The sequence below is a fragment of the Bacillus cereus group sp. BfR-BA-01356 genome, assembly GCF_022663635.1.
Taxonomy (GTDB): domain Bacteria; phylum Bacillota; class Bacilli; order Bacillales; family Bacillaceae_G; genus Bacillus_A; species Bacillus_A cereus.
This window is the reverse complement of sequence record NZ_JAKUFX010000038.1, coordinates 1-43,868: the sequence shown is the minus strand read 5'-3', so window position 1 is coordinate 43,868 and position 43,868 is coordinate 1. Positions and strand designations below refer to the sequence as shown.

Sequence of the window (43,868 nt, the reverse complement as noted above, 5' to 3'; positions counted from 1 at the left end):
ATCTAGAAATATCTTGAGACGTCCAAGTATTTTCTTTATTACTGGACTCTTATTAGAGAGTAAAACTAAGCCTGAGATAGGGCTTAAATATTAATATACGAGGGGAATTAGCGATGAATAAAAAAGTTTCACAGCTATTAGAGCAGATTGATTTACGAAAAGATGAGTTACTAGAGCTTACAAAGAATTTAATTCGTTTTGAAACACCAGCACCGCCGGCGAGAAATACAAATGAGGCACAACAATTTGTTGCAGAGTTTCTAAGAGAACAAAATTTTAGTGTTGATAAATGGGATGTATATCCTAATGATCCGAACGTTGTTGGTGTGAAAAAAGGGGCAAAAAGTGACTCATATAAAAGTCTTATTATTAATGGACATATGGATGTAGCTGAAGTATCGGCAGATGAGGCGTGGGAAACAAATCCGTTTGAGCCATTTATAAAAGATGGTTGGTTAGTTGGACGTGGTGCAGCTGATATGAAAGGGGGACTAGCTGGAGCGCTATTTGCTATTCAGCTATTACAAGAAGCTGGTATTGAATTACCTGGAGATTTAATCTTTCAATCCGTAATTGGAGAAGAAGTTGGAGAAGCTGGTACACTTCAATGCTGCAAAAGAGGTTATGATGCTGATTTTGCAGTCGTAGTGGATACGAGTAATTTACATATGCAAGGACAGGGCGGCGTAATTACTGGCTGGATTACTGTGAAAAGCCCTCAAACGTTTCATGATGCAACGCGTAGGCAAATGATTCATGCTGGAGGACGTTTATTTGGAGCGAGTGCAATTGAAAAAATGATGAAAATTGTGCAAAGTTTACAAGAATTAGAGCGTCATTGGGCAGTTATGAAAACATATGAAGGCTATCCGTCTGGAACAACAACAATTAATCCAGCTGTTATTGAGGGTGGAAGACATGCAGCTTTTATTGCGGATGAGTGCCGGTTATGGATAACAGTGCACTTTTATCCGAATGAAACACATGAACAAATAATAAAAGAAATTGAAGAGTATATCGGTAAAGTAGCAGCTGCCGATCCATGGCTAAGTGAAAATCCACCACAATTTAAGTGGGGCGGAGAATCAATGATTGTGGATCGTGGCGAAATTTTCCCTTCTTTAGAAATAGATAGTGAACATACAGCTGTAAAAACGCTTAGCTCAGTACATGAATCAATTCTTTCTAAAAACGCAATTTTAGATATGTCTGCAACGGTAACGGATGGTGGTTGGTTTAGTGAATTTCATATTCCGGCTGTTATTTACGGACCAGGCACATTAGAGGAAGCTCATTCAATAAATGAGAAAGTAGAAGTAGAGCAGTTAATTGAATTTACAAAAGTAATAACAGCATTTATATATGAATGGTGTCATATGAAAAAATAGATTAGTATGTTGAAATCGTACAGGTATGTATACTTGTACGATTTTTTAGTGAACTATTTCAGAGTTAAATAGAAATAACTGAAATAGTTCTTTATTTTTCTATGTCTTTCGTTTTAGTTCCATTAATTTCTCTTTTGCTAATTCAACAGCAATCGCATCATCTAAATAGCCAATTGGAAAGAGATAGTCGGGAATAATATCTGTCGATAAAATGAAATACAGTAATGCGCCACCAAGAACTGCACGCTCTTCTTTTGGAATCGTTTCATTGCAAAATTGTTGATACATATCTGTTAATTGTTCAATGAAAGGGCCAGCACTATCAATTTGTTCTAACTTGCTCGCGAAACTTTCATGAATGCGCTTTTCACCTTCTGTTGTTTGAGCATATCGTTCATAGTTTTCAAGTTCTTGTTTTACGCGGGTTGTTGTGTAGTCGAAATCGAATAAGTTAGAGGATTGCAGAGTTTGCTGAATTGTATCAAGAGATGTGTACATATCCGTCTTTTCTTTATTAATGTGAGGAGAATCAGGATACATTTCATCAAATAACAATTGGGGTGGAACTTGCAGACATTCTGCGAATTTTTGTAGGTGTTTTTGTTTTGGCGGTTGTTTACCATTCATAATTCTTGAGATTGTTGCGGGATCAATATTTGTAAGCATTCCGAGTTGGCGCATAGATAAGGCACGTTCTTTTAAAAGTTTTTTTATTAATCTACTAAGCCGCTCATTTGGATTTTCTTTAGGCATAGCGAAGGCACTCCTTTTTATTGTTGAAAAAATGTTGAGCATTTATTACATGTATATGAAACAGACAGGCACAGTTGCTCAACATTTTCATAAGATGCATGGAAAAGTGAGGAAAAGGGGTGGCTATTTATGAGTACGGCAGGTCTATTTTCAATTTTTTTAATCGGGATTGCTTCTAATTTAGATAATGCAGGTGTTGGGATTGCATATGGCATTCGTAAAATTAGAATTTCGTGGTTCAACAATTTTATCATCGCATTTTTTGGGTTTTTATTTACTTTATTAGCTGGATTTTTTGGGAACTGGATCGCGTTATTTATTTCAGAGTTTACAGCAAACCTGATTGGAGCAATCGTTTTAGGGATAATCGGGGTGTTTATTTTGTGCCAGCCTTTCTTGGGGCAAAGAAATACCGTAGGCTCTAAAGATGGTAATGTACTTATGGGAATTTTACGTGATCCAGAAAAAGCAGATTTTGATGGTTCTAAAACAATTAGTTTTTCAGAAGCAATTGTATTAGGGATTGCGTTGTCTATTAATAATATTGCAGGTGGATTTGATGCTGGGATAACAAATTTGAACCTTTGGCTTACAGCAACTATTTCAGGGGTGTTTAGTTTTATTTGTATTAGTGGCTTTGCGTATGTAGGGAAACGATTTTTAGCAGAATACTTAGGAAAGTGGGCGACAGTTATCGCAGGAGTGTTATTAATTCTTATTGGGATTGATCAGTTGTTGTAAGGAGAGTAGAAAACAAGGTTCGAGTATTTCCTTGGAAATACAGCAAGGGATTGCATATATCGACGTACTTTTCTCCATACTAATACGGATTTCTTTTAAGAAAGGGGGATTTGTATGGGACGCGGGAAAGCATTTGATCATAAGAAAAAAGGGCATGATCATCAACCACCTAAAGGTGCGTTCATTCATAAAGATGTAAATGAACATACTTTGGAAGAGGAAGAGCTACCAGTAAATATTGAGGCGTATAAAAATAGTTTAAAAAAACATTAAAAGCACCTACATAGGTGCTTTTTTACCGTATATCTTCAATTAATTGTTCCGATTCTTCATGCATACTGTACTCACTTAATACTTGAATGCAAAGCCATTTTAATTCCTCAATCGTATGCTCAAGTTCTTCAGGAAGCACGTGATAAATGTCTTCAAGCCCCATCCCGAAATGAATAAGTTCAAGTACTTGATCATCGATGTTCCGATCCATTAATAATTCAAGTACTTCTAAATTGAATATGTATCGGTGAGCTTCGTCGAGCGAAACAACTTTTAACTTCAAGCTTTCTACAATACTCAATATAAAAAGAAGGATTGTTTTTTCAAGAACAGGTTGTTTTCCCATTTGAAATATTAGTTTCATCTTTCACACCTCCACATATAGCGCTAGGTTGTACTATATTATTCAGGAGGGGGGAACAAATATGCATGATATAGAGAAACTTTCAGCACTGTTTTTATAAGAAGATTGATAACTGACAAAATTGAGGTTTTGGCGAAATAAAAAATCCTGCTAGTATAGCAGGATAACTCGCGATTAAAAAATGCTCCAACCTTCTTGAGCAGAAAGAAGTTCAAGAATTTTAAAACCAGCAATACTATTTCCGTTTGCATCTAAAGCTGGTCCGAAAATACCGATTCCCATGTCTCCTTTTACGCAGCCAAAAATACCACCGGCTACACCGCTTTTTGCAGGAATACCAACACGAATTGCAAATTCACCAGATTCGTTATACATACCACATGTGACCATAAATGTTTTGCAAATTTTTGTAATATGTTTAGGGATGATTTGTTTCTTTTTATATGGATCATATCCATCCATTGCAAAAATTAAGCCGATACGTGCTAAATCGATGCAGTTTACTTCAACTGCGCATTGACGAGTATATAAATCCATAAGTTCTTCAATATCACAATCGATAATTCCGTTTTGTTTCATATAATAACAAAGTGAACGGTTTAGATAAGCTGTCTCTAGTTCTGAATCGGCAACTTTAGAGGAATAATTAATAGTAGGATTATCTGTTATTTCACGTACAAAGTGAAGAATACGTTCCATTTTTTCCTCGTTATCTTTTCCTGCTAACATGCTTGTAATAGCTAATGCTCCTGCATTTATCATTGGATTAAGGGGTTTGGACGGACTTGTCGTTTCTAACTTAATAATAGAATTAAATGGGTCACCCGTTGGTTCCATTCCAACTTTAGAAAATACATATTCTTCACCACGGTCTAAAAGGGCAAGGGCAAGTGTAATTACTTTGGAAATACTTTGAAGAGTAAATAGTGTTTGTGAGTTGCCTGCATGGATATATTCTGTTTCTTTATGGAAAATGGCAATCCCTAAATCGTCTGGATTTGCATTTCCTAGTTCGGGGATATAAGTAGCAAGTTTGCCTTTTTTCGTATATGGTTTTACTTGTTCTAACAACTGTTGTAAGTTGTTTGTTTCAATGCACTGCATAGTACCAACGCTCCTATTTTGAATTAACTAAGTTTACTTTTCCCGATATGCTCGGAAATAAATAATAACATGAAAAAGTGGAATGATAAAACGAAAGTTCAATGTGATATAATAGGTCTTTCGTTTCGAGTATTCTGTATTTTAAAAAGGAGAATTTTCCTTTTATATAACAGTTTGGAAATAGGAGATTTATCCATAAAAAGTTCAGAAATAAAAACTACACATCTATACAACTATATGTTATTATGGTTATGTAATAGAAAGCGTTTTCTAAAGCGTACTTATAATGATAACGATTTCATAAATTTAATTAGGGGGAATTAAAATGTTGCAGTTTTTACAACGTATTGGTAAAGCGTTAATGCTTCCGATCGCAGTACTACCAGCAGCAGGATTATTGCTTCGTTTAGGGCAACCAGATGTATTTGATATTCCTGTTATGGCACAGGCCGGCGCAGCAGTTTTTGATAACTTAGCACTTATTTTTGCAATTGGTATTGCAATCGGTCTTTCAGTGGATGGTAGTGGTGCAGCAGGTCTTGCAGGTGCAATTGGTTATCTTGTTATGAAAAATAGTATTGATGCACTTAGCAAAGGGTATTCAACTGCTGAATTACAAGGTAAATTAGGTAAAGTCCAAGATTTAATAGGTAATAGCGCAAATGTAGATCCATCTAAGCTTGCAGATACAATGACACAAGTATCTAAGGCTGCTGAATTATCGACTAAAGTAGATATGAAAGTTTTAGGTGGTATTATTGTTGGTGTTATAGCAGGACTTCTTTATAATAAATTCCATAAGATTAAACTTCCAGAATGGTTAGGTTTCTTTGCTGGAAAACGTTTTGTTCCAATTGTTACATCAGTTGTGATGCTGATATTAGGAATTCTATTTGCACAAATTTGGCCAACAATTCAAAATGGTATTGATGCATTAGCTCATGGAATTGTTAATTTAGGTGCAATTGGTTCAGGATTATTTGGTTTATTAAACCGTTTATTAATCCCAATTGGTTTACACCACGTAATGAACACATACTTCTGGTTTGTATTTGGGGACTTTACAAATGCAGCAGGTAATGTTGTTAATGGTGATATTGCTCGTTTCCTTGCAGGTGACAAAACAGCAGGTATGTTTATGACTGGTTTCTTCCCAGTTATGATGTTCGGTTTACCAGCAGCATGTTTCGCAATGATTGCAGCTGCTAAACCAGAAAAGCGTAAAGCAGTTACTGGTATGTTAGCTGGTCTAGCATTAACTTCATTCTTAACTGGTATTACAGAGCCTATTGAATTCTCATTCATGTTCTTATCACCAGTATTATATGGTATTCATGCTGTACTAACAGGTCTTTCTTTATTCATTACAACATCACTTGGCATTCATGATGGTTTCTCATTTAGTGCCGGTGCAATCGATTATGCTTTAAACTTCGGTATTGCAACAAAACCAGTCTTACTAGCAGGTATCGGTTTAATTTACGCAGCAATTTATTTCATAGTATTCTACTTCTTAATTAAGAAGTTCGATTTAAAAACTCCTGGTCGTGAAGATGACGATGAGTTAGTTGAAGATGGTGATGCACCAGTTGCAGGTTCAATTGGTGAAACTTACGTAGCAGCTTTAGGCGGAAAAGAAAACTTAACAGTTATTGATAACTGTGCAACACGTCTACGCTTACAAGTAAAAGATGCTGGTCAAGTAAATGAAGCAGCATTAAAACGTGCTGGTGCAAAAGGTATTATGAAATTAAGTAATACAAGTGTACAAGTTATCGTAGGTACAAATGTTGAATCTGTTGCCGATGATATGAAAAAACACGTATAAATAATGAGATAAGAGGATGTCCAAAAAGATTGATAACATCAATTTTTTAGAGGATATCCTCTTTTTTTTTGTTAATAATTTAACGGGAATCTTACTTTTGTAAATTTTCTTTTTCTTTTTTGTACATATAGGTTGGTAATATGTGCAGTGCGTGATAAAGTAGGGATGATATAGAATGGATTATCCATAATCTACTAAAACGAATCTTTAGTAGAGGAATTAAATTATTGGTGAGTAAGGGGAAAAAAGCAATTATGGATCAGGAAAAAAATAATGCGAATGGGAAAGCACATCGGCCGATTGTATACATAAAAAGAACAATCATTCTCGTCTTACTATTATCACTTGTATATTTCATGTATACAAAAATTGTTGCGCATAATAAGAAAGAAGAAACTTTAAAAGCGGCAGCAGAAATGAAGAAACAAGAAGAGTTAAAAAAGAAAGAAGAAAAAAAGAAACAAGAAGTACAGAAGCAAAAACAAAAAGAGCAGGAAGAACAAATGAAGCAAGCGCAAGCAGCGGAGAAACCTGCTGAAGGGCCACCTCAAGAAATTAATGAAAACGCTCAATTGGACCAGTATTTACAAAACGCAGGATTTAGCGGGACAGCTGTTATTGTGAAGAACGGAAAAGTTCTTCTGAATAAAGGGTATGGTATGGCAAATAAAGAGCAGCAAGTACCGAATAATTCAGAGACGACTTTTTATATTGGTTCTATTTCAAAGGCGTTTGTAGCAACTGCTATTATGCAATTGAAAGATCAAAATAAATTACAAGTAGAAGATACTGTTGCGAAGTATATTCCAGATTTTCCACAAGGTAATAATATTCAGCTAAAACATCTATTAACACATACATCAGGGATTCCCGAATATGAGCAGGGAAAAGAAGATATTTCTCATGAAGAACTGATAAAGCGGATAGGAAATCAAAAGCGTATTGGTGGTCCAGGAGAGAAGTGGAAGTATTCTGATTCGAACTACTCTATACTTGCTTATATTGCAGAGAAGGTAAGTGGGCAGTCACTCGAAGAATATATTAAACAACATATTTTTGCCACTGCCGGTATGAAACATTCTGGCTTTGGCACAGCGTTAGAACAAACAAGATTCCCATCAACGGGTTATAAAATAGTAAATAATAATATGACAACACCTAATATTCCAAGCATGTCACAACTATATGGTTGTGGTGATATATACACAAGTGCGCATGATTTATATTTATTTAACGAAGCACTATTCTCTGGAAAATTAATTTCAAAAGAGAGTTACGATCAAATGTTTACGGGTGGAAAAAAGGATTACGGGTTTGGATGGTACGTAGACCCAGGAAGCTATTCGAATCATGGTGTAATGCCAGGTTGGAATTGCTTAAACGGATTTAGTAAAAATGGTAGTGTATATGTTGTTTTATTATCTAACATTCAAAATAATATTAAATCATTTGGTAAAGTGAATAATGACATTTATTCGATATTGCGGAATATTGAAGTGTAAGAAACTATCCTGTTGGATAGTTTTTTTTATGCTCTGAAACAAATATTTCTTTTAGAAAATGTATGTCTTACCTATCACAAAAATATCCATTTTGTATACATTAAGATGTATGGATGTAAAATTTTATAATCTAAAAATAATAGGAGGAGAAGTGTATGTGTCTGTTCAGAAAATATTGGCATAAATTATCAAGATTGTTTAATAGACAATTAGATTATTTTTTAGATAATAAGTTATTGCCTGCTGTGGAAAGACTTTTATTTTCACAAAACTTCGCGAGATTTATTCAAAGAAACTCTAAGCAAGCTACGGAAGAAGTTATTGAATCAAGTAGATTTCAATCTATTATTTGTAACATTTTAAAAGAATGCAATACATCACCTTTTAAAGAAATTGCAAAGCAGTATTTAGGTAAAAACGTAGAAATTACGGTGACAGTTGGACAATTAACAGGTGTTATTGTAGCAGTTGGTGATGACTTCTTAACATTGCAAGAAGGAATAGGAACTGAAGTTTTATTACCATTTACAAGTATTATATCAATTAAAGAAGCGTAAGAAAGGAGAGTTATATATGTTATTTACTGATGAATTACGTAACCATGTTGGAGAACTAGTGCAAGTTGTGACAGCTGTAGAAATCATTGTAGGCGTTCTTTTATCTGTGACGGATGGGGCAGTAATTGTTCGTACTTCTCCTTCTTATGGACCACTAGAAGATGTAGTTGTGCGTATTCCTATTATTGCTTATGTTCGCTTGGAAGGGTAAGAGTGATACAAGTATGAGAGTGTCAGTTGTTATTCCAGTGCATAATGAAGCAAGTACTTTATCAAAAGTTTTAGTAGAGGTAAGAAAGCTCGAACCATATGAAGTTATCATAGTAGATAATGGATCGACAGATGGGACGAAGGAAATAGCATTACAGCATAATTGCCGTGTGATTTATTATAGATATTCTCTTGGTAATGATGTGGGACGGGCAATTGGTGCTAGAGAAGCAAAAGGCGAGATTGTTTTGTTTTTAGATGGTGATATCGTCATGAAAAGTGAAGAATTATACAATTTTATTAAAGGAATACGACAAGGACATGAGATTGTTTTAAATAATTTAACATGGTCCGTTTACTTGAAGATGAGACCGCATTATACGACGGTTGGAAAATATATGTTAAATCGTTATTTGAACAAGAAAGAGTTTGTTGTAGGATCTTTAATTGCAATACCACATGCGATAAGTCGTAAAGTGATTGAAAAACTGGGGTGGTGGAATTTAGCAGATCCAGCATTATTTCAAGCGATGGCGATGTCTAGAGGAGTAGATATTTCTGATATGGCTTCAGTTGATGTCATCTACACAAATAAAGTTCGTCCTGTGCATACTGGTACATCACCTGGCTCTCCTTATCCGAAAGCGACTAGTCGTATTATGGGTGATCATTTGCGAGCTTTACAATACGTAATCGAAACATATGGTAAACGCGGTGGTTTTTCAGAGGACAATAGAGATAGAGAGTTTGTAGGAAAGTATAAACCAGTTTTATTACAAAAGAATAAAGCGAAATATAGTGCCATTATCCCAGTATCAGAAGAGAAAATGACCATAAGGTCTGTTATAAAAGAAGTGAAAGAAGCAGGTGTAGATGAAATTATAGTTGTCGCGAATGGAGCAGATGTTGAGACTGTTAAACAGGCAAAGCTAGAGAATGTTATCGTTGTTGAATTTACGAAGGCGCTTGGACATAATGTAGCACGAGCAATAGGTGCCATGCATGCTACGGCAGATATTTGTTTATTCGTTGATAGTGATCTTGTTATTCCAGCAAAAAAACTCACTCTATTTTTACATGCTGTTGAAGATGGAAATGACGTGGTGTTAAATGATTTACAATGCTTATTAGATATGTTTCATCCAGCAGATCCAATTAGTATGGGAAAATACTTTGTGAATTTGATAGCGAAACGACCAGATTTATGGAATAACTCACTAACTGCTGTACCACATGCCATTCATAAGAAGGTAATAGAGAAAATAGGATATGATTCCCTTATCATTCCGCCATTAGCACAAGTGAAAGCTATTTTAGAAGGATTCTCTATTACAACAGTAGAGTTAGTAGATGTTATAAAAACAAATCGAGTACGTCCAGAGCAACACGAATTTGTAAATGGGCGTATTTCAGCGTTTGATCGTATTTTCGGTGATCAACTTGAAGCGGTTGCGTATTTATTACAATGTACGGACGAACGTGGTGGTTTTACAGATGGAGATAGAGATAGAGATGTAATTCAACAATTGAGAAGGGAAGAAGAGAATACAAATGAATAGTAGTAAAGTAGCTATTATTGGGCTAGGGTATGTTGGCCTTCCTTTAGCGGTACATTTTGCAGAAAGAGGGCATACAGTACTTGGATTAGATAAAGATATTAGAAAAATAGACTCAATTATAAAAGGAGAAAGTTATATTCCGGATGTTTCTTCTAAAGAGTTACAAAGTTTATTGAAGAAAAAAAATTAACAGTAAATACACCGGATCAAGGCATTGCTGATTTTCAAAATAGTGATTATGTTATTGTCACTGTCCCGACTCCAATTAATGAACAAAGAGAACCAGACTTAAGTGCCCTCATTTCAGCTTCGCATTATATACAACAAAACCTTCAAAAAGGACAAACCTTCATTTTTGAAAGCTCCACATATCCAGGCACACTTGAAGAAGTCATCCTACCTATTATTTCTCAAAATGGTAAAAAGGTAGGGGAAGATTTCTATATCGGATATTCCCCTGAGAGAATTGATCCAGCAAATAGTCAATATTCAGTTCAAGCTATTCCAAAAGTTATTAGTGGACAAACAGAAAAGTGTAAACAAAAGGTACAGGATTTATATAGTACCATTTTTGACGAAGTTGTACCTGTTAGCTCTCCGAAAGTAGCAGAGATGTGCAAGCTATTTGAAAATATTCAGCGCTTAGTTAACATTTCTTTAGTAAATGAACTAAACACACTATGTGAAAGTTTAGGCATTGATTTTTATGAGGCCATTGAAGCGGCATCTACAAAACCATTTGGGTTTACTCCGTATTGGCCAGGGCCAGGGATAGGGGGACACTGTATTCCCGTAGACCCTTTATATTTTCAATGGAGAATAAAAAAGAATGGAGCAATTAGTCAATTAATTGAGGCTGCACATATAATTAATGAAGAAATGCCAGAGAAAATGGTCCGGAAAGTAAAAAGTGTGGTGCAATTACCTGCAACGGTGTTAATTGTAGGGATTGCGTATAAAAAAGATGTAAATGATTTGAGAGAATCACCAGCGTTACCGATTATTCAATTATTAAGAAATCAAGGATACGAGATAGAATATCATGATCCTTATATTTCTTCCGCGGAAATTGGAGATAAGGTGTACCAATCTGTTTCTTTAGATGAAGAAAAAGTTAAAAAAGCGGATTGTATTTTAATTTTAACGGATCATTCTAATATTGATTGGAAGCTTTTTAAAGGAATAGACCGAGTAATAGATACACGCGGGATTGTAAAGAAGGTGAGTAAATGAGTAAGAAATGTTTAATTACAGGTGGAGCCGGATTTATCGGGTCACATTTAGCTGAAGAGTTGATGAGAAGAGGTTATGAGGTCACTGTTGTGGATAACTTTTATAAAGGTAAAAATAAGTACCATAAAGAGTTAATGAAAGAAATCCGTGTTATTCCAATAAGTGTTTTAGATAAAAATTCTATTTATGAATTAGTAGATCAGCATGATGTCGTGTTTCATTTAGCAGCAATTTTAGGTGTGAAAACAACAATGGAAAAAAGTATAGAGCTCATAGAAACGAATTTTGATGGGACGAGAAATATTTTACAAGCAGCGCTAAAAGGAAAGAAGAAAGTAGTTTTTGCTTCTACTTCAGAAGTATATGGTAAGGCCAAGCCGCCTTTCTCTGAAGAGGGAGATCGATTGTACGGGGCAACTTCTAAAATTCGTTGGAGTTATGCGGTTTGTAAAACGTTAGAAGAAACATTATGTTTAGGATACGCATTAGAAGGCTTACCGGTAACGATTGTTCGATATTTTAATATTTATGGTCCAAGAGCGAAAGATGGTCCGTATGCAGGAGTAATTCCGCGATTTATCCGTGCGGCACTGCAAGGAGAAGACATTCTCGTATATGGAGATGGAAAGCAGACACGTTGTTTTACGTATGTGAGTGATGCGGTAGAAGCAACAATTCGGGCAATGGATGAGAAGGTAAATGGTGAGATTATTAATATAGGTTCTGAGAATGAACAGAGTATAAAAGAAGTAGCAGAAGTAATTAAAAAATTAACGAATTCTTCTTCGAAGATTGTACAAGTGCCTTTTGAAGAAGTATATCCTCATGGTTTTGAAGAAATTCCAAATAGAAGACCAGATGTAACAAAATTAAAAGAGCTTGTTCAATTTCAGGCGAAAGTAACGTGGGAAAACGGATTGAAGGAAACAATTAAGTGGTTTCGTGAACAAAACAATGGCTAAGTCATTATCTGTTATTATTCCTGCATGTAATGAGGTCGATACGATTTCAGACGTTATTCAATCGGTAAGACCATTAAATCCAGTAGAAATCATTGTAGTAGCAAACGGTTGTAATGATGGAACAGAAGATGTTGCAGATCGTTTAGGGTGTAAAGTAATCAAGCATACAGAGCTACTAGGGAACGATGTTGGACGTGCAGTCGGCGCAAAACATGCGATAGGTGATGTATTACTATTTATAGATGGTGATTTTGCTATTCCAACTTCAAAATTAAAATTATTCCTTAATCCGATTTTATACGATCAGGCAGATGTAGTTTTAAATAATTTGGATGCATTATTTTTAAAAAGGCAAAAAACCACTTCTATTACAGTATGGCGCCAAATATTAAATGCAATGTTAGAGCGTGAAGAATTAAAAATGAATTCTTTATTAGATGTACCTCATGCGCTGACGAAAGAAGTCGTTCAAAGCATCGGATATGAATGTTTTGTTAATCCTATTGTGGCTCATTTACACCTAGTTCAAAGTAAATGGAGAATTAGTCGTCATTGTGCCATTGACGTTATTACGCCGAATAAATTTCGTCCATTCCAGCATGCTGCATATGGGCCAAATCTTTCCCAATCTGAAAAAAGAATGATAGGTGATCATATAGAAGCAGTAGCAGAACGGATATTAAGCAGTGATGAGCGCGGAGGATATTATGATGGAAATAGGAAAAGGGATAGTGTCTATCATACTTTAAGTTTTGAAGAGTTTTATCAAGGGTGGGGTGTTACATCTGATTTGTATAAAGGAAAGCAACTATCGGTTGTTATTCCCGTACAAGATGAAGAGAAAACAATTGGAAACGTTATAGAAGAGCTTCGCAAAATTGAACCCTTCGAAATTATCGTTGTCGTAAATGGTTCGTCAGATAAAACGAAAAAAATTGCAAAAGACAAAGGGGCAACGACAATTGTATATAAAGAAGCACTCGGAAATGATGTGGGGCGCTCACTTGGAACGTATTTTGCAAAAGGAGAAATTGTGTTATTTATAGATGGCGATTTTGTTATTCCAGCGAGTGAGCTGTATCCTTTTGCGAAAGCTATTGCAGATGGAACAGATGTTGCATTAAATGATCTAAATCATTATTTAGATTTAAGAGTACCGCTTCATCTTGTAACTGCATTTAAATATGCATTAAATTTAGCTTGTGATAGAAAAGATCTAGGCGTAGGCTCTCTTATCGCTGTACCGAATGCGTTTAGCCGTAAGTGTTTGAAAGAAATTGGGTATAGATCTTTACTGGCGCCGTGTGTAGCCCAAGTGAAAGCTATTCTTTCAGGATTTGAAGTTGCATGTGTAAGTCGTGTTGAGGTCGATAAGATGAACCGTATTCGTCCCAGTGAACATTTTGCTAAAATAGGTCATCCACCAGCTGTACTTCGAATTATAGGTGATCATATAGAAGGACTAGATCAAATAATTGCATTAACAGACAATCGTGGCGGATTCTATGATGGCAATAGAAAAAGAGATGTTTTATAGAAGTAACAAAAAAAGTGTACAACATGTGTACACTTTTTTGTTCTGTTATAAAAACTATAACAGATTAGGAGATAAGAGTATTACAGCTCTACAATGGGTATTGTTCTTATATTACAAAATAGGACTCGTATATAAGGATACCAAAAAAATACAATTAAGGAAAGGGTTAATTTTAAAGACTTTTAAATGAAGTTAACACTATATATATAGTAGTTTGCTCAATATTTCACAAACATGTCACAACTATTTCGTTCACTTTCGTAAAAAAGTAGTATTCTAAGTGTGTAAGCTGTTATATAAAAAATCTTAGTCCTGTACTAATCAAAAATGGAGGAGATTAGGATGACTCAAGTATTAGAAAATGTTAAAAACGCATGGGAAAACTTTAAAGGTGAAAAATGGAAAGCAGAGATTGATGTTCGCGATTTCATTTTAAATAATGTAAACGTTTTCGAAGGGGACGAATCTTTCTTAGCAGAAGCAACTGAAGCAACGAAACAACTTTGGGATCAAGTAATGGATTTAACAACGAAAGAACGTGAAAACGGTGGCGTTCTTGATATGGATACAAAAATTGTTTCTTCTATTACATCACATGACCCAGGATACTTAAATAAAGATATTGAAAAAGTAGTCGGTTTCCAAACTGATAAACCATTTAAACGTTCTTTACAACCATATGGTGGTATTCGTATGGCAGAACAAGCTTGTGAATCTTATGGATACGAAATGGATAAAGAACTTAGTCGTATTTTTAGAGAGTGGAGAAAAACTCATAACCAAGGTGTATTTGATGCATACACACCAGAAATGAGAAATGCACGTAAATCAGGTGTTATTACTGGTCTTCCAGATGCATACGGACGTGGACGTATTATCGGTGACTATCGCCGAGTAGCGTTATATGGTATTGATCATTTAATTGAAGCGAAAAAAGCTGATTTGAATTTAACTGGTGGTGTAATGAGCGAAGATACGATGCGTTTACGCGAAGAGTTATCTGAGCAAATGCGTGCACTTCAAGAGTTAAAAGAAATGGCTGCTTCTCATGGCTTCGATATTTCTAAGCCAGCAACAAATGCACAAGAAGCATTCCAATGGTTATACTTCGCATACCTTGCAGCGATTAAAGAGCAAAACGGGGCTGCAATGAGTCTTGGACGTACTTCTACATTCTTAGATATTTACATTGAAAGAGATTTAGCAAATGGTACTTTAACAGAAGAAGAAGTACAAGAAATTGTAGATCACTTCATTATGAAATTACGTCTTGTGAAATTCGCAAGAACACCTGATTATAATGAATTATTCTCTGGTGACCCAACTTGGGTAACTGAATCTATCGGTGGTATGGCATTAGATGGTCGTCCATTAGTAACAAAGAACTCATTCCGTTTCTTGCATACATTAGATAATTTAGGACCAGCTCCAGAACCAAACTTAACTGTTCTTTGGTCTAAACAATTACCAGAGAACTTTAAAAACTACTGTGCGAAAATGTCTATTAAAACATCAGCAATTCAATATGAAAATGATGACATTATGCGTCCTGAATACGGCGATGATTACGGTATTGCATGTTGCGTATCTGCAATGAGAATCGGTAAACAAATGCAGTTCTTCGGAGCTCGTGCAAACTTAGCGAAAGCATTATTATATGCGATTAACGGTGGTAAAGATGAAAAGTCAAAAGCACAAGTTGGTCCTGAGTACGCACCAATTACTTCTGAAGTATTAAATTATGAAGAAGTTATGCATAAGTTTGATATGACAATGGAATGGTTAGCGGGTCTATATTTAAACACATTAAATGTTATCCATTACATGCATGATAAATATAGCTATGAACGTATTGAAATGGCACTTCATGATACAAACGTTCTTCGTACAATGGCAACAGGTATCGCTGGTCTATCTGTAGTAGCAGATTCATTAAGTGCAATTAAATACGCAAAAGTAAAACCAATTCGTGATGAAAATGGTATTGCAGTTGACTTCGAGATTGAAGGAGATTTCCCTAAATACGGTAACAATGATGATCGTGTAGATGAGATTGCTGTAAATCTTGTAAAAACATTTATGAATAAACTTCGTAAACATAAAACATACAGAAATTCTGTTCATACAATGTCAATCTTAACAATCACATCTAACGTTGTATACGGTAAGAAAACTGGTAATACTCCAGATGGCCGCCGTACTGGAGAACCATTTGCACCAGGTGCGAACCCAATGCATGGACGTGATACAAAAGGTGCATTAGCTTCATTATTATCTGTGGCTAAATTACCATATGAAGATGCACAAGATGGTATTTCTAATACATTCTCTATTATTCCGAAAGCACTTGGTAAAGAAGATGATGTACAAGTACGTAACTTAGTATCAATGCTTGATGGCTATGCAGTAAAAGAAGGGCACCACTTAAATATTAACGTATTTAACCGTGAAACATTAATGGATGCAATGGAACATCCTGAGAAGTATCCACAATTAACAATTCGTGTATCTGGTTATGCTGTAAACTTTATTAAATTAACTCGTGAACAACAAATTGATGTAATTAACCGTACAATGCATGAAAGCATGTAAATGAAAAAAGTGTCCCTTCGCTCTTAATATATAGCGAAGGGAGGCTGTTTCAATAAAGGAGGAAGTAACATGGTAAAAGGAAGAATACATTCTGTAGAGTCTTGTGGTACTGTTGATGGCCCAGGGATTCGTTATGTCATATTTACACAAGGGTGTTTATTACGTTGTCAATATTGTCATAATGCTGATACGTGGGAAATCGGTAAAGGTAAAGAAATAACAGTTGAAGAAGTGATGCAGGATGTGACATGTTACCTTCCATTTATTGAAGCTTCTGGAGGCGGTATAACAGTTAGCGGTGGAGAGCCATTATTACAGCTAGACTTTTTAATTGAGTTGTTTAAAAATTGTAAAGCGGCTGGTATCCATACCACAATCGACTCTTCTGGTGGTTGTTATTCTGAGGAACCAGAATTCCAAAATAAGCTAGATATTTTAATGGATTATACAGATTTAGTTTTATTGGATCTGAAACATATCGATTCCAAAAAGCATCGTAAATTAACAGGGAAACCAAATGAACATATTTTACAATTTGTTCGTTATTTATCGGATAAGAATAAACCAATTTGGGTACGACACGTATTAGTTCCTGGTGTTACGGATAATGAAGAGGATCTACAAAAACTATCTAGCTTTATTCAAAGTCTGTCTAATGTTCAAAAAGTTGAAGTGTTACCATATCATAAGCTTGGTGTATATAAATGGGAGGCGCTTGGACACAAGTATCCACTCGCAAATGTAGAACCACCTACTGAGAAAAATGTAGAACATGCTAAATATATTTTACAAGCGGTCTAATCCAAATATTGGATTAGGCTTTTTGCTTTCTTTACAATAAAATCTAGAGTATATATTGATAAAAGAGTATACTGAAAGTAGAATATCCATAATTTTGTACGGAATAAATGGAGAAATTTACATAATTGTAAAGGGAAATCAAAATAGTAAAAAGAATTAAGAAGTAAAAGAGTGAGTATCATGGAATAGAGAACATTTGTAAGTTATTGCGAAAGCTCTTATAGGAAAGTATAATGTAAAGATATGAGCACAGATAGGATTAAGGGGTCAATCTTATATGCTTTGCATATCCACGACAGGTACATAGCTGAAAGGGAATTATTAGAATCTGTTTATGTAATTTTTAAGGAAAATGTTTTTCCTATTGTCGTATATGCAATATGGAGAAACAAAAAGCTAGGAGTGGATTTGTTTGATAAAAAACCCCAAGGTTTTAATATTAACTGCACATTACGGTAATGGTCATGTGCAAGTAGCAAAAACATTAGAACAAACATTTCGCCAAAAAGGAATTGAAGATGTTATTGTATGCGACTTGTTTGGAGAATCACATCCATTTATAACTGACATTACAAAATATCTATATTTAAAAAGTTATACAATAGGAAAAGAATTATATCGTTTGTTTTATTACGGGGTAGAAAAAATTTATGATAAGAAAATAGCATCTTGGTATGCGAACTTTGGAAGAAAACGTTTGAAAACACTATTACAGGTGGAGAAACCAGATATTGTAATTAATACATTTCCAATTATCGCTGTACCAGAATTGAAGAAACAAACAGGTATTTCAATTCCTGTCTATAACGTATTAACGGATTTTTGCGTGCACAAAATATGGATTCATCGAGAAGTAGATCGTTATTTTGTTGCAACGGATCATGTGAAAGAATTGATGGTTGATATCGGTGTACCTGCGGAACAAATTGTTGAAACAGGAATTCCAATTCGGAGTAGTTTTGAGTTAAAGGTAAATCCGGAAATCATATATACTAAATATCAGTTATGTAAGAATAAAAAGATTTTACTAATTGTAGCAGGTGCTCATGGGGTATTAGGAAATGTAAAAGAACTATGCCAATCATTTATGTCAGTGCCTAATTTACAAATAGTTGTCGTTTGTGGGAAAAATGAAGCTTTAAAACAGGATTTATTAAGTTTACAGAAGCAAAATTCCGATGCATTAAAAGTGTTTGGGTATGTTGAAAATATTGATGAATTATTCCGTGTTACTTCTTGTATGATTACGAAGCCAGGCGGAATAACATTAAGTGAAGCAGCAGCGTTGCAAGTACCTGTCATTTTATATAAGCCTGTTCCAGGACAAGAAAATGAAAATGCGATGTACTTTGAAAGAAAGGGAGCAGCAGTTGTCATTCGCGATGATAGTGAGGTTTTTGCAAAAACAGAGGCATTATTACAAGATGATGTGAAGCTTCTTCAAATGAAAGAAGCAATGAAAAGCATCTATCTTCCAGAGCCAGCTGGTCATATTGTAGATGCAATTTTGGCAGAAAATCATGCAGAACCGCGTCATATACCTATTAAATCACCTGCTCTTGCACAATCTTTTACTTAATATGAAACCCTCTTTGTATATGTAAAGAGGGTTCTTTATTATTTTCAAAGAAAATTCAGCCAGTTATCCACAAAAGGATTACGCTTTCATTAAACAGTAAAGTCGGAATATTAACAACTATATCCACATTGTCCACAATTTTTAGAAAAATATCCACAATTAAAACAGCTGATATATGCTTTAATATAGAAAAATATTAAATGTTTTTGAAAATTACTAACAATTCTGTTGGTTTTGTGGATAAAGTTGTCCACAGCAAAAAAAGTCCCTTATGTATAAGGGGCTTTTTTGCTTACTTCTATCAGTCGAGAAAATTATGTAATGAAAATGAATAATTAGGGGGGAAACTTCTAATTATTCATTTTCACTTTAAATGCTTTTCGAGCGATATCCTGCTGCACGATCTGCTTTTTGAAATTCGCGTTGATAGAGAACTTCTTGTGTACTAGATAATGTGTTTTTTGCTTTATCACGTTTCTTTTTATCCATTACAAATCACCTCGTGTCTTAAAGTTACTATTTATCGTTTCCAAAGACATGAGGGGATATACGCATATGGAAAATGTTAACGATTGATTATCATTTCAGAAAATTTAGATTACGCTTCTTTTAATTGATGAGCATCTTGGAAGGTTGTATCTCGCATTGTAGCAAGTGTGTATTGATCTTTTGGAATTTCATATAAGTTATACACTTCTTCGTTTGCGTTAATTTCATCATATACGGCTTTTCTTGTTTCGTTTGCTAGATTCACATATTGCAGTTTTTCTGCAGCTTTAATAGAACGAATATTTATTTTACGAATACGCATGAAAATTGTTTCAATATCTAATTCATAGAAAAGTTCACTAAAAAATGAATCTTTTGCTAATTTGTTATAGCCTTTTCCATGATATGGTTTGCCAAGCCATGTCCCGAGAAATCCAGCTTTTTCTTGCACATCAAATAAAGTAATTGTTCCGATAGGGTTACCCCATTCATCTAAAATTGTGCGTGAAATTAATTCACCACGTTCTTCAGCTTCAATCGTTTGTTTTGTTAAGAATAAATATTCTTCATAAGAATAAGCCTTTTGACGCACAAAAGGGAAGACAGCTGGATCCACCATTAACTCGTATAGAACGTGGCTGTCGTGTAAGTCGCGTTTTTTCAACATACTAACTCCTCCTCACACGAGGGTAGCATGACGAAAAAACACCCCACCCTCGAAATTTTTATATCAATCTTTAAAAAATTTCGGGGTGGGAATCGAACCCACTAGAACCAGTTTCTAACGCTGGTGGCGCACCATTTGCCTTCCCCATTCATCAATTTGAAAATGATAATCACGACACAAATTGATTATGGTTTCATTCAGTTTATAATCGTATAATACTTTATCTAGTCAAAAAAATAAACTAGTTTTTTTTATTTTTTTTGTAAATTATTTTTCCATCAATCATAGTTAGTACAGGCTTGGCTAAATAATGGAAAGGATGATGAGTCCATAACACGAGATCGGCGTCTTTTCCAACCTCAATGCTTCCAATTCTATCCTCTAAACGCAAATTTCGCGCTGGGAATATGGTGATTCCTTCTAGTGCTGTTTTCTCGTCTAACCCTTCTCTTACTGCAACAGCGGCACAAATATTTAAATATTGAATGGGTGTATAAGGATGATCTGTTGTTATAGAAACTTCCACACCATTTTTAGATAATATATGGTAAGTATCCCATGTCTTGTTTTTTAGTTCGATTTTAGAACGACGTGTCAGAGTGGGACCAACTGAAACCTTCAAATTGTGTTTCGAAAGCTCTTCAACAAGAAAGTGTCCTTCTGTACAATGTTCAATACGTAGATCGAGGTTGAATTCCGTTGCAAAGCGTAGCGCAGAACTAATATCATCTGCTCGGTGAGCGTGGATACGTACGGGTATTTCACGACGTAATGCTTTTAAAATAGGAAGCATTCTAAAATCAGCTTCGTGCCCGTAGTGTTGTGCTTCATAGAATGATTCCCGAAGTAACCCCATAATCCCCATACGTGTAATGGATTCTTTTGTTCCATTACTATGGACTTTTTTAGGATTTTCTCCAAAGGCAATCTTTAAACCAGCAGGTTCTTGAATAATCATATGATCAATACAAGTTCCAGCTGTTTTTATTACACAAGTAGTACCCCCGATAATATTTTGACTGCCAGGCATAACGTGAACGGTTGTAATTCCGTTTTGTACAGCGTCTTGAAAGGCAATATCGAAAGGATGGATTCCATCTAAAGAACGAATATGTGGTGTTGAAACTTCAGATGTTTCATTGGCATCATTTCCAGCCCAACCAGTACCTTCATCATAGAGACCAAGGTGAGTATGGACATCAATAAAGCCAGGTAAGAGATGGAGTGCTCGTGCATCTATAACGGTCATATCTTGAGTAGGTTGAATAAAAGGTTTGACCTCGGTAATTCGCTCTCCTGTAACGAGTACATCTCCTTGAAACTTTTGAGATGTAATAGGGTATACAATGGCTTGTTTGAGCAATATTTTCATAGGTACCTCATTTCTGTTACTTTATAATGCTAATGGAAGTTAAGGGAAAGTAACTGAAAGGTTATTTGTATGGTAATGCTTAGGATCCTAGAAAATGAAAGTTTTGAAAGAGCCCATGTAAAATTGTGTTTTAGAAGTACTACATTGTATGCGAAAGTATATTTTGTAATGCATGGTCTATTGCCGGAAATGTGTATTGGTATCCATGTTCAATTGCCTTAATGGGTAATACACGTTGCCCTTCTAGTACAAGTATGCTCATTTCACCCAGTAAAGTTTGAATGATAAATGAAGGTACAGGCAACCAATGAGGTTTTTTCATTATAGTTGCAATGTTTTCTCCAAATTCCTTCATTCTTATGGGTGTTGGTGCTGTCATATTAAGAGGACCATCAATTTCTTTTTTGTGTATGATGAAATCCATCATACGAACGACATCGTCTATATGAATCCATGATAACCATTGCTTCCCAGAACCAATGGTGCCGCCGATATAGAATTGATAGGGAAGTAGCATTTTGGGAAGAGCTCCTCCATTTGCACCTAATACAACTCCAAATCTTGCGTAGATTGTTCGTATTCCGAGAGAACGTGCTTTAGATGCTTCTTGTTCCCATGAATATACTGTATTTGCTAAAAAGTCATTTCCAGGAGTCTCATGCTGTTCTGTAAAAGACTCTATTTCAGACGTTCCATAGTATCCAATAGCACTTGCGTTAATAAATGTGTGTGGTTTTGTATGGAGTGTCTGCAATTGTTTAATGATTCCTTTTGTTGTTTGAATTCTACTGTTTAAAATGACTTTCTTTTGTTGCTTTGTCCATCTACTATTAATAGACTCTCCGGCTAGATTAATAACTATATCAATAGAAGAGAGGGGGAAGGTTTGTAAATCTGGTGTCCATTGAACATACTGAAGGTTAGGATCGGAAGTTTCAGTAGTTTTTTTTCGTGTGAGAATGTAAACAGTATATCCTTTTTGAATAAAAAAAGTAGAAAGGGATTTACCGATAAAGCCTGTACCACCAGAAATTGCGATTTTCACAAGTATTTCCTCCTCATTATATATATTCTTGAAAAGAAAAAATGTTCCTCGACTATGTTAAAATAATAGAGAGGTGAGAGTATGGCTGTCATTACAAAAATAGAAGTACAAAAACGATCGAAAGAACGATTTAATATTTATATTGATAAAGGTCAAGGCGAAGAGTACGGATTTAGTGTGGATCAAGTAATCTTAATAAAACATGGATTACAAAAAGGCTTAGAAATTGATGAAATCGAGTTAGGAAATATTTTGTACAATGAAGAAGTACAAAAAGCATATTTACAAGCAATCTCCTATTTATCCTATCAAATGAGAACAAAACAAGAAATAGAAGATTTTTTACGAAAAAAAGAAGTGGGACAGGCCATCATCTCTGAAGTCGTTTCGAAATTATTACATGACCGATATATTAATGATAAAGAGTATGCTGTTTTATATACGCGAACGCAAAGTAATGTGAATCGAAAAGGTCCAACTGTTATTAAAAGAGAGTTATTAAATAAAGGTGTTCAGGATTTAATTATTACACATAGTTTACAAGAATATCCGAAGGAAAAGCAAATTGAGAATGCCTTGTTTCTCATAGAGAAGAAGAAAAAATCTTATCAAAAACATTCTTTTTTACAAATGAAACTAAAGTTAGATGAGATGCTTGTTCGAAAAGGATATTCTAGAGAAGTAATTCAAATTTGTTTGGAAGAATTGAAAGACGAAAAAGATGACGAAAAGCAACAAGAAGCGTTACACTATCATGGGAATAAATATTATGAGAAATATAAGAAGCATGATGGATGGACATTTGAAAACAAGATGAAACAAGCGTTATATCGAAAAGGATTCTCTATTGATGAAATCGAGATATTTTTGCAAATGAAACGCGAAGAGGAATGAGGAGAATAAGATGAATATGCCAAAACGCTACAGTGAAATGACACCGCATGAGCTAAGGGAAGAAATTGGCGCTTTGAAGGAGCAAGCAGTAAAAGCTGAGCAGCTTGGGATTGTCAATGAATTTGATGTATTAATGAGAAAAATGGCAATGGCTCGTGCTTATATGACGGATGTAAACAAATTCCGTATTGGTGAAACATATGAATTAGTAGAAGAACCTGGTGTATTATTTAAAATTACGTATTTCAATGGGGTATTTGCTTGGGGATATAAGCAAAATGATAATGAAGAGATTGGCATACCAATTTCCTTATTGCAAGAAAAATAAAAACCAGAGAGCATATATCTCTCTGGTTTTCATCTTTGGTAGGCGTTAAAGGAGATAGGAGATTCTAAAATTGGCGTTTTTTACATTCATTTGCCAATATAATGAGAGACTGGGTTTGTTGCGTCTGCCCGTTAACTTGTGCTTTCGCATGTTTTGGACGAGTCCACGTATGGTTAAATAATTCAGAACGACTATCTAAGCGATCACGGTAGCTCATCTTTATCACCTCGTGTAGGAAGTTAATTTAATTTGTACTATTCTTCCTGCTGATTTGCAGCACGCATACGTTCTTGTGGGTGCGTGTTAATTGTGCCGTTAGGTCGTTTCGAAGCGAAGCGTGATTTCGCTTTCGGTTGACCGTCGATTTTGCTGTTGTTTTTTGACTCAGACCAAAATTCGGCTTGTTTACCCATTGCGAACGCCCTCCTCATTATCGGTTGATACCTCTTTAAGAAGTATCAATTATAGAATGTGCAAAATTGAAGAAACTATCCTTTAGAAATGAAGGGATAAATAGGTAAAAGGAGATTATAATATGAATGATATTTATGAAACATTAACGAAAGAATTATTAGACAAGAATGACAAGCTTTCTTACGCACAAGCTCGTGCGTGGGTTGAGTTACTATGGGAAGATTTTCAAACAACTTATGCAAAATCAGGTCGTTATCAAGGCGATGAAATGACGGAACAAGTGGTACGATCATGGATTAATAATCATGGTGTACGCCTTCATGAAATGCGGACAAATAATCCGAAGTATAGTCATTTAATTAATCAAGAAGATCATTTGAAACATTAAAAAAAGCGACTTAAGTCGCTTTTTTTAATGTGGAAGTAATTCCAGTTTTTTTCGAAGCTTTTCTTCACTAAAGATCCATCCTGTATAGGAACTAATAATATTTAAATTGTGGTCGAGCTGAACGATTGCAACAAATGGATAATAATCTTTACTTCGATATCGTAAATCAATGAATCGTACTTCATAATAATGGTCATGATCAAAAATATCCCAGCGATATACAGGAGAGAAAGATAGGAAGGCTGAGATGTTTTCATCTTGTTTAGCTGCTCGCATAATATTATTGTCTGGGAACGGTATCCGATCGAACTTATCATATATCATGATGTTACCACGGTGCCATCTCGCAACGTAGTAATAATCAGCCGTAACGACTGCTAAATGGTAATGATAAAATCGGTAAGAAGGAGAAATGATAATCTTTTCGACATTTTTGAAACGTTTGTGTACAACGCTTCTTATATTTCTGTGCATCATAATCCGTCCGATATAGTAAACAATCATTAATATATATGCCGCTAAAGCTGTATATCCCTTATGAGAACCGACGAGCATGCAAGCAATTGCAAGTATATGGATAAAGAAAATTACGGTATCGAATGTATTAATTATGCCAAGTGCGACCCATTTTTTTGTGAAAGGTCGTAATGCTTGTGTACCATAGGCGTTGAAAATATCTACAAAGACGTGAAGAAAGACGGCAATAAATGACCAAAGTAGTAGATGAAGATATGGAGCTTCTGAAAAGAAGGCGAAAGAGATGCCACTTATAAGGAATGACCAAAGAATTACCGCAGGAATAGAATGAGTAATCCCACGATGATTTCTTATATATTTAGCGTTATTACGCAATTTTAAAACTGTGTCAATGTCAGGAATGTTGGAACCAGCAATTGTAGCAAGCATAACAGCTTGGGGGCCAATATCACTTTGTGCTATGGCTGGATCTAATGTTGCTAAGCTACCTAAAGTGATACCCATAACAAGGTGAGTGGCTGTGTCCATAGAAATCCACCTCCGTTTTTTATTAATGTAACTCTTTTTATTCGATACCTCAAGTCCTTTGCCTTCTATTTCCTATGTCATCTTACTTAAATTTTTTCCTAAAATCTTTATAATAGTACTTATATGCAAAAAAATGAGGGGGATCAAGTTTGACACTTGAAATACTAAACAATTTTAATATAGAGCAGTTTCAAAATGATTTAATTGGTTGGTTTGAAGAAGAACAGCGCGATTTACCGTGGAGAAAGAATAAAGATCCATACCGCGTTTGGGTTTCTGAAATTATGTTGCAGCAAACAAGAGTAGAAGCTGTAAAACCATATTACGCAAATTTTATGGGGAAGTTTCCTACACTTGAAGCGTTAGCGAACGCTGATGATGAAGAAGTATTAAAAGCATGGGAAGGTTTAGGATATTATTCTAGAGCACGTAATTTACATGCGGCAGTAAAAGAGGTAAAAGAAGTATACGGCGGGGTTGTACCAAGTGATGTAAAGAAAATTGAAAAGTTAAAAGGAGTAGGACCATATACAAAAGGTGCTATTTTAAGTATCGCATATGGTATACCAGAGCCGGCAGTTGATGGAAATGTTATGCGTGTATTATCTCGTATTTTATCAGTATGGGATGATATTGCAAAACCAAAGACTCGAAAAGTTTTTGAAGAGATTGTGCGTGAAATTATTTCAGTAGAAAACCCATCTTATTTTAATCAAGGATTGATGGAATTAGGTGCATTGATTTGTATTCCTAAAAATCCATCGTGCTTACTTTGTCCTGTGCGTGAGCATTGCAGAGGATATGCTGAAGGTGTTCAAAAAGAATTACCAGTAAAAAGTAAAGCGAAAGCTCCTAAAATGGTACCTATTGTTGCAGGCGTACTTCAAACTGAAGACGGTCGTTACGTTATTAATAAACGTCCAAGTACAGGTTTGTTAGCTAACATGTGGGAGTTTCCTAATGCTGAACTTGGAGAAGGTATTCGAAATCAGAAGGAACAGCTTATAGATTATATGAAAGAAAAATTTGAGCTCGAGGTTTCTATTGATGAATACGCAATGAATGTACAACATACGTTTACACATCGTACTTGGGATATATTTGTATTTTACGGAAAAGTAACCGGTAATATTGTTGATACAGATACATTAAAATTTGTATCGAAAGAGGTATTTGAGCAATTACCTTTCTCAAAATCACACCGTACTATTTATGAAAATTGTGTGGAGAAAATTACAATGCAATAAATAAAAAAGTGTTCCCAATCTAGGGAACACTTTTTTAATCGTAAGAAATTTTTGTCCCATGAGTCCAACTAGCTTCACCTTCTTGTAAGCCGCCTCTTGATTCGATTTCTACTACAATTTCTTTGTAAATACTTTGCCCTTCTACATTTAAATAAGGCAGAACCTGTTGTAGTGAGTGATGAAAATAAGCTAATTCATCTTCTTTCCATTCATTTTTTGAAATCATCGTTAGTTCAGTCATATCGCGTCCTATATACATATTTCCACCTCCATTTCTTATAGTTTGAATAAGTAACAAAAGATATATGCGGAAATTATTCAAAAGAAAATTACGGATAGCTTCTAAGTGAATTGGTTACATTATTGATTGTGGAGGTGAGAAAGATGAGTAAAAAACAACAAGGTTATAACAAAGCAACTTCTGGTGCTAGCATTCAAAGTACAAATGCTAGTTATGGTACAGAGTTTTCAACTGAAACAGATGTACAAGCTGTAAAACAAGCAAACGCACAATCAGAAGCAAAGAAAGCACAAGCTTCTGGTGCACAAAGTGCAAACGCTAGTTATGGTACAGAATTTGCAACTGAAACAGACGTGCATTCTGTGAAAAAACAAAATGCTAAGTCAGCTGCAAAACAATCACAATCTTCTAGCTCAAATCAGTAATGAAAGAAAAACACTTCTCTAATTCGGGAGAAGTGTTTTCTTTTTGCGTGGATCGTTGTAATGAAAAGAAAGCGAACGACATAACTTCTAATAAGTCAACAAATGTAGTCAAAGGAGAAGGAAGTTAACAATTAGAATTATGTAATTAGGAATAATAACTGATGAATAAGTCCAAAAGGGGGTAAGTAATGAACGATTTTGATAAGTTGGTAGGGGAGCAATTAGAAACGATGGATGAATTGTTAAAGTTACAAGCACATCTAGAGAAGTATCAACAAATTGAAATGAATGAAAAAGATACGTGCGATAAAAAAGAACTGCATTTTATCCGCCAGGAAATATATAGAACAGAAGTAGCGTTGAAGATGTTACATGAGAAATTTGAAGAACAAACGAATAGTGTAATTCAATCTTTTGCAACTGAAAAAATGATTTCAAATTTAGGATAAGATATATTGTTATCTTTAGGTGAAAAGTCCTTCTTTGTATGGAAATAGAGAAGGGCTTTTTCTATTATATGTCCTCGCTTATAAATAATACAGTACAATCCTTTTATCTCCTAAGAAGCGGTGGGGCATAGTATTCAACGATAAACCTCCTGCATATTCAGTTTGAAAAATAGAGTCTTATCCCTTTAGTTTTAAAATTTCGACAAAAAAGTTATAATAGAAAAAAAGTGAATGCCGTTCAAAGGGCATTTGCAGTTGAAAGAAGGGAGCATATATGGGATTTCCCAAAGAAGGAGAAAAAGTACAAATACATAGTTATAAACATAATGGCTCCATTCATAGAATGTGGGAAGAAACAACAATTTTAAAAGGGACACAGAGTCTTGTAATCGGAGCGAATGATCGTACAGTAGTTACAGAATCGGATGGCCGAACATGGATTACTCGTGAACCAGCAATTTGTTATTTTCATGCCAACTATTGGTTTAATGTGATTGGGATGCTTAGGGAAGATGGCGTATATTATTATTGTAATTTAAGCTCACCTTTTGCGTATGATCCTGAAGCATTAAAGTATATTGATTATGATTTAGATATTAAAGTATATCCAGATATGACATATACGCTTCTAGATGAAGATGAGTATGAAAAACATAGTGAAATTATGCAGTATCCACCTGTTATTGATACAATTTTAAAACGAAATGTAGCACATTTAACACAGTGGATTCATCAAAGAAAAGGTCCATTTGCACCAGATTTCGTAGATATGTGGTATGAACGATATTTAATGTACAGAAATTAAAACAAACCTGCAGGGGGCTTCCCGGCAGGTTTGTCCTATTAGAGGGGGGATTATGTGCAAGGCATAAAAAGATATTTACAATTTGTTAAACCATATCGATGGCTTATTGCTATTACAATTATTATTGGACTAGTTAAGTTCGGTATCCCACTTATTATGCCGTGGTTATTAAAGTATATTATCGATGATGTAATTCAAGGCGCTGGCTCACTTCAAGATAAAACATCTCAATTAATAACAGCGATTGGAATTGCTTTCTTTATTTTTGCGGTATTAAGACCACCGATTGAATATTATCGTCAATATTTCGCCCAACGTATCGCAAATACAATACTGTATGATTTGCGGAAGCATATTTTCGGTCACTTACAAAAGTTAAGTTTACGTTATTACTCCAATACAAAAACAGGGGAGATTATTTCGCGTGTCATCCATGATGTAGAACAAACGAAAGATTTTGTAATTACTGGTTTGATGAACGTCTGGTTAGATACTGCAACAATTGCTATTGCTATCATTGTTATGTTTTCTATGAATATAAAATTAACATTTGTTGCGTTATTGATTTTACCTATTTATGTAATTGCAGTGAAATATTTTTTCGGACGTCTTCGGAAATTGACGAAAGAGCGTTCACAAGCGTTAGCGACGATGCAAGGGTATTTGCATGAACGTATTCAAGGAATGCAAGTGACACGTAGCTTTGCGTTAGAAGAGTATGAGGGGAAGCAGTTTGAAAAAAGAAATAATGAATTTTTAACGAAAGCATTAACCCATACAAGTTGGACGGCAAGAACATTTTCGGCAGTAAACACGTTAACCGATTTAGGTCCGTTACTTGTGATTGGTTTTGCAGCATATGAAGTAATTCAAGGGCAGTTAACGCTAGGAACGATGGTAGCTTTTGTTGGATATATGGATAGTTTATATAGTCCGCTTCGCCGCCTTGTTAATTCATCTACAACATTAACACAATCTTTTGCATCGATGGACCGTGTGTTTGAACTGTTAGATGAAAAATACGATATTGTTAATGTACCAAATGCGGTACAAACGAAAAAATTAAATGGAGAAATTGTATTTGACAATGTTTCTTTTCGTTATAATGCAGATGAAAAAGAGATATTACACAACTTGTCATTAACTATGCAACCTGGAGAGAAAGTAGCGCTTGTAGGAGCGAGTGGGGGAGGAAAGTCATCTCTTGCTAGTTTGATCCCGCGTTTCTATGATGTTTCTGAAGGCACGGTTTATGTAGATGGCATAGATGTAAGAAAGTATAATATGAGAAATTTGCGTAGTCATATTGGAATTGTACTGCAAGATAATTTATTGTTTAGCGATACAATTGGAGCTAATATTTTATATGGAAATCCGAAGGCTACAGAGAAAGAGGTGATTGCAGCTGCTAAAGCTGCGCAAATTCATGATTTTATTATAGACTTACCAGATGGTTATAATACTGTCGTTGGAGAACGTGGTGTGAAGCTATCGGGCGGGCAAAGACAACGCGTGGCAATTGCACGAGTGTTTCTAAAGAATCCTTCGGTACTTATATTAGATGAAGCAACTTCAGCATTAGATTTAGAAAATGAAAGGTATATTCAAGAGGCGCTTCAGACGTTAGCTGCTGACCGGACAACGATTATAATTGCACATCGATTAGCGACGATTACGCATGTTGATACGATTATTTACATTGAAGACGGTGAGATTAAAGAGACTGGTTCTCATGAAGAGTTAATGCGAAAAAGAGGATTTTATTACAATTTATATCAACTTCAACATATAACAGAAACAGCTCCTTTAGCATAAAAGGAGCTGTTTTTTATTCGTCTTCTTTTTTATCATCGATTTGGAGTTCTTTTTCTGGTTTATGGTATGTGTAGAAGCTATCTACAAGCAAATCTAAATGCTCTACTTCTTCACTATAGTTAATGATGGAAGAAATAAGAGGGAAGAGATGTAACCATGTTTTATATGCTTCTTCATCGTCTTTATTTTGATATTCCATAAAGATATCAATTAATTCTTGTTTACCTGTTTCAACTTCATCAAGCATTTCAACTGATTGTTGTTTTTTTGCTTTACCAATAAATTTTAATAAAACTTGTTCATGATAATGCGTTAATGAGTCAAGTTCGTTTTGGATAGATTCCTGAAATTCTTCCGGCATATAGCGCAGTTCATTTTCAGTACGGTGTAATGATTTTAACGTACTTAAAGCACGGCTTGTTGTCGCTAACATTTGTCTGAATAAAACGAGCTTACGAATTTTTGCGAACTTTACTTTTTTCGTGTAGCTTCTTTCTTCTTTATACAGCAAATAGTAATGGTTTAGTTTGATCATTTTTTCTTTCATACGATCAATATCAGTTTTTAGCGTTGTAAAATCAGAAGCCTGCCTGCTATTCATTCGAATCCATTTTACAATTTCTTCTGTATTATCAACGATACGATGATAAAGTTTTGTTTCATATTTTGGCGGCATAAATACTAAATTTACAAGTGAAGCCGCAATAATACCAATCATAATCGTCGCAAATCGAAGTAAGGCAAAACTAAAGAAATCTTCGCCTTGATACTCCATAATGGCGATAACTGTTACTAAAGCAATTGATATTGTGTTTTCTAATCGTAATTGTAATGTAAGAGCAATTACTAATATACATGTTAATCCAATAATAAAAGGATTATGTCCAAAAGCAGTAGCAAATGCGATAGCAAATATCGCACCAATTACATTTGCTTGAATTTGTTCAAGTGCTGTTAAATAAGAACGGTATACAGACGGTTGGACAGCAAAGATAGCTGAAATTCCCGCAAATACCGGACTCGGTAATTGAAGTAAAATACAAGCAAATAAAGCTAACGTGATGGCAATACCCGTTTTTAAAATGCGAGCACCAAGTTTCATACCCTTAATAAGATCCTTTCTCTTGTCATAATGAATGTACAACATGATACTATACATTCATTACAATATGTTAGCAAGTGATATTTTAGTGACGTTAAAAGAAATTAGTGTTCATTTTATCCCGCTAATTGTGAGTAGTAAGATTCACGCCTCAAAATTCAGAAGCTGGATGCCGGTAAACGTCCGATTGGTGTAGGCTAATTAAAGTTTCACTTTATAATTTTTCCTAATTCCTTTTAAACATCAGTTTTTAGTAAAAAAACCTGCTGAATTTCAGCAGGTCTCAAATTGTTACTATAGATTACTATGAGAAGCGTACTTCGTCAATTTTTTCTTAATAATGAAAATTACTCATTTTACTCTGTTGAGATAGATGGATCTGCCTGTTCTTTTTTCGGGATAATCTCAAAAAACTTGTTCTGTATATCATCTAATAATGGTGTTAACAAAGCAACTTCCTCATATTGCTCGTGCTCGTTTAGTACACGAATATAGTCTAGCAATAATTCAGTTACATCTTTCAAACCATTTTTACTAATTGGTTGTAATGTAACATTTGCGCCTTTTGCGATTCTTCTTTTTAAGGCCTGTTCTGTTAAGCCTAAGTTTGAATCACGGCGCAAATAAACAACACCGCCAGTCATGCCAGCGCAAATCCATGGACCAGGGTCACCTAAAACAAGCGCTCGCCCATTTGTCATATATTCAAAAGCAAAACCTTTAATATTGGAGTATGCACCTATATTTCCTTGCTCTTTTTCACGGAGTGGTTTTGTTATTCTACCTCCAATTATCATGTCTGCCCCAGAAAGGCGAATGCCAGCGCGAGCATCAGCGTTCCCTTGCACGTATAGTGCCCCTTTTTGTGCACCATATCCAAATCCTTTTCCGACAGAACCGTTATAATATACTCCGTCTTTTCCTTTTGATTTCGTTATATAAATCCCACCACCAAAGGAAGTTTTACCAATGCCATCTTGTGCGCCGCCATTTACGTGTATAAATAAATTTTCACTATTGTAAGCACCTAACCCATTTCCGGGAATAGAACCATTTGTATACTTTAATGTAAGTGGTTCAAGTTGAGTAGCTTCATATAGTTTACTGCGAACGCGATAACATGATTCTAGACCACCCATAACGCGTTGCTCTACACCAACGCCTACCAATTCTTTTGAGTCAGCGGAATGAACTGTCTTAAATTGTTTTTCCGGTACGCCTTCTGTTGTTGTAACAGATGGATGTTCTATTATTTGTAGTAAATTACGTAAGTTTAATAAATTTTCGCCTCGAACTTGCTCTAATAAATCAGAACGCCCAACAATTGCTTGTAAATTTGTATAACCAAGCTGTCCTGTTAATCGTTTTAGTTCTACACCGAAAGAGGTGAATAAATTTAGCAGGCCAGCAACTGCGCTTTCTAATTCGCGTGGGACGAAGCGGCGTAACCCATGTTCTTTTGCTTGTGCTTCAGACTCGATTTGTGTCGCAATTCCAACATGGCAAGTATCTAGATGGCACCCACGGCAAGTAGTACAGCCGATTGCAATCATTGATAGTGTGCCAAATCCAATACGGTTTGCTCCGAGGAGCATGATTTTCAAGGCATCATTTACACTTCGAATACCACCATCTGCCCAAATCTCTACTTTATGTCTCATGCTTGCTTCTAATAAAGCGTTGTGAGCGGCTTTAACACCAATTTCTACAGGGAGACCTACATGCTGCAATGCGTGAATACGTGCAGCGCCTGTTCCGCCATCGAATCCGCTAATGTTAATAAAATCAGCGCCAGCTTTGGCGATACCGACAGCAATTGTTCCGATATTAGGAACAACAGGGACTTTCACGGCTACTTTGGCAAGTTGATTAGCTGTTTTAATTTCTGTAATCATTTGAGCTAAATCTTCAATTGAATAAATATCATGGTTATTAGAAGGTGAAATTAAATCTGAGCCGATTGTCGCATTACGTGCTTCAGCGATTTTGGCTGTCACTTTTGAACCAGGTAAATGCCCACCTTCCCCAGGCTTTGCGCCTTGACCGATTTTGATTTCAATTAAGTTTGATGAGTTTAGTAGTTCGGCATTTACTCCAAATCGCCCAGATGCCACTTGTTGTCCACGTGTATGTGGATATTTTCCAATCATATCTTTAATTTCGCCGCCTTCACCGTTCAAGCTAATCATATTTAGCTGATCGGCTGCTTCTGCATATGCGCGAAAGGCAATTTCGTTTTGAGAACCAAATGACATAGAACTAATAATAAATGGTAAATTATGATTTTTGATGCCGATAGATACTTCTTCAGTTGGAACGACATGTTTTGTTTGTTTCGTTTGAACAAGGTGTCTGATTGCAATTGGATTATTCTCTTCTAGTTCACTTAACTTGTCACGGTAATCATCATAAGAATTTCCTTTTGCAACATCGCCGATTGCTTTCCAAATTCGCGGGAATATATGAAATGATTTTCGCATTCTAATTTTAGGATTGTTATAATCCTCTGCTCGTATTTTTGCATCTTCAACAAGTGATTCAAGTGAAAAGGCTAAATCATTTGAACCGAAGAAATTTGTAATCTGTAATATATTTGCGATTTCTTCATGTAACCCAATAGATGAATAGAGACGTCCGTAACCACGTAACTCATGAATTCCAATTGTTGAAATGACTTTTTCTAATCCTTTATTAAGTGCATTATATAGATTCGTAATTGGTGTTTTTGTTCCATCATTTACAGTCGCGAATAATAAATATGGATTAATACCATCTGCTCCTAATCCATATAGCGTGACAATGTCATGTAAGGAGCGAAGAGCACCAGAACGTATAACGAGAGAACAATTGCGGCGTAATTTATTTTCACGTAATGCTTGATGTACTTTAGCAGTAACTAAATGTGGATCAATCCACAATCGTTCATTTAGATGGGCTTTTGCGTCATCTAATACTAGTAGGGAAGCGCCATTGTTAACAGCAGCTATCGCTTCAGAACTAATGCGGCTTAATGCGCATTGCAGAGTTTCTGACGAGCTGAATGTAGCAGAGATTGTGGCGATAGAGTTATGAGTCTTAAATAGCTCTATGAGTTGTTCGTACGTAATTGTGTGTAATTCCTCTGCAATAGGTTGTGCCACGCTGCCTTCTAAAATAATTGGTGAAAGCATTTCAACTACAAATGGCCGTTTTGCGCCGCTTAATAAACTTGGACGCTCTCCAAGTACAGTACGTGTAGAGAAGTGTTCAATTTCACGGTCACGATCAATTGCAGGGTTTGTAACAACAGCTACACTTTCTTTAATAAAGTCAGCGATATTTCGTCTATCAGTATCGAGTGCGGCAAGTGGTGAGTCATGCCCAAGTGAGCGTATTGGCTCAACGCCTTTTGTTGCCATCTGTTCAAGAAGTTGAATATGTTCTCGGTCCCATCCGAAAGCGACGTATTGTTTCGTTTCAACTTGAACAGAATCACATAGCCCTTGGATTTTTTTCGTTTCAGGGATAGATAAATTTAAATGGTAATTGGTAGTATCAATTCGCTTTTTAAAACGGTTATATACTTGGATTTGATATTTGTCATATTCATAAAGAACAAGTTCATCTTGTTCATTCCATTTTAATCCGACTTTTTCTCCAGGAGCGAGTGGTTTTGGTTCTGCTACATATTTAGTTGGTGATACAACTCCAGGTTCAGAAGAGAAAATATAAGAGCTCTCTGTCTCTACTTTCCATACTGGGCGTAATCCAAGGGAATCAACGCTGAAAACAGCTTCATCTTTAAAACGGGAAATGATGCCAGCTGGTCCTTGTGCAAAATGTCCCCATGCTTCACGTATATACGTATATAAATCTTGTAAAGGTGTTTCATAAAGTTTAATTTCATTAATAATTGGTGGGAATAGAATTTCCATTGCTTCAAATAAGCTGTAGCCGTATTGAACAAGTAGGGTTTCTAAGGTGCGGTTTAAATCTTGAGAGTCACTGCCTCCTGCAGTAAGTGGTACATCAATCATTTCAGCTTGATCGCGTAATTTCGCAATTGTGTTAATTTCACCATTATGTCCGAGAATGCTAAATGGTTGTACACGAAAAAAATTAGATAATGTATTAGTAGAGTAGCGGTTATGTCCTAATGTCATAGTTGAAGCGATAAGCGGATGTTGTAAATCATTATAGTAGGCAACAAGCGTATCACCAGCACCTAGAACTTTATATACAACATGATCATGACTTAATGAAGCAACATGAATTGCTTCGTTTTCCTCTATTTTTATTGTGACAGAAAATAATGTTTGCTCAATATTTGTAATTTCGTTTTCTGCGATAAGGGCAACTTGCCAAAATAAAGGTTCTTCTTGTTTACCAAGTGGACCGAGCGCATCTGAGTTTGTTGCATCATCACTTTCGAAAATGATTGCAAAGTTTTTGTTGTTTAATTGCGTACGAATATAATCTTTTAAGGCAGTAATGTTTTCTTTTTTATTTAGAAAAAAATGTCCAACGATAAAGTGGGGATGATCCACAATCGTTGGATTATATCCGCTACTTTTTAGTTTTTCATTCCAAAGCGTTTTTGGTATATCAATGTGAATGCCGATGCCATCGCCCTCGCCATTAATGAAACCAGCTCTATGATTCATTTTGACGAGTGATTGTATGCAAAGGTCAATGTTTTCTTTTGTAGCAATTTTTCGTTTCTCCATAACGGAAACGATTCCACACGCATCATGTTCTGCATTTCTATAATCTCGAAATAAAGACGGTGTCCATGTATTTTTTTTATTGAGCATCCGTCAATCCCCCCTCTTGTAAAAGTTAGAATAATCTTACTATTTAAGGTGCAAATCACCTTGTACACAGAGATAGTAATGCTGTAAAAGAATATAAAACAGATAATTATGAATAATTATACTATTAATGCGTGATTTATGAAATAGAAAAAAGGAAAAAAGAAAGGTGAGCTTTCTTTTTTCCTTTTAATGAAGGGATTATTTATTGTCTGCTAGGGCAGCAAATGCTCTGCCGACAGCTTCGATTGTATATTCAATATCTTCTTTTGTATGTTCTGTAGTTAAGAACCATGCCTCGTATTTAGAAGGTGCTAAGTTAACTCCTTCTTGAAGCATAAGCTTGAAGAATTTACCGAACATTTCACCGTCTGTATCTTGTGCGGCATCGTAATCTTCAATTGTATTAGTTGTGAAGTATACAGTTAAAGCCCCTTTTAGACGATTTAATGTAATGTCGATATTATGTTTCGCTGCTTGCTCTAAAATTCCTTTTTCAAGCATTGCACCAAGTTCATCTAATTTCTCATAAAGCCCTTCTTGTTGAAGTACTTCTAGACAAGCGATACCTGATGCCATAGAAGCAGGGTTTCCTGCCATTGTACCAGCTTGGTATGCAGGTCCAAGCGGAGCAACTTGTTCCATAATTTCTTTCTTACCACCGTAAGCACCGATTGGTAAGCCGCCGCCAATAACTTTACCAAGCGCTGTTAAGTCGGGTGTAACACCAAGTAAGTCTTGAGCACCGCCGTACATAAAGCGGAAAGCAGTAATAACTTCATCATAAATTACTAGTGCGCCAGCTTCGTGAACAAGTTCATTCACTTTTTCAAGGAATCCAGGTTTAGGCTCTACAATACCGAAGTTTCCAACGATCGGTTCTACAAGGATAGCTGCTACTTCATGACCCCATTTATCTAAAGCTTCTTTTAAAGTTTCTACATTGTTAAATGGAACGGTAATAACTTCTTGTGCGATACTTTGTGGTACGCCAGCTGAGTCAGGAGTTCCTAAAGTAGAAGGGCCAGATCCAGCTGCCACAAGTACTAAATCAGAATGACCGTGGTAACAACCAGCAAATTTCATGATTTTTGTGCGACCTGTATAAGCACGAGCAACACGAATCGTTGTCATCACTGCTTCTGTACCAGAGTTTACGAAACGGACTTTATCTAATGCAGGCATTGCTTCTTTTAACATTTTTGCGAATTTTACCTCTAGCGCTGTTGGTGTTCCATAAAGTACCCCATTTTCAGCAGCTGTTGTAATTGCTTTTGTTATATGCGGATGAGCATGTCCAGTAATAATAGGACCGTATGCTGCTAAATAATCGATATATTTATTTCCGTCTACATCCCAGAAATAAGCGCCTTTCCCACGTTCCATAGCAACAGGAGCGCCGCCGCCAACTGCTTTAAAAGAACGAGAAGGACTGTTAACACCGCCAACGATATGCTCTAAAGCTTCTTTATGTAATGCTTCTGACTTTGTGAAATTCACTACAATTCATCTCCTTACAAAAATCTATGTATTATTCTAACATGTTTTTCGAAAAGACGTATTGTTTGTGATAGCGAAGGCAGTTGGGTAAACTATTCGTTGTGACATTTAGGAGGGGGGTCCGATTATGAAATCGGTAATTGAGGTACAAGGGTTACGTAAAGAGTTTACAGCCTATTCAAGTCGTCCGGGCTTAAAGGGTGCATTTCGCGATTTATTAAATCGTAATTATAAAATAGTACCAGCAGTAAATGATGTATCTTTTACTGTGAAGCAAGGTGAAATGGTTGGTTATATCGGTGAGAACGGTGCTGGTAAATCAACAACAATTAAAATGCTTACGGGGATTTTAACTCCGACATCAGGGCAAATCACAGTAAATGGAATGAACCCACATAAACAAAGAGAAGAATTTGTAAGAACAATTGGTGTTGTTTTTGGACAGCGTTCGCAACTTTGGTGGGATATTGCAGTACAAGAATCGTTTCGTTTATTAAAGAAAGTGTATGGTGTATCAGACGCTCAGTATAAGGAGCATATGGAACACGTAATTGAAACGTTAGATATAGGGCCCTTATTAGATAAACCAGTTCGAAAATTATCTCTTGGTCAAAGGATGCGTTGTGAATTAGCGGCAGCCTTAATTCATAATCCACCGTTATTATTTTTAGATGAGCCAACAATTGGGTTAGATGTACTTGTGAAATTGAAAATACGTGAATTTTTAAAAGAAATGAATGAACGTTATAAAACAACAATTTTATTAACAACACACGATATTACTGATATTGAAGCTTTATGTGAGCGCGTTATCATGCTGGATGAAGGAAATATTATGTATGACGGTTCTTTAAATAATCTTCGTACGCAGTGGGGAGCGGAGAAGGAAATTCACTTTCAGTTTGTTGCACCAGTTTCCTATCAGGCTTTATCAATGGTTATGCCAGATAATCATGTCGTTTGGTCGAAAGCAAAAGAGGAAAATGCATGGGTTGCAAAAATTCCGAATGAAGAAGTTATTATTTCAATGCTTATTTCTAAAGTAGTACAAGCCTTTCAAATTAAAGATTTAAAAATTAACGAAGTGTCTACAGAGGAAATTATTCGTAACATTTATGAAGAAGGTATTACGCATGGGTAAGTATATTGAAATGATTCGAATTCGCTTTTTAATGATGCTTGCGTATCGTACAAATTACTATAGCGGGATTTTAATTTATACGATTAATATCGGTGCTTACTATTTTTTATGGCAAGCAATTTATAGCGGAAAAGAGAATATTGAAAGTTTATCTATTTCGCAAATGACCACGTATATCGCAATCGCGTGGATGGCACGTGCCTTCTATTTTAATAATATAGATAGGGAAATTGCGATGGAGATTCAAGAAGGACGTGTGGCTGTAGAATTAATTCGTCCGTATAACTATTTGGGAATGAAAGTTATGCAAGGTCTTGGCGAGGGAATATTTCGTTTTGCCTTCTTTTCCATTCCAGGCATGGTTATCGTTACGTTATTATTTTCGTTGCAAATTAAAACAAATTTTCAAACGTGGTTATATTTCTTCTTATCTTTAATATTTAGTTTTATTATTAATACACAAATTAATTTAATGACGGGAATGCTTACGTTTTTCCTATTTAATAATAGTGGGATTATGTATGCAAAACGCGTTGTTATTGATTTATTTTCAGGTCTATTATTACCAATTAGTTTTTATCCGCTATGGGCCCAAAAAGCAATGATGTTTTTACCGTTTCAGGCTATTAGTTATATTCCAAGTATGATTTTTTCTGAAGGTATACAGGGGAGTAAGTTGTATGAGGCTTTAGTATTTCAAGTGATTTGGGCGATTGTACTTATTATTCCAATTGTACTCATGTGGAGAACGGCGAGAAAACGTCTAATTGTACAAGGGGGGTGATGAGATGCTATATATAAACTTATTTTTACAATATGCAAGTCAATATATAAAAACAAAATTGGAGTATCGAGGCGATTTTATCGTTGGTTTACTTTCTGATTTATCGCTTCAAGCAGTTAATTTAATATTTATTCTCGTTGTATTTGGGCATACACAAGCATTGAAGGGATGGAGTCGAGAAGAAGTAATCTTTATTTATGGTTTCTTTTTAGTACCATTTGCCATCTTTTCAGCTTTCTTTAATATATGGGATTTTAATGATCGATACATTATTAAAGGGGAGATGGATCGTGTATTAACGCGGCCGATCCATAGCCTATTTCAAATTATATTAGAAAGAATGGAACTTGAATCTTTAATTGGAGCTATTACAGGGATTGTTGTAATGGGATATGCAGCTGTGGAGTTACAATTATCTTTTTACTGGTATGATTTCTTCTTATTTATATTGATGGTAGGAGGAGGAGCACTTGTATATGGAGGTATATTTGTTACGCTGGCGAGCCTTGGTTTTTGGTCGGATGCGAAAAGTTCAATTATGCCTCTTATGTATAACATAGGTAATTACGGGCGCTATCCTGTTAATATTTATAATCGTGTAATTCGTTTCATTTTAACGTTTGTTTTACCGTTTGCGTTTGTTGGAGTATATCCAGCGGCATACTTTTTAAGAAAAACAGAATGGAATAGTTATGCATTTGCGACGCCAATTGTTGGTGTTATCTGTTTTACGATTGCAATCACCCTCTGGAACCAAGGGGTAAAAAGGTATCGTGGCGCGGGTAATTAATTATAGAAGCTTGTTCGTTTCTAAGGGATAAATCAGTTCTCCACCTCATACATATAAAATGAGGTGGAGGACATGTTATGGGGATTTATTCTATTAATTGCAGCAATCGCTATTTTGAAAAGTGTCCAATTATTATGGAGTTCCTATTCGGATTCAACGCGTTTTTTTTCGCTCTATAATTTGGCCACATTATTTTTAATCTATACAACAGTACTAATCGCATTTGGATTAAGTTACGTTGTATTAGAGGAAATGGGTTTCGCAGTTTTGAAAGAGGACGGAGAAAGTTTGAACGCTCATTCTTTTCAACTCGTCGAAGTTTGTTTATATTTTAGCGCAGTTACTTTATTGTCTGTTGGATATGGTGACATATCTCCGATTGGAATTGGGCGATGGATTGCAATCGCAGAAGCGCTAATTGGATATACACTCCCTTTTGCTTTTGTGATGAGGTCTGTAATAGACAATGAAAAATAAGGAAGCATTTGTTATAGTAAAGGAAAAGAGTAGGAGTGATAACTATGATTACAGTAGGAGAAATGGCACCAGAATTCACATTAGAGGGAAGTAACGGAGAAGAAGTTCGCCTAGCTGATTTCCGCGGTAAAAATGTAGTTCTCTATTTTTATCCGAAAGATATGACGCCAGGGTGTACAACTGAAGCATGTGATTTTCGTGATGCGTATGGAGTATTTCAAGAGAAGGATACGGTTATTCTTGGAGTAAGTCCTGATTCAGCGAATAGACATTTGAAATTCATTGAGAAACATGAATTGCCATTTACACTTTTAGTAGATGAAGATCATAAAGTAGCAGAGTTATACGATGTTTGGAAGTTAAAAAAGAACTTTGGGAAAGAGTATATGGGAATCGAGCGTTCTACATTCCTTATTAATAAAGACGGTGAACTTGTAAAAGAGTGGCGTAAAGTGAAAGTGAAAGGACATATTGAGGATGTTCTTTCTTATATAAAATAAATCTACATTGGAGATAAAATATGCAGAAACAAGGCAAGTGTCTATACATATTTTACTGCCTTACATAAAGTGGAAGTGTAGGGCATACCTCCTCAGATGATAGTATTCCAAGTGCGATTATGTCGCACTTTTTTCTATGGAATATATGAAGAAAAAAGGGAAAGATACATAAAAACAAGTCCTGAATATAAAAATAAACTACATACTTATAGTAGAAATATTGACGATTTATAAGAAAAGGAGTACACTCTTTATAAGAATTATAAAATAATAATCCGTATAGAATCGGGGTGCATGACGGTGGTCAAAGAAGAATTAAAAGAAGCGCTAGAAATGCTGAAAAATACGGGTGTACGCATTACTCCACAGCGTCATGCTATTTTAGAGTACCTTGTGGAATCAATGACGCACCCAACAGCGGATGATATTTATAAAGCATTAGAAGGTAAGTTTCCAAATATGAGTGTTGCAACTGTCTATAATAACTTACGTGTGTTTAAAGAGGTTGGACTTGTAAAGGAATTAACTTATGGAGACGCTTCAAGTAGATTTGATTATGTTACAAGTCAACATTATCATGTGATTTGCGAAAAATGTGGTAAGATTGTTGATTTTCCTTATGGAGGCTTGGAAAAGCTGGAAGAGGAAGCTGCGAAAACGACAGGCTTCGTTATCAATAGTCATCGCTTAGAAATTTATGGCGTTTGTCCAGAGTGTCATAAGGCGTAATATATAATAAAGAAAGAGGCTGACGGCTATACGTCAGCCTCTTTCTTTATTATATAAGGATTAGCGTGAGGTTAATCGGGATTTACAGTGCTAAGTTAGTAAGAAGGGGTAGATAAAAGTTTGTCGAATTTACTTTGTATTGGTGGAAATGAATTCTTGGAGGGGACATTTTGAAGAAATATGAGATTAAAAATAACATTCCAACATTGGAAGAATATAAATATTTATGTGATTCTGTGGGATGGACTAACTATATGAACTTTGAGGTGGCGGAAATATCACTTCAAAATTCGATTTACTGTATAACAGTCAAGGATAATAATCAAATCATCGGCATGGGGAGAATTGTTGGTGATGGGGCTATCTATTTCTATATTCAAGATATAGTGGTTCATCCAGAGTATCAAAAGAATGGCATTGGAAAGAAAATAATGAATACTTTAGTAGAATACTTAAATGGGAATGCTCCAGATAAAGCATTCATTGGTTTGTTTGCGTCGCAAGGTAAAACATCATTCTACGAAAAATATGATTTTAAAGATTATTCGCCTAATATGACAGGGATGTTTGCTGTTATTTCGAAAAAATAGGTGTAATAAATTTAATAAAATAATTAAAAAGTTGATTTTTTAAGAAATCAACTTTTTAATGAGTTGAAACGTTTGTAGTGTTGCAAATTCGTATTTCCCTTGATACTTATGATTTATAACTCTTCTTATTATACTTTTCATCAAATTCTTTTCCTTCTAGATCTCGATCTAGTGTTAAAGGTTGATTGCAGTGCATACATGCATCGACACGGCCCAGCATTTTGGTTGGCTTATCACAGCTTGGGCAAATAATTTGGATAGTCTTAGTAGATAACATACCAATCCAAAAGTAAACGACAGTGCTAGCGATAACAGCTAAAAAGCCAACCATCATAAACGTTGTCATAATAATAATGTTTTCGCGGAAAAAGACGCCTAAGTATGCAATGAAGAGGCCGATAAATACTAAACTTAATGCAAAGGTCCGGATTTTATTGATTTTGTTTGAATACTTAATGCTCATTCTCACCACGCTCCTATACTAATAATATAACATAAAATTTAGAATTTTCACTCTCGTGTAAATTGATAAAGAGATAAGATATGAAATGAATAGGAGGGGAGCCAAGAATGAATGGACGCTATAATGATTTTTACAGCGGATTTTAAGTTTTTAACGGGATGTGAAATTTTTTTATAAAAAGTATTGACCCTGTATATACTGCATGATATATTAATAACCGTCGCTGATGCGGAAACGCAGAAAACGACAAAAAAGAAATTAAAAAACTTAGTTGACATTGAAAAATGAAGATGTTAACATAAGGAAGTCGCAAATGAGCGGCCGAGTAGTTCTTTGAAAACTGAACGAAACAAACAACGTGAAACGTCAATTTTTATTTTAGATGCTAGACAAACTAACTTTATTGGAGAGTTTGATCCTGGCTCAGGATGAACG

General features: G+C 35.4%; 44 protein-coding genes and 2 pseudogenes. 31 read left to right on the top strand and 15 right to left on the bottom strand.

Annotation, left to right across the window (positions count from 1 at the left end):
• Positions 1-113 precede the first annotated feature (113 nt).
• Positions 114-1,388, top strand: coding sequence for an acetylornithine deacetylase (locus tag MR168_RS15060; protein ID WP_044306458.1), 1,275 nt, complete (start codon positions 114-116; stop codon positions 1,386-1,388).
• A 99-nt stretch (positions 1,389-1,487) separates the two neighbouring features.
• On the opposite strand, the gene MR168_RS15055 is transcribed toward MR168_RS15060, so the two are convergent.
• Positions 1,488-2,141, bottom strand: coding sequence for a helix-turn-helix domain-containing protein (locus MR168_RS15055; RefSeq protein ID WP_001123718.1), 654 nt, complete (start codon positions 2,139-2,141; stop codon positions 1,488-1,490).
• Positions 2,142-2,270: 129 nt separating this feature from the next.
• On the opposite strand from MR168_RS15055, the gene ytaF reads away from it, so the two are divergent.
• Together ytaF and MR168_RS15045 are read left to right on the top strand one after the other, a co-directional pair.
• Positions 2,271-2,882: a sporulation membrane protein YtaF gene (ytaF, locus tag MR168_RS15050; RefSeq protein WP_000100724.1), complete on the top strand. Its 612-nt coding sequence runs from the start codon at positions 2,271-2,273 to the stop codon at positions 2,880-2,882.
• A 114-nt stretch (positions 2,883-2,996) separates the two neighbouring features.
• Positions 2,997-3,155 (top strand): hypothetical protein, encoded by a 159-nt coding sequence (locus MR168_RS15045; protein WP_000532409.1) that lies wholly within the window; start codon positions 2,997-2,999, stop codon positions 3,153-3,155.
• A gap of 22 nt (positions 3,156-3,177) precedes the next feature.
• Here the strand turns inward: MR168_RS15045 and MR168_RS15040 are convergent, their stop codons facing one another.
• Entirely contained in the window at positions 3,178-3,519 is a 342-nt protein-coding gene (locus MR168_RS15040) for a DUF3969 family protein (RefSeq protein ID WP_000766604.1), read from the bottom strand.
• A gap of 174 nt (positions 3,520-3,693) precedes the next feature.
• Complete coding sequence (gene glsA / locus MR168_RS15035; protein WP_001149850.1) at positions 3,694-4,623, bottom strand: glutaminase A; 930 nt, start codon at positions 4,621-4,623, stop codon at positions 3,694-3,696.
• Between the two features lie 69 nt (positions 4,624-4,692).
• Between glsA and MR168_RS33670 the strand changes: the two are divergent.
• The 13 genes and pseudogenes from MR168_RS33670 (at position 4,693) to MR168_RS14975 (ending at position 18,983) form a co-directional block, all read left to right on the top strand.
• A pseudogene (locus MR168_RS33670) lies at positions 4,693-4,807 on the top strand (transcriptional regulator).
• A gap of 141 nt (positions 4,808-4,948) precedes the next feature.
• The gene (nagE, locus tag MR168_RS15030) at positions 4,949-6,451 is read left to right on the top strand and encodes an N-acetylglucosamine-specific PTS transporter subunit IIBC (protein ID WP_086412465.1); all 1,503 of its coding nucleotides are present in this window, start codon (positions 4,949-4,951) and stop codon (positions 6,449-6,451) included.
• A gap of 254 nt (positions 6,452-6,705) precedes the next feature.
• Positions 6,706-7,953: a serine hydrolase domain-containing protein gene (locus MR168_RS15025; protein WP_033691709.1), complete on the top strand. Its 1,248-nt coding sequence runs from the start codon at positions 6,706-6,708 to the stop codon at positions 7,951-7,953.
• Between the two features lie 155 nt (positions 7,954-8,108).
• Complete coding sequence (locus MR168_RS15020) at positions 8,109-8,510, top strand: LSm family protein (protein WP_000335531.1); 402 nt, start codon at positions 8,109-8,111, stop codon at positions 8,508-8,510.
• Positions 8,511-8,526: 16 nt separating this feature from the next.
• On the top strand, positions 8,527-8,721 hold the full coding sequence (locus MR168_RS15015; protein WP_086412464.1) for an LSm family protein: 195 nt from the start codon (positions 8,527-8,529) through the stop codon (positions 8,719-8,721).
• Between the two features lie 13 nt (positions 8,722-8,734).
• Positions 8,735-10,279, top strand: coding sequence for a glycosyltransferase family 2 protein (locus MR168_RS15010; RefSeq protein ID WP_001266468.1), 1,545 nt, complete (start codon positions 8,735-8,737; stop codon positions 10,277-10,279).
• Positions 10,272-11,512 (top strand): annotated as a pseudogene (locus MR168_RS15005) (nucleotide sugar dehydrogenase). Before MR168_RS15010 ends, MR168_RS15005 begins: the two are co-directional and overlap by 8 nt.
• Positions 11,509-12,474, top strand: coding sequence for an NAD-dependent epimerase/dehydratase family protein (locus tag MR168_RS15000; RefSeq protein WP_000037018.1), 966 nt, complete (start codon positions 11,509-11,511; stop codon positions 12,472-12,474). The pseudogene MR168_RS15005 and the gene MR168_RS15000 overlap by 4 nt, the downstream one beginning before the upstream one ends.
• A complete protein-coding gene (locus MR168_RS14995) occupies positions 12,467-14,011 on the top strand; it encodes a glycosyltransferase family 2 protein (protein WP_006916162.1) in 1,545 nt (514 codons plus the stop codon). The genes MR168_RS15000 and MR168_RS14995 overlap by 8 nt, the downstream gene beginning before the upstream one ends.
• Positions 13,980-14,201 (top strand): hypothetical protein, encoded by a 222-nt coding sequence (locus MR168_RS14990; RefSeq protein ID WP_002094217.1) that lies wholly within the window; start codon positions 13,980-13,982, stop codon positions 14,199-14,201. Before MR168_RS14995 ends, MR168_RS14990 begins: the two co-directional genes overlap by 32 nt.
• A 152-nt stretch (positions 14,202-14,353) precedes the next feature.
• Positions 14,354-16,603, top strand: coding sequence for a formate C-acetyltransferase (gene pflB, locus MR168_RS14985; protein ID WP_000195471.1), 2,250 nt, complete (start codon positions 14,354-14,356; stop codon positions 16,601-16,603).
• Between the two features lie 69 nt (positions 16,604-16,672).
• Positions 16,673-17,404 carry a pyruvate formate-lyase-activating protein gene (gene pflA, locus MR168_RS14980; RefSeq protein WP_086412461.1) on the top strand — a complete coding sequence of 244 codons (732 nt, stop codon included), beginning with the start codon at positions 16,673-16,675 and terminating at the stop codon, positions 17,402-17,404.
• A gap of 412 nt (positions 17,405-17,816) precedes the next feature.
• Entirely contained in the window at positions 17,817-18,983 is a 1,167-nt protein-coding gene (locus MR168_RS14975; protein WP_000594690.1) for a diglucosyl diacylglycerol synthase, read from the top strand.
• A 369-nt stretch (positions 18,984-19,352) separates the two neighbouring features.
• Here the strand turns inward: MR168_RS14975 and MR168_RS14970 are convergent, their stop codons facing one another.
• The 4 genes from MR168_RS14970 to MR168_RS14955 all read right to left on the bottom strand — a co-directional run bounded on the left by MR168_RS14970 (position 19,353) and on the right by MR168_RS14955 (position 22,556).
• Complete coding sequence (locus MR168_RS14970; RefSeq protein ID WP_000358482.1) at positions 19,353-19,472, bottom strand: YfhE family protein; 120 nt, start codon at positions 19,470-19,472, stop codon at positions 19,353-19,355.
• A 109-nt stretch (positions 19,473-19,581) separates the two neighbouring features.
• Positions 19,582-20,139, bottom strand: a complete 558-nt coding sequence (locus MR168_RS14965) for a GNAT family N-acetyltransferase (protein ID WP_000914737.1) — start codon at positions 20,137-20,139, stop codon at positions 19,582-19,584.
• A gap of 241 nt (positions 20,140-20,380) precedes the next feature.
• The gene (locus MR168_RS14960; RefSeq protein WP_000698317.1) at positions 20,381-21,511 is read right to left on the bottom strand and encodes an amidohydrolase; all 1,131 of its coding nucleotides are present in this window, start codon (positions 21,509-21,511) and stop codon (positions 20,381-20,383) included.
• 139 nt (positions 21,512-21,650) lie between these two features.
• Positions 21,651-22,556 (bottom strand): TIGR01777 family oxidoreductase, encoded by a 906-nt coding sequence (locus tag MR168_RS14955; protein ID WP_000684379.1) that lies wholly within the window; start codon positions 22,554-22,556, stop codon positions 21,651-21,653.
• A gap of 81 nt (positions 22,557-22,637) precedes the next feature.
• Here MR168_RS14955 and recX point away from each other — a divergent pair, with 81 nt between their 5' ends.
• Both recX and MR168_RS14945 read left to right on the top strand, forming a co-directional pair.
• A complete protein-coding gene (gene recX, locus MR168_RS14950; protein ID WP_000268502.1) occupies positions 22,638-23,450 on the top strand; it encodes a recombination regulator RecX in 813 nt (270 codons plus the stop codon).
• Between the two features lie 10 nt (positions 23,451-23,460).
• Positions 23,461-23,778 (top strand): YfhH family protein, encoded by a 318-nt coding sequence (locus MR168_RS14945; RefSeq protein WP_001057025.1) that lies wholly within the window; start codon positions 23,461-23,463, stop codon positions 23,776-23,778.
• A 64-nt stretch (positions 23,779-23,842) separates the two neighbouring features.
• Here the strand turns inward: MR168_RS14945 and MR168_RS14940 are convergent, their stop codons facing one another.
• A complete protein-coding gene (locus MR168_RS14940; RefSeq protein ID WP_000122093.1) occupies positions 23,843-23,995 on the bottom strand; it encodes a YpzG family protein in 153 nt (50 codons plus the stop codon).
• 37 nt (positions 23,996-24,032) lie between these two features.
• A complete protein-coding gene (locus MR168_RS14935; protein ID WP_000517891.1) occupies positions 24,033-24,191 on the bottom strand; it encodes a small, acid-soluble spore protein K in 159 nt (52 codons plus the stop codon).
• Positions 24,192-24,313: 122 nt separating this feature from the next.
• Between MR168_RS14935 and MR168_RS14930 the strand changes: the two genes are divergently transcribed.
• On the top strand, positions 24,314-24,580 hold the full coding sequence (locus MR168_RS14930) for a YfhJ family protein (protein ID WP_000998166.1): 267 nt from the start codon (positions 24,314-24,316) through the stop codon (positions 24,578-24,580).
• 24 nt (positions 24,581-24,604) lie between these two features.
• Here the strand turns inward: MR168_RS14930 and MR168_RS14925 are convergent, their stop codons facing one another.
• Positions 24,605-25,585: a metal-dependent hydrolase gene (locus MR168_RS14925; RefSeq protein ID WP_000379109.1), complete on the bottom strand. Its 981-nt coding sequence runs from the start codon at positions 25,583-25,585 to the stop codon at positions 24,605-24,607.
• Between the two features lie 149 nt (positions 25,586-25,734).
• Here MR168_RS14925 and mutY point away from each other — a divergent pair, with 149 nt between their 5' ends.
• Positions 25,735-26,832, top strand: coding sequence for an A/G-specific adenine glycosylase (gene mutY, locus MR168_RS14920; protein ID WP_000171397.1), 1,098 nt, complete (start codon positions 25,735-25,737; stop codon positions 26,830-26,832).
• Between the two features lie 34 nt (positions 26,833-26,866).
• On the opposite strand, the gene MR168_RS14915 is transcribed toward mutY, so the two are convergent.
• Positions 26,867-27,091, bottom strand: a complete 225-nt coding sequence (locus tag MR168_RS14915) for a hypothetical protein (protein ID WP_000275436.1) — start codon at positions 27,089-27,091, stop codon at positions 26,867-26,869.
• A gap of 125 nt (positions 27,092-27,216) precedes the next feature.
• Here MR168_RS14915 and MR168_RS14910 point away from each other — a divergent pair, with 125 nt between their 5' ends.
• The 4 genes from MR168_RS14910 to MR168_RS14895 all read left to right on the top strand — a co-directional run bounded on the left by MR168_RS14910 (position 27,217) and on the right by MR168_RS14895 (position 30,567).
• Complete coding sequence (locus tag MR168_RS14910) at positions 27,217-27,498, top strand: gamma-type small acid-soluble spore protein (protein ID WP_000039046.1); 282 nt, start codon at positions 27,217-27,219, stop codon at positions 27,496-27,498.
• Between the two features lie 188 nt (positions 27,499-27,686).
• Complete coding sequence (locus MR168_RS14905) at positions 27,687-27,947, top strand: YgaB family protein (RefSeq protein ID WP_000997575.1); 261 nt, start codon at positions 27,687-27,689, stop codon at positions 27,945-27,947.
• A gap of 274 nt (positions 27,948-28,221) precedes the next feature.
• A complete protein-coding gene (ntdP, locus tag MR168_RS14900) occupies positions 28,222-28,752 on the top strand; it encodes a nucleoside tri-diphosphate phosphatase (protein WP_000506622.1) in 531 nt (176 codons plus the stop codon).
• Between the two features lie 54 nt (positions 28,753-28,806).
• The gene (locus MR168_RS14895; RefSeq protein ID WP_001161598.1) at positions 28,807-30,567 is read left to right on the top strand and encodes an ABC transporter ATP-binding protein; all 1,761 of its coding nucleotides are present in this window, start codon (positions 28,807-28,809) and stop codon (positions 30,565-30,567) included.
• Positions 30,568-30,580: 13 nt separating this feature from the next.
• Here MR168_RS14895 and MR168_RS14890 read toward each other — a convergent pair whose 3' ends face one another.
• The 3 genes from MR168_RS14890 to hemL form a co-directional block, all read right to left on the bottom strand.
• Positions 30,581-31,669, bottom strand: a complete 1,089-nt coding sequence (locus MR168_RS14890; RefSeq protein ID WP_000765787.1) for an aromatic acid exporter family protein — start codon at positions 31,667-31,669, stop codon at positions 30,581-30,583.
• 356 nt (positions 31,670-32,025) lie between these two features.
• Positions 32,026-36,462, bottom strand: coding sequence for a glutamate synthase-related protein (locus tag MR168_RS14885; RefSeq protein WP_086412458.1), 4,437 nt, complete (start codon positions 36,460-36,462; stop codon positions 32,026-32,028).
• 198 nt (positions 36,463-36,660) lie between these two features.
• The gene (gene hemL, locus MR168_RS14880; RefSeq protein ID WP_001011863.1) at positions 36,661-37,959 is read right to left on the bottom strand and encodes a glutamate-1-semialdehyde-2,1-aminomutase; all 1,299 of its coding nucleotides are present in this window, start codon (positions 37,957-37,959) and stop codon (positions 36,661-36,663) included.
• A 127-nt stretch (positions 37,960-38,086) separates the two neighbouring features.
• On the opposite strand from hemL, the gene MR168_RS14875 reads away from it, so the two are divergent.
• The 7 genes from MR168_RS14875 to MR168_RS14845 all read left to right on the top strand — a co-directional run bounded on the left by MR168_RS14875 (position 38,087) and on the right by MR168_RS14845 (position 42,970).
• Complete coding sequence (locus tag MR168_RS14875; RefSeq protein WP_000843655.1) at positions 38,087-39,100, top strand: ABC transporter ATP-binding protein; 1,014 nt, start codon at positions 38,087-38,089, stop codon at positions 39,098-39,100.
• A complete protein-coding gene (locus tag MR168_RS14870) occupies positions 39,093-39,884 on the top strand; it encodes an ABC transporter permease (RefSeq protein WP_086412457.1) in 792 nt (263 codons plus the stop codon). Before MR168_RS14875 ends, MR168_RS14870 begins: the two co-directional genes overlap by 8 nt.
• A 4-nt stretch (positions 39,885-39,888) precedes the next feature.
• Entirely contained in the window at positions 39,889-40,674 is a 786-nt protein-coding gene (locus MR168_RS14865) for an ABC transporter permease (protein WP_000965773.1), read from the top strand.
• Positions 40,675-40,746: 72 nt separating this feature from the next.
• Positions 40,747-41,151 carry a potassium channel family protein gene (locus MR168_RS14860; protein WP_000964343.1) on the top strand — a complete coding sequence of 135 codons (405 nt, stop codon included), beginning with the start codon at positions 40,747-40,749 and terminating at the stop codon, positions 41,149-41,151.
• Between the two features lie 44 nt (positions 41,152-41,195).
• A complete protein-coding gene (gene bcp / locus MR168_RS14855; RefSeq protein WP_000633710.1) occupies positions 41,196-41,651 on the top strand; it encodes a thioredoxin-dependent thiol peroxidase in 456 nt (151 codons plus the stop codon).
• Positions 41,652-41,951: 300 nt separating this feature from the next.
• Positions 41,952-42,380 (top strand): peroxide-responsive transcriptional repressor PerR, encoded by a 429-nt coding sequence (gene perR, locus MR168_RS14850; protein WP_000237829.1) that lies wholly within the window; start codon positions 41,952-41,954, stop codon positions 42,378-42,380.
• Positions 42,381-42,550: 170 nt separating this feature from the next.
• The gene (locus MR168_RS14845; RefSeq protein WP_000759736.1) at positions 42,551-42,970 is read left to right on the top strand and encodes a GNAT family N-acetyltransferase; all 420 of its coding nucleotides are present in this window, start codon (positions 42,551-42,553) and stop codon (positions 42,968-42,970) included.
• Positions 42,971-43,076: 106 nt separating this feature from the next.
• Here the strand turns inward: MR168_RS14845 and MR168_RS14840 are convergent, their stop codons facing one another.
• Positions 43,077-43,433 carry a YgzB family protein gene (locus MR168_RS14840; RefSeq protein WP_000025058.1) on the bottom strand — a complete coding sequence of 119 codons (357 nt, stop codon included), beginning with the start codon at positions 43,431-43,433 and terminating at the stop codon, positions 43,077-43,079.
• Between the last annotated feature and the right edge of the window lie 435 nt (positions 43,434-43,868).

What these genes read in the sequence shown, in the direction of transcription:
- MR168_RS15060 (WP_044306458.1), top strand. Translation starts at nt 114, where the DNA reads ATGAATAAAAAAGTTTCACAGCTATTAGAGCAGATTGATTTACGAAAA.
- MR168_RS15055 (WP_001123718.1), bottom strand. Translation starts at nt 2,141, where the DNA reads ATGCCTAAAGAAAATCCAAATGAGCGGCTTAGTAGATTAATAAAAAAA.
- ytaF (WP_000100724.1), top strand. Translation starts at nt 2,271, where the DNA reads ATGAGTACGGCAGGTCTATTTTCAATTTTTTTAATCGGGATTGCTTCT.
- MR168_RS15045 (WP_000532409.1), top strand. Translation starts at nt 2,997, where the DNA reads ATGGGACGCGGGAAAGCATTTGATCATAAGAAAAAAGGGCATGATCAT.
- MR168_RS15040 (WP_000766604.1), bottom strand. Translation starts at nt 3,519, where the DNA reads ATGAAACTAATATTTCAAATGGGAAAACAACCTGTTCTTGAAAAAACA.
- glsA (WP_001149850.1), bottom strand. Translation starts at nt 4,623, where the DNA reads ATGCAGTGCATTGAAACAAACAACTTACAACAGTTGTTAGAACAAGTA.
- nagE (WP_086412465.1), top strand. Translation starts at nt 4,949, where the DNA reads ATGTTGCAGTTTTTACAACGTATTGGTAAAGCGTTAATGCTTCCGATC.
- MR168_RS15025 (WP_033691709.1), top strand. Translation starts at nt 6,706, where the DNA reads ATGGATCAGGAAAAAAATAATGCGAATGGGAAAGCACATCGGCCGATT.
- MR168_RS15020 (WP_000335531.1), top strand. Translation starts at nt 8,109, where the DNA reads ATGTGTCTGTTCAGAAAATATTGGCATAAATTATCAAGATTGTTTAAT.
- MR168_RS15015 (WP_086412464.1), top strand. Translation starts at nt 8,527, where the DNA reads ATGTTATTTACTGATGAATTACGTAACCATGTTGGAGAACTAGTGCAA.
- MR168_RS15010 (WP_001266468.1), top strand. Translation starts at nt 8,735, where the DNA reads ATGAGAGTGTCAGTTGTTATTCCAGTGCATAATGAAGCAAGTACTTTA.
- MR168_RS15000 (WP_000037018.1), top strand. Translation starts at nt 11,509, where the DNA reads ATGAGTAAGAAATGTTTAATTACAGGTGGAGCCGGATTTATCGGGTCA.
- MR168_RS14995 (WP_006916162.1), top strand. Translation starts at nt 12,467, where the DNA reads ATGGCTAAGTCATTATCTGTTATTATTCCTGCATGTAATGAGGTCGAT.
- MR168_RS14990 (WP_002094217.1), top strand. Translation starts at nt 13,980, where the DNA reads ATGATGGCAATAGAAAAAGAGATGTTTTATAGAAGTAACAAAAAAAGT.
- pflB (WP_000195471.1), top strand. Translation starts at nt 14,354, where the DNA reads ATGACTCAAGTATTAGAAAATGTTAAAAACGCATGGGAAAACTTTAAA.
- pflA (WP_086412461.1), top strand. Translation starts at nt 16,673, where the DNA reads ATGGTAAAAGGAAGAATACATTCTGTAGAGTCTTGTGGTACTGTTGAT.
- MR168_RS14970 (WP_000358482.1), bottom strand. Translation starts at nt 19,472, where the DNA reads ATGGATAAAAAGAAACGTGATAAAGCAAAAAACACATTATCTAGTACA.
- MR168_RS14965 (WP_000914737.1), bottom strand. Translation starts at nt 20,139, where the DNA reads ATGTTGAAAAAACGCGACTTACACGACAGCCACGTTCTATACGAGTTA.
- MR168_RS14960 (WP_000698317.1), bottom strand. Translation starts at nt 21,511, where the DNA reads ATGAAAATATTGCTCAAACAAGCCATTGTATACCCTATTACATCTCAA.
- recX (WP_000268502.1), top strand. Translation starts at nt 22,638, where the DNA reads ATGGCTGTCATTACAAAAATAGAAGTACAAAAACGATCGAAAGAACGA.
- MR168_RS14945 (WP_001057025.1), top strand. Translation starts at nt 23,461, where the DNA reads ATGAATATGCCAAAACGCTACAGTGAAATGACACCGCATGAGCTAAGG.
- MR168_RS14940 (WP_000122093.1), bottom strand. Translation starts at nt 23,995, where the DNA reads ATGAGCTACCGTGATCGCTTAGATAGTCGTTCTGAATTATTTAACCAT.
- MR168_RS14935 (WP_000517891.1), bottom strand. Translation starts at nt 24,191, where the DNA reads ATGGGTAAACAAGCCGAATTTTGGTCTGAGTCAAAAAACAACAGCAAA.
- MR168_RS14930 (WP_000998166.1), top strand. Translation starts at nt 24,314, where the DNA reads ATGAATGATATTTATGAAACATTAACGAAAGAATTATTAGACAAGAAT.
- MR168_RS14925 (WP_000379109.1), bottom strand. Translation starts at nt 25,585, where the DNA reads ATGGACACAGCCACTCACCTTGTTATGGGTATCACTTTAGGTAGCTTA.
- MR168_RS14915 (WP_000275436.1), bottom strand. Translation starts at nt 27,091, where the DNA reads ATGTATATAGGACGCGATATGACTGAACTAACGATGATTTCAAAAAAT.
- MR168_RS14910 (WP_000039046.1), top strand. Translation starts at nt 27,217, where the DNA reads ATGAGTAAAAAACAACAAGGTTATAACAAAGCAACTTCTGGTGCTAGC.
- MR168_RS14905 (WP_000997575.1), top strand. Translation starts at nt 27,687, where the DNA reads ATGAACGATTTTGATAAGTTGGTAGGGGAGCAATTAGAAACGATGGAT.
- ntdP (WP_000506622.1), top strand. Translation starts at nt 28,222, where the DNA reads ATGGGATTTCCCAAAGAAGGAGAAAAAGTACAAATACATAGTTATAAA.
- MR168_RS14890 (WP_000765787.1), bottom strand. Translation starts at nt 31,669, where the DNA reads ATGAAACTTGGTGCTCGCATTTTAAAAACGGGTATTGCCATCACGTTA.
- MR168_RS14885 (WP_086412458.1), bottom strand. Translation starts at nt 36,462, where the DNA reads ATGCTCAATAAAAAAAATACATGGACACCGTCTTTATTTCGAGATTAT.
- MR168_RS14875 (WP_000843655.1), top strand. Translation starts at nt 38,087, where the DNA reads ATGAAATCGGTAATTGAGGTACAAGGGTTACGTAAAGAGTTTACAGCC.
- MR168_RS14870 (WP_086412457.1), top strand. Translation starts at nt 39,093, where the DNA reads ATGGGTAAGTATATTGAAATGATTCGAATTCGCTTTTTAATGATGCTT.
- MR168_RS14865 (WP_000965773.1), top strand. Translation starts at nt 39,889, where the DNA reads ATGCTATATATAAACTTATTTTTACAATATGCAAGTCAATATATAAAA.
- MR168_RS14860 (WP_000964343.1), top strand. Translation starts at nt 40,747, where the DNA reads ATGTTATGGGGATTTATTCTATTAATTGCAGCAATCGCTATTTTGAAA.
- bcp (WP_000633710.1), top strand. Translation starts at nt 41,196, where the DNA reads ATGATTACAGTAGGAGAAATGGCACCAGAATTCACATTAGAGGGAAGT.
- MR168_RS14840 (WP_000025058.1), bottom strand. Translation starts at nt 43,433, where the DNA reads ATGAGCATTAAGTATTCAAACAAAATCAATAAAATCCGGACCTTTGCA.